The sequence below is a fragment of the Micromonospora sp. NPDC007271 genome (genome assembly GCF_040634005.1).
Classification (GTDB): domain Bacteria; phylum Actinomycetota; class Actinomycetes; order Mycobacteriales; family Micromonosporaceae; genus Micromonospora.
The window spans coordinates 55,548-97,212 of the sequence record NZ_JBEYER010000009.1 but is presented as its reverse complement, the minus strand read 5'-3'; the positions used below and the strand labels follow the sequence as shown (position 1 = coordinate 97,212).

At 73.2% G+C, this 41,665-nt stretch carries 44 protein-coding genes, 2 pseudogenes and 1 riboswitch (1 of these 47 running past the window's edge); of the genes and pseudogenes, 21 read left to right on the top strand and 25 right to left on the bottom strand.

The window, feature by feature from the left end:
* Positions 1 to 342: 342 nt before the first annotated feature.
* Together ABZ570_RS05765 and ABZ570_RS05760 are read right to left on the bottom strand one after the other, a co-directional pair.
* Positions 343 to 1,065 (bottom strand): DinB family protein, encoded by a 723-nt coding sequence (locus tag ABZ570_RS05765; protein ID WP_358057340.1) that lies wholly within the window; start codon positions 1,063 to 1,065, stop codon positions 343 to 345.
* 235 nt (positions 1,066 to 1,300) lie between these two features.
* Positions 1,301 to 1,879 (bottom strand): hypothetical protein, encoded by a 579-nt coding sequence (locus tag ABZ570_RS05760; RefSeq protein WP_358057337.1) that lies wholly within the window; start codon positions 1,877 to 1,879, stop codon positions 1,301 to 1,303.
* 1,080 nt (positions 1,880 to 2,959) lie between these two features.
* Here ABZ570_RS05760 and ABZ570_RS05755 point away from each other — a divergent pair.
* Positions 2,960 to 3,517 (top strand): dihydrofolate reductase family protein, encoded by a 558-nt coding sequence (locus ABZ570_RS05755; RefSeq protein WP_189047685.1) that lies wholly within the window; start codon positions 2,960 to 2,962, stop codon positions 3,515 to 3,517.
* Between the two features lie 474 nt (positions 3,518 to 3,991).
* Here ABZ570_RS05755 and ABZ570_RS05750 read toward each other — a convergent pair whose 3' ends face one another.
* Together ABZ570_RS05750 and ABZ570_RS05745 are read right to left on the bottom strand one after the other, a co-directional pair.
* On the bottom strand, positions 3,992 to 4,525 hold the full coding sequence (locus ABZ570_RS05750; protein ID WP_358057333.1) for a hypothetical protein: 534 nt from the start codon (positions 4,523 to 4,525) through the stop codon (positions 3,992 to 3,994).
* Positions 4,522 to 4,872, bottom strand: coding sequence for a YciI family protein (locus tag ABZ570_RS05745; protein WP_358057330.1), 351 nt, complete (start codon positions 4,870 to 4,872; stop codon positions 4,522 to 4,524). The genes ABZ570_RS05750 and ABZ570_RS05745 overlap by 4 nt, the downstream gene beginning before the upstream one ends.
* A gap of 284 nt (positions 4,873 to 5,156) precedes the next feature.
* On the opposite strand from ABZ570_RS05745, the gene ABZ570_RS05740 reads away from it, so the two are divergent.
* Positions 5,157 to 5,903 carry a lysozyme gene (locus tag ABZ570_RS05740; protein WP_358057327.1) on the top strand — a complete coding sequence of 249 codons (747 nt, stop codon included), beginning with the start codon at positions 5,157 to 5,159 and terminating at the stop codon, positions 5,901 to 5,903.
* Between the two features lie 119 nt (positions 5,904 to 6,022).
* Positions 6,023 to 6,697, top strand: coding sequence for a peptidoglycan recognition family protein (locus tag ABZ570_RS05735; protein ID WP_358057324.1), 675 nt, complete (start codon positions 6,023 to 6,025; stop codon positions 6,695 to 6,697).
* Positions 6,698 to 6,713: 16 nt separating this feature from the next.
* On the opposite strand, the pseudogene ABZ570_RS05730 reads toward ABZ570_RS05735, so the two are convergent.
* Positions 6,714 to 6,827 (bottom strand): annotated as a pseudogene (locus tag ABZ570_RS05730) (ADP-ribosylation/crystallin J1); the annotation flags it as partial.
* 121 nt (positions 6,828 to 6,948) lie between these two features.
* Here ABZ570_RS05730 and ABZ570_RS05725 point away from each other — a divergent pair.
* From ABZ570_RS05725 to ABZ570_RS05710, 4 genes are all read left to right on the top strand, one after another.
* Complete coding sequence (locus tag ABZ570_RS05725) at positions 6,949 to 7,509, top strand: NADAR family protein (protein WP_358057321.1); 561 nt, start codon at positions 6,949 to 6,951, stop codon at positions 7,507 to 7,509.
* Positions 7,506 to 8,156 (top strand): hypothetical protein, encoded by a 651-nt coding sequence (locus tag ABZ570_RS05720; protein WP_358057318.1) that lies wholly within the window; start codon positions 7,506 to 7,508, stop codon positions 8,154 to 8,156. Before ABZ570_RS05725 ends, ABZ570_RS05720 begins: the two co-directional genes overlap by 4 nt.
* A gap of 34 nt (positions 8,157 to 8,190) precedes the next feature.
* Positions 8,191 to 8,706: an NUDIX domain-containing protein gene (locus ABZ570_RS05715; RefSeq protein ID WP_358057315.1), complete on the top strand. Its 516-nt coding sequence runs from the start codon at positions 8,191 to 8,193 to the stop codon at positions 8,704 to 8,706.
* Positions 8,707 to 8,795: 89 nt separating this feature from the next.
* The gene (locus ABZ570_RS05710) at positions 8,796 to 10,118 is read left to right on the top strand and encodes a sulfite oxidase (protein WP_358057312.1); all 1,323 of its coding nucleotides are present in this window, start codon (positions 8,796 to 8,798) and stop codon (positions 10,116 to 10,118) included.
* 91 nt (positions 10,119 to 10,209) lie between these two features.
* Here the strand turns inward: ABZ570_RS05710 and ABZ570_RS05705 are convergent, their stop codons facing one another.
* Entirely contained in the window at positions 10,210 to 10,749 is a 540-nt protein-coding gene (locus ABZ570_RS05705; protein ID WP_358057309.1) for an RNA 2'-phosphotransferase, read from the bottom strand.
* Between the two features lie 57 nt (positions 10,750 to 10,806).
* Complete coding sequence (locus tag ABZ570_RS05700) at positions 10,807 to 11,856, bottom strand: aldo/keto reductase (protein WP_358057306.1); 1,050 nt, start codon at positions 11,854 to 11,856, stop codon at positions 10,807 to 10,809.
* A gap of 298 nt (positions 11,857 to 12,154) precedes the next feature.
* Between ABZ570_RS05700 and pgi the strand changes: the two genes are divergently transcribed.
* Positions 12,155 to 13,789, top strand: a complete 1,635-nt coding sequence (gene pgi, locus ABZ570_RS05695) for a glucose-6-phosphate isomerase (RefSeq protein WP_358057303.1) — start codon at positions 12,155 to 12,157, stop codon at positions 13,787 to 13,789.
* Positions 13,790 to 13,819: 30 nt separating this feature from the next.
* On the opposite strand, the gene ABZ570_RS05690 is transcribed toward pgi, so the two are convergent.
* Together ABZ570_RS05690 and ABZ570_RS05685 are read right to left on the bottom strand one after the other, a co-directional pair.
* On the bottom strand, positions 13,820 to 14,230 hold the full coding sequence (locus ABZ570_RS05690) for a type II toxin-antitoxin system Phd/YefM family antitoxin (protein WP_358057300.1): 411 nt from the start codon (positions 14,228 to 14,230) through the stop codon (positions 13,820 to 13,822).
* A 46-nt stretch (positions 14,231 to 14,276) separates the two neighbouring features.
* Complete coding sequence (locus ABZ570_RS05685; RefSeq protein WP_358057297.1) at positions 14,277 to 14,819, bottom strand: GNAT family protein; 543 nt, start codon at positions 14,817 to 14,819, stop codon at positions 14,277 to 14,279.
* 68 nt (positions 14,820 to 14,887) lie between these two features.
* Here ABZ570_RS05685 and ABZ570_RS05680 point away from each other — a divergent pair, with 68 nt between their 5' ends.
* The 6 genes from ABZ570_RS05680 (at position 14,888) to ABZ570_RS05655 (ending at position 21,695) form a co-directional block, all read left to right on the top strand.
* Positions 14,888 to 16,222 carry an SWIM zinc finger family protein gene (locus ABZ570_RS05680; protein WP_358057294.1) on the top strand — a complete coding sequence of 445 codons (1,335 nt, stop codon included), beginning with the start codon at positions 14,888 to 14,890 and terminating at the stop codon, positions 16,220 to 16,222.
* Complete coding sequence (locus ABZ570_RS05675; protein WP_358057291.1) at positions 16,219 to 18,774, top strand: DUF6493 family protein; 2,556 nt, start codon at positions 16,219 to 16,221, stop codon at positions 18,772 to 18,774. The genes ABZ570_RS05680 and ABZ570_RS05675 overlap by 4 nt, the downstream gene beginning before the upstream one ends.
* Positions 18,775 to 18,876: 102 nt before the next feature.
* Positions 18,877 to 18,988, top strand: a riboswitch (SAM riboswitch).
* Between the two features lie 31 nt (positions 18,989 to 19,019).
* Complete coding sequence (locus ABZ570_RS05670; protein ID WP_358057288.1) at positions 19,020 to 19,151, top strand: hypothetical protein; 132 nt, start codon at positions 19,020 to 19,022, stop codon at positions 19,149 to 19,151.
* A 100-nt stretch (positions 19,152 to 19,251) separates the two neighbouring features.
* On the top strand, positions 19,252 to 20,109 hold the full coding sequence (locus tag ABZ570_RS05665; RefSeq protein ID WP_358057285.1) for an ABC transporter substrate-binding protein: 858 nt from the start codon (positions 19,252 to 19,254) through the stop codon (positions 20,107 to 20,109).
* 42 nt (positions 20,110 to 20,151) lie between these two features.
* Positions 20,152 to 20,940, top strand: a complete 789-nt coding sequence (locus ABZ570_RS05660) for an amino acid ABC transporter permease (RefSeq protein ID WP_358057282.1) — start codon at positions 20,152 to 20,154, stop codon at positions 20,938 to 20,940.
* Positions 20,937 to 21,695 (top strand): amino acid ABC transporter ATP-binding protein, encoded by a 759-nt coding sequence (locus ABZ570_RS05655; protein ID WP_358057279.1) that lies wholly within the window; start codon positions 20,937 to 20,939, stop codon positions 21,693 to 21,695. The genes ABZ570_RS05660 and ABZ570_RS05655 overlap by 4 nt, the downstream gene beginning before the upstream one ends.
* A gap of 538 nt (positions 21,696 to 22,233) precedes the next feature.
* On the opposite strand, the gene ABZ570_RS05650 is transcribed toward ABZ570_RS05655, so the two are convergent.
* The 5 genes from ABZ570_RS05650 to ABZ570_RS05630 all read right to left on the bottom strand — a co-directional run bounded on the left by ABZ570_RS05650 (position 22,234) and on the right by ABZ570_RS05630 (position 26,202).
* Positions 22,234 to 22,926, bottom strand: coding sequence for a dihydrofolate reductase family protein (locus ABZ570_RS05650; RefSeq protein WP_358057276.1), 693 nt, complete (start codon positions 22,924 to 22,926; stop codon positions 22,234 to 22,236).
* Complete coding sequence (gene ribA / locus ABZ570_RS05645; RefSeq protein ID WP_358057273.1) at positions 22,923 to 23,576, bottom strand: GTP cyclohydrolase II; 654 nt, start codon at positions 23,574 to 23,576, stop codon at positions 22,923 to 22,925. Before ribA ends, ABZ570_RS05650 begins: the two co-directional genes overlap by 4 nt.
* A gap of 204 nt (positions 23,577 to 23,780) precedes the next feature.
* The gene (locus ABZ570_RS05640; RefSeq protein ID WP_358057270.1) at positions 23,781 to 24,818 is read right to left on the bottom strand and encodes a glycosyltransferase family 4 protein; all 1,038 of its coding nucleotides are present in this window, start codon (positions 24,816 to 24,818) and stop codon (positions 23,781 to 23,783) included.
* Between the two features lie 4 nt (positions 24,819 to 24,822).
* Complete coding sequence (locus ABZ570_RS05635; protein ID WP_358057267.1) at positions 24,823 to 25,221, bottom strand: 6-carboxytetrahydropterin synthase; 399 nt, start codon at positions 25,219 to 25,221, stop codon at positions 24,823 to 24,825.
* 3 nt (positions 25,222 to 25,224) lie between these two features.
* Positions 25,225 to 26,202: a dehydrogenase gene (locus ABZ570_RS05630; protein WP_358057264.1), complete on the bottom strand. Its 978-nt coding sequence runs from the start codon at positions 26,200 to 26,202 to the stop codon at positions 25,225 to 25,227.
* A gap of 90 nt (positions 26,203 to 26,292) precedes the next feature.
* On the opposite strand from ABZ570_RS05630, the pseudogene ABZ570_RS05625 reads away from it, so the two are divergent.
* Positions 26,293 to 26,532 (top strand): annotated as a pseudogene (locus ABZ570_RS05625) (CDP-alcohol phosphatidyltransferase family protein); the annotation flags it as partial.
* A gap of 86 nt (positions 26,533 to 26,618) precedes the next feature.
* On the opposite strand, the gene ABZ570_RS05620 reads toward ABZ570_RS05625, so the two are convergent.
* The 6 genes from ABZ570_RS05620 to ABZ570_RS05595 form a co-directional block, all read right to left on the bottom strand.
* Positions 26,619 to 26,888 (bottom strand): hypothetical protein, encoded by a 270-nt coding sequence (locus ABZ570_RS05620; RefSeq protein ID WP_358057261.1) that lies wholly within the window; start codon positions 26,886 to 26,888, stop codon positions 26,619 to 26,621.
* Between the two features lie 158 nt (positions 26,889 to 27,046).
* On the bottom strand, positions 27,047 to 28,123 hold the full coding sequence (locus ABZ570_RS05615; RefSeq protein WP_358057356.1) for an ABC transporter ATP-binding protein: 1,077 nt from the start codon (positions 28,121 to 28,123) through the stop codon (positions 27,047 to 27,049).
* A complete protein-coding gene (locus ABZ570_RS05610; RefSeq protein WP_358057258.1) occupies positions 28,105 to 28,899 on the bottom strand; it encodes an ABC transporter permease in 795 nt (264 codons plus the stop codon). Before ABZ570_RS05610 ends, ABZ570_RS05615 begins: the two co-directional genes overlap by 19 nt.
* Positions 28,896 to 29,630 (bottom strand): molybdate ABC transporter substrate-binding protein, encoded by a 735-nt coding sequence (gene modA, locus ABZ570_RS05605; RefSeq protein ID WP_358057353.1) that lies wholly within the window; start codon positions 29,628 to 29,630, stop codon positions 28,896 to 28,898. The genes ABZ570_RS05610 and modA overlap by 4 nt, the downstream gene beginning before the upstream one ends.
* A 41-nt stretch (positions 29,631 to 29,671) precedes the next feature.
* Positions 29,672 to 30,073, bottom strand: coding sequence for a helix-turn-helix domain-containing protein (locus ABZ570_RS05600; RefSeq protein ID WP_358057255.1), 402 nt, complete (start codon positions 30,071 to 30,073; stop codon positions 29,672 to 29,674).
* 120 nt (positions 30,074 to 30,193) lie between these two features.
* Positions 30,194 to 32,128 (bottom strand): heavy metal translocating P-type ATPase, encoded by a 1,935-nt coding sequence (locus ABZ570_RS05595; protein WP_358057350.1) that lies wholly within the window; start codon positions 32,126 to 32,128, stop codon positions 30,194 to 30,196.
* A gap of 145 nt (positions 32,129 to 32,273) precedes the next feature.
* On the opposite strand from ABZ570_RS05595, the gene ABZ570_RS05590 reads away from it, so the two are divergent.
* The 4 genes from ABZ570_RS05590 to ABZ570_RS05575 all read left to right on the top strand — a co-directional run bounded on the left by ABZ570_RS05590 (position 32,274) and on the right by ABZ570_RS05575 (position 35,017).
* The gene (locus ABZ570_RS05590) at positions 32,274 to 32,627 is read left to right on the top strand and encodes a metalloregulator ArsR/SmtB family transcription factor (protein WP_358057347.1); all 354 of its coding nucleotides are present in this window, start codon (positions 32,274 to 32,276) and stop codon (positions 32,625 to 32,627) included.
* Between the two features lie 120 nt (positions 32,628 to 32,747).
* The gene (gene ygiD / locus ABZ570_RS05585; protein ID WP_358057252.1) at positions 32,748 to 33,617 is read left to right on the top strand and encodes a 4,5-DOPA dioxygenase extradiol; all 870 of its coding nucleotides are present in this window, start codon (positions 32,748 to 32,750) and stop codon (positions 33,615 to 33,617) included.
* A gap of 90 nt (positions 33,618 to 33,707) precedes the next feature.
* Positions 33,708 to 34,268, top strand: coding sequence for a sigma-70 family RNA polymerase sigma factor (locus tag ABZ570_RS05580; RefSeq protein ID WP_358057249.1), 561 nt, complete (start codon positions 33,708 to 33,710; stop codon positions 34,266 to 34,268).
* Between the two features lie 98 nt (positions 34,269 to 34,366).
* A complete protein-coding gene (locus tag ABZ570_RS05575; protein WP_358057246.1) occupies positions 34,367 to 35,017 on the top strand; it encodes a hypothetical protein in 651 nt (216 codons plus the stop codon).
* A gap of 38 nt (positions 35,018 to 35,055) precedes the next feature.
* Here the strand turns inward: ABZ570_RS05575 and ABZ570_RS05570 are convergent, their stop codons facing one another.
* Positions 35,056 to 35,541, bottom strand: a complete 486-nt coding sequence (locus tag ABZ570_RS05570; RefSeq protein WP_358057243.1) for a macro domain-containing protein — start codon at positions 35,539 to 35,541, stop codon at positions 35,056 to 35,058.
* Positions 35,542 to 35,718: 177 nt separating this feature from the next.
* Between ABZ570_RS05570 and ABZ570_RS05565 the strand changes: the two genes are divergently transcribed.
* Both ABZ570_RS05565 and ABZ570_RS05560 read left to right on the top strand, forming a co-directional pair.
* Positions 35,719 to 35,886: a hypothetical protein gene (locus ABZ570_RS05565; protein ID WP_358057240.1), complete on the top strand. Its 168-nt coding sequence runs from the start codon at positions 35,719 to 35,721 to the stop codon at positions 35,884 to 35,886.
* Between the two features lie 107 nt (positions 35,887 to 35,993).
* A complete protein-coding gene (locus tag ABZ570_RS05560; RefSeq protein ID WP_358057237.1) occupies positions 35,994 to 37,376 on the top strand; it encodes an acyl-CoA synthetase in 1,383 nt (460 codons plus the stop codon).
* Positions 37,377 to 37,486: 110 nt separating this feature from the next.
* On the opposite strand, the gene ABZ570_RS05555 is transcribed toward ABZ570_RS05560, so the two are convergent.
* The 4 genes in view from ABZ570_RS05555 to ABZ570_RS05540 are tightly spaced (at most 59 nt apart) and all read right to left on the bottom strand, a layout consistent with a single transcriptional unit that may run on beyond the window.
* Positions 37,487 to 38,149: a TcmI family type II polyketide cyclase gene (locus ABZ570_RS05555; protein ID WP_358057234.1), complete on the bottom strand. Its 663-nt coding sequence runs from the start codon at positions 38,147 to 38,149 to the stop codon at positions 37,487 to 37,489.
* A gap of 59 nt (positions 38,150 to 38,208) precedes the next feature.
* Positions 38,209 to 39,447, bottom strand: a complete 1,239-nt coding sequence (locus ABZ570_RS05550) for a cytochrome P450 (RefSeq protein WP_358057231.1) — start codon at positions 39,445 to 39,447, stop codon at positions 38,209 to 38,211.
* Positions 39,444 to 39,737: an antibiotic biosynthesis monooxygenase family protein gene (locus ABZ570_RS05545; protein WP_358057228.1), complete on the bottom strand. Its 294-nt coding sequence runs from the start codon at positions 39,735 to 39,737 to the stop codon at positions 39,444 to 39,446. Before ABZ570_RS05545 ends, ABZ570_RS05550 begins: the two co-directional genes overlap by 4 nt.
* Before the next feature lie 23 nt (positions 39,738 to 39,760).
* Positions 39,761 to 41,665 carry the 3' portion of an FAD-dependent oxidoreductase gene (locus ABZ570_RS05540; RefSeq protein WP_358057225.1) on the bottom strand. 378 nt of this gene lie beyond the right edge of the window, so the window shows 1,905 of its 2,283 coding nt (coding positions 379-2,283); its start codon lies off the right edge, out of view; its stop codon occupies positions 39,761 to 39,763.

The window sequence follows — 41,665 nt, the reverse complement described above, 5'->3', positions numbered from 1 at the left end:
CGGATCGTGTCCGATCGGAACCCGGATGGAATGCTCGACGGTAGCCCGGCCGAAGGCCGACCTGCCCGGTTGTTCAGCATCGGCTGACGCATGCAGGACGTACGCTCATGCCGCGATACGCGCTACGCAGCGTCACGCCGAGCTGGCCCGGTGGCCTTCCGGACCTGTCGAGATCCGTGCGCCAATCCGCCCATGACATCGGGCGAGCGCCTTTGACCGTCGCCGAGCCGCGGGGCTGATGAGCCGCGGACTCGACGCCTCCGAACCGTTAGACCCATCGCAACACGCGGGCCACGCGCCGTTCGGGCCGGGATCTTGGCGGGAGATCCCTCATCACCGCGCCTACGGAGCCCCCCGACGCGACAGCTTGTCCAGGTCGCGCACGCAGAAACCGTGGTGTTGCCATTCCTCGTTGAGCACAGTGCCGAGGCATTGCCGCACGCGCCGGCCCTTGGCATACGGGGGCCATCTGTCGTCGTCCGGCACCGGCGCGGGCTTTGCGAGCTGCTCGGGTGTGACCTCGGCCAGCCACGCCTCAATCTCCGACGCCTGCCGATCGCGCACGGTTAGCACTTCGTCGAGACCCGGCCGGGCGGACCTGTCCAGCCCCAGCCCCTCCTGATCCGGCACGAACGGAGATGCCAGTCCCATCGCCGTGAACGGCTCGGTCAGCCCGAGTACGCAGCGCCGAAACCACGAGTCGTGCACGAAGACGAGATGACGCAGAGTCTCGACCATCGACCACTCGCCGTCGACGCCGAGATCCTCGCTGCCCTCAGCCATCGACCCGGCTCGCTCGGTAGTCGTCGCCCACGCCTTCCGCAGCTGTCGCCAGGCCTCGCGCAGGTCGGCCGGTTCATCGGAACGGATCAGCAGCCGCACCGGGTGCCGGCGGTCGAGCTCCGCCTCGACGTACGACATCACCTCCACGCCGTTGACCACCAGGTTGGTGACCAAACCACCGATCTCAACGTCCTGCATGACCACACCGACCAGCCGCGCCCTACTCAGGTCGCACTCGCGGAACTCCGCGCCCGTGAGGTCTTCGTCGTTGAAGCGTCGCATGCGGACAGACTAGGCCGCACCGCACGCACACAGACGAATAGGATCGCCCGGCGGCGCAACCCGACGCAGCATGTGCCACAACCACGCGCGGGAACCGCGATCTTGGGGTATAAGAACTAATTTGACAGCCCCGATCTTGACCGCGCCGGGCTCAAACGCTCGCTCATGCCGCAGACAATGCGCGCTACGCAGTGCCGCCACAATCCGATCGAGCCCGCCCTCGGTCGTGCCGATGTCAGCGCGCATTCGACACCTCGATGATGGTGGCCGTTCCTACCGTGGGCCGGCCCTCGTGCATGGTGATCGTCATGCCCGGCTGCAGGTGCCTCCAGAGGGCTGGGGACAGCGGGCCAAGGCGGACCGACCCGGTGGCGCCTGATGGCAACGCCGGCGCCGACTCCACCCAGATGCGTGCCACGAGCAGATCGGGGTCGCCCGCGGCCGTGCGCCTGCCGACATCCCACAGCGGTCGGAGGATGCCCTTGCCCGGGATCGGCGTTCGCCGGCCCCCTTCGGCGGGCGACAGGAGTCGCACCTCGGCGCGGACGATCCCGTGGATGCTCTCCCACCGACCCCAGCGGCACCACGCGGCGGCATCAGAGAGCCACATCAGCTCGGCGCTGTCGATCAGCAGATCCCACCAAGCGGTCGGCGGTCGCCAACCCGTGTCGAGGTCCACAAGGAGGTCGAGCGCGACCTCCCACTCGTCGTGCTCGAGGTACTCGCGGACGTCCACCACCATCACGCCAGCCTCGTTGGCGACATCAGCCGGGACCATGGCCGCAGCCCGGTCGAGCAGATCGGCAACATCCACCTGCGGATTATTCAACGTCGCCGCAGCATCAGCGCAACGGTTCTCACCGGTGCTCGGATCTGCCGCAGAGTGCTCGTTACGTTCAGCGACCGTCCTCCGGGCTGCCTACTCAATCGTTTGGCGGGGCCGGCAGCTTGCAGCCAGGCTCCGAAGTCTCCCGCTGGTCATGCTCAAACTCGTACGCGCATTCACCGCACATGCCGTCGACGTCATTGCCGAACCCGTGCTCCATCCACAAGTGGCCGCAGGCGGGGCAACCACCCAGTGAACGGAGTTTCCGAGCCGCCTCAGCCCGTTTCCGCCAACGCTGCAACAGGTTCGCCACGCCTCGATGATGCCTCGCTTGCCGCTCGCTCCGCGAAGGACTATCCGCCCATGGTGCTGCCGGGCACGCTCGGCGGTGCCAGCGGCACGGGACAGCCGGCGTTCCGCTGGCGGCCGGGCCGCCTGATACGGCGCACTGGCATGCCGCCCTGCGTGCGCGCTGGCTCGTCACAGTCGGTGATCGGCGCTCCGCACCGATCTGCCGCTGAGTGTGCGCGGAACTGCCGAAGAGCGGATGCTGCGATTACTGGTGGCGGACCTGAGACGACCTTTGGATGGAGCAGGAAGAGTTCTGGTGCCTCGTCGAGAGCATGGGCACCCGCAGGCTGGGGCGTGGTTCTGAGCGCGAGTTGCGGTCCTGAATGGGCGCGAGTTTGGGTCTCGGCGTCTTCCGGCGGGTTTCGCTGGGCGTGAGTTTGGGACCCGCCCTGGTCGTGGGTGCTTGGCCTTATCGCCACGGGGTCGTGAGGAATGCTTCAGGTTCGTGTCAAGCAACCCGCGCGCCATCGACCTCGACTGCTTCGAGCACTCGCCAAGCGGGGACTGGCAGACGGACCGTCCGGTGGTGCTCGCCGACGGGCAAGACCCACCTGGCGCGTCGCATCGTCGCCGAGGTCGAGCTGGCGACGTCCGCGAGCCAGCGCAGGCTCGTCCAGACCGACGACTTCAACGAGACGAGGCGCGTGTATCTCGAGCTCGCTGACACTACGCCCGCACAGGCCGCGACGCCGTGTCAAGGCGCTAGACTCGCCGGCTATGGGTCTCCTCACCTTCAGCCTCAACCTCACCCTGGACGGTTGCGTCGACCACCAGGAGGGGATCGCCGACGATGAGACGCACGCCCGTTTCACCCGTCTTTTGGACGAGTGCGGGGCAATGCTGTGGGGTCGCGTCACCTACGAGATGATGGAGAGCTACTGGCCAGCCGTCGCGCGCGGCGACCAGGAGGCGCCGCCGGCCATGCGCGAGTGGGCGGTCAAGCTGGAGGCCAAACCCAAGTACGTGGTGTCGTCGACGCGTAACGACTTCCCGTGGACCAACAGCCACCACATCGCCGACGATCTGCGCGAGAGCGTGCAGAAGCTCAAGGACGCGACCCCGGCCGGGGTCCTCCTCGGAAGCGGCAAGCTCGCGACCGAGCTCGACCGGCTAGACCTGATCGACGAGTACCAGCTGCTCGTCCATCCCAGGATCGCCGGCCACGGTCCGACGCTGTACCAGGGCGGACTGCCCGGCACACGCCGGCTCGAGCTGCTCTCGGCGGAGCCGCTCCGCAACGGCGCGGTGGCCATGCACTACCGCCGCGCGCGCTGAATCACAGAGGTCCATCGCCGCCAGCTCACCGGCAGCACGGTGTCCTCTCGCGCTCGCCGCGCAGCGCCGAACGACTCCTCGCAAGGCGAGGACGTCTTCGAAGAGCCGGCCGAGGGCTCCGTGGATGTCACCAGCGGCGCAGGGGATCATGGCCCGTCCTGCGCTCACTCGCCGGCGCCTTCAGGGCGGGACCCAAATGCCGCATATTGATCATGAAGAAACTCTTCGCCCTGGGCCCAGAAGAGACGGCTATCTGGGCCCCGTTTCCACGACCAAAGCCAGGGGCGGATCGGGGGAGGCGGGTCGGCCCCCACTATGGATGCGCCTGGTCGGCTACGCCCTCAGGCCGTTCTTCCGCGGCCGGCCGGGGCCCGACGCCGACGAATCCTGAGCTGCTACGACGGCGGACGACTCGTCCAGATTTGGCCATCGCCGTCACCACGCCACCGGCCATCGCTTATTGAAGGCATCCGCTCATGCCGCGATCCGCGCGTGCAGGCCGTCACTCGGTTCATCGCAATCCCAGAACACAATCACGCAGGGTGACTGACCGATGGTGGTGCTCACCGTGCAGTGAAGGCCGCTGGCCCCGCCCGGACGCTCGGCCGTTCCCGCTGGCCAATTCCATGTGTGACCTAGACAGCCGAAGGCCCGGGCGATCTCGGCGGTGCTCAGGCCGCCGAGCAGCCGCAGGGTCAGCGCGACCCGGGCGGCGACGTTCAGCGCCGGGTGGCAGCGGGTGAAGATCAGGCAGAGCCGGTCGTCGCGCACGGGGCCTTCCTCGATGGGCGCGTCGGGGGCGTAGAGGAGGGCGGCCCGGGTGTGCCGGTCGGCCCGGGACGCCTCGCGGCGCAGCCGGTCGACCGCCCACCGCTCGACGGCGGTGGCGAAGGCGTCCTGGACCGCGTCCTCGGCGAGGTCGATATCGCCGAGGACGCGGACCAGCACGGCGACCGCGCGGCCGTACTGCGCGCGGAAGATCCGTTCGACTTCGATCGGGTCGGTCATGCCTCGCCATGGAACGGGCGGACCTCGATCGGCAGGGTGGTCGCCAGGGCGTAGCGGCGGCCCCACTCCAGGGCGGCGTCCAGGTCGGGCGCGGTGATGACGGTGATGCCGCCCAGGTACTCCTTGCCCTCGACGTAGGGCCCGTCGGTGACCAGCACCTCGTCCCCCTTGGGGCGCAGCACGGTCGCGGTCTCCGGCGCGTGCAGGCCGTTGCCGAAGACCCAGGATCCGGACTCCCTCAGCTCGCGGCCGATGGCGTCGACCTTGCGCATCACCTCGGCGAGAAACTCCGGTTCGGGCGTTCCCGCGCCGGCCGGCTGGTAGATGCTGACCAGGTACTGCTTCACGGCGTCCTCCTCGCGTCTCGGGGTTGGCCCGCTGCCGTCCCCTTCACCTCCATACGAACGGGCCGGGCAGATATCGACACGCCGACCACAAGGCGTTCTGCCGGATTCGCTCCGCGTTCGGACGGCCGGCCGGGCCTCCACGGCGACGGGCACGGCGACGGACTCGATGGCAAGTTGAACGATGATCTTCCATGTATCTATTGAAATTTGTCTCCAACTTATGACCTAATATTGGCAGTTCCTTTCGCCCCCGCCGCACTGCGGCGAACCCCCAGGGAGGAAAGATGAAGCGTCACCTGCGATCGGCGTTGCGTACCGCCGGCGCCGCACTGCTCACCGCGGTCGCCGTGGCCGCCTCGACCCTGGTCGGCACAGCGCCCGCCAGCGCCGCGCCGGCCGGGCTGCCCGGCATGGACGTCTCCAGCTGGCAGGGCAACGTGAACTGGTCCGCCGCCTGGAACAACGGTGCCCGGTTCGCGTACGTGAAGGCCACCGAGGGCACCGGCTACACCAACCCGTACTTCGCCCAGCAGTACAACGGCTCGTACAACGTCGGCATGATCCGGGGCTCGTACCACTTCGCCCGGCCGGACGTCTCCAGCGGCGCCACCCAGGCCAACTACTTCGTCGACCACGGCGGCGGCTGGTCCAAGGACGGCAAGACCCTGCCGGGCGCGCTGGACATCGAGTACAACCCGTACGGCGCGACCTGCTACGGGCTGAGCCAGGCCTCCATGCGCAGCTGGATCGCCTCGTTCGTCAACCAGTACTACGCCCGCACGGGCCGCTGGGCGACCATCTACACCACCACCGACTGGTGGACCACCTGCACCGGCAACACCTCGCAGTTCGCCGCGAACAACCCGCTCTGGATCGCCCGCTACTCCAGCAGCGTGGGCACCCTGCCGGCCGGCTGGGGAACGTACTCGTTCTGGCAGTGGGCCGACTCCGGCGTCTTCCCGGGTGACCAGAACGTCTGGAACGGCACCCTGGACCGGCTCAAGGTGCTGGCCTGCAACGGACCCTGCTGATCCCGCTCCGGTGGCGGGCGACCCTTTCAGCCACTCCGGCTCGGCGCGTCTGACACCACGCCGCGACCCGGAAGCAGCCGCCCGCCACCGGCGGCGTCCGTATCCCTGAGGAGGCCCCGATGTCCGTCCCCGTCCCCCGTCGGGCCGTGCTGCGCGGTGCGGTCCTGCTCGGCGCCGCAGCCGGCGCCACGGCGTTCACCCAGCTCGGCGACGACCGCGGCGCGCGGGCCGTCGCCACCCGGGTCGACCAGCCGGTCATCGCCAACTGCGCGACCTGGGGTGCCCGCCCGCCCTCGTCCAACGTGAGCGTGGTGCAGAGCCGGCCCAACAAGATCATCATCCATCACACGGCGTTCCCGAACACCACCGACTACAGCCTGGCGCAGGCCTACCGGAACTCCCGCGACATCCAGAACCTGCACATGGACAGCAACGGCTGGCTGGACTCCGGGCAGCACTTCACCAACAGCCGCGGCGGCTACCTGACCGAGGGCCGGCACGGCAGCCTGTACGCGCTGCTGCACGGGCAGACCATGGTGCAGGGCGCGCACTGCGTCGGGCAGAACAGCCAGGCCATCGGCATCGAGAACGACGGCACCTACCTCGACGTACAGCCGCCGAAGGCGCTCTGGGACAGCCTGGTGTGGTTCTGCGCGTTCACCTGCCAGCAGTACGGCATCCCGTCCAGCGAGATCTACGGGCACAAGGACTTCAACAACACCCAGTGCCCCGGTCTCCTCCACGACCGCCTCCCCGAACTACGCACCGCCGTAGCCACCCGTCTCAACACCTAACCCCACCCCACCCCGCCGGGTAGAAGATCGGCTGGTCCGGCAGCCGGGGCGGCCACTCGCGCCACCCCGACGCCTCGACCAGGGCCAACTCCTCCGGCCCGGTCGGCCGCCACAGCGTGATGGTCTCCATGGTCTCCTCCTCCCCCGTCCAGTCGGCGCAGGCTATCGCCGGCGGCGCCCGCCGGGCGAGCGGTTTCGAGCAGGCGAAACGCTGAGGCGCGTTGTCGGTGCGGTCGGGCACACTGTCGATCATGTCGCCCCGATCCGTCGCCGAACTCGTCGCCACCGTCCGGTCCGGACGACCGGTGAAGTACCTGCACTTCTGGGGTCACCGGCCGCAGTGCGACGGCAGCGTCGGCACCGGCTGCCTGAGCCAGTGGTGGCCGGCGCCGTTCATCGTGGACGGCCGGACGTACGCCACCGCCGAGCACTGGATGATGTGGCAGGAGGCAACGTTGTTCGGCGACGCGGAGATCGCCGAGCGCGTTCTCGCCAGCGCGCACCCGCACCGGGCCAAGGCGCTCGGCCGGCAGGTGCGCGGCTTCGAGGAGGCGACCTGGGTGGCGCGGCGCTACGAGATCGTGGTGGCCGGCAGCGTGGCCAAGTTCGGCCAGCACGAGGAGCTTCGGCGGTTCCTGCTCGGCACCGGGGAGCGGGTGCTCGTCGAGGCGAGCCCGGTGGACCGGATCTGGGGCATCGGCCTGGCCGCCGACGACCCGCGCGCCGCGGATCCGACCCGGTGGCGGGGCGCGAACCTGCTCGGCTTCGCCCTGATGGACGCCCGTGCCGCGCTGCGCGAGGCCCGGCCGTGACCGCCGCGCGCCCACGTTCGGGGGACGAGATCCGGGCGTACCTGCGCACCCAGGTCAACCACGCGGTCCGCCGCACTGGAGCGTACGGCGGCGAGCGGGCGCTCGACGTGCTCTTCCCCGCGCTCGCCCACGCCGAGGGCGTCGAGGACGAGTGGGCGGCCGAGCGGCAGTTGTGGCGGGCCCAGGGCTGGTGGGCCAGCACCGGGATACGCGGGGCCATCGACCTCCTGCTGCCGGACAGCCGGATCCGGGCCGACGACGCGGTCGCATCGGTCTACGCCGGCTACGCGTACCGGGCCGGCTGGCTGGCCCCGGACCGGCTGCTCACCCCCGCCGAGTACGCCGACCTGCGGGCGGCCCTGCCGCAGTGGGTCGCCGAGGACCGCCGGGTATCCGACGTGCACCGCCGCTTCGGGCCGCCGTCACTCCTGCTCGGCGGCGGGAACCCCCGCTATCCGCAGACCTACCTCTACGCGACGGACCGGTTCCGGCCGCTGCTCTGCCTGCACCTGTGGAACGACTTCAACGAGCCGCTGGGCGACGAGCCGGTGCTACTCGTGGCCCGGCAAGGCGGGCAGCCGTTCGGGGAGTCGTTCTGGTTCACGCCGGAGGGGCGACGCCGCTGCCCGGTCGCGGCCGAAGCCTGACGGCTCGCGGGCGGGGCGGGTAACGTGCTGCGGCGTGACCGTCACACCGTACTCGCACTGCTCGTACTGCGGCGCGGCCTACCCGGCGGGGGCCGGCTGGCCGCGCTTCTGCGCGACCTGCGGCCAGACCGTGTGGCGGAACCCGCTGCCGGTCGCCGTGGCGGTGCTGCCGGTGAGGATCCCGAGCGGCCGCGGTGTGATGGTGGTCCGCCGGGACATCGAACCGGCCCGCGGGCAGCTCGCGCTGCCCGGCGGCTTCATCGAGTACGGCGAGGAGTGGAACGAGGCGTTGGTCCGGGAGCTGCGCGAGGAGACCGGCCTGCTGGCCGAGGCCCGGGAGGCACGGCTGTTCGCGGTGCACGGGGCGCCGGCCGGCGGCACCATGATGGTCTTCGGCGTGCTGCCCGAGCGGGCCATCGGGGACCTGCCGCCCTCGGTGCCGACCGAGGAGGCCACCGAGTGGCTGGTCGTCACCGAGCCGGTCGAGCTGGCCTTCTCCACCCACACCCGGGTACTCGCCGACTTCCTCGCCGAGCAGTGGCAGTCCTGACCCACGTCGGCGCCGCCGACCTCGGCCGACTTCGCGAAATGTCCTATTGATTGAATGGGAATGCAGCGTCGCCGAGCCGGAGGTCAATCGTGTCCCGTTCCCCGTCCCGCGAGGAAGCCGACCACGACGACCGCCGGGCCCGGCAGTGGCTCGCCGGGCAGGCCACGGGTGCCGGCGTCGCCCGCGACGAGCTGCTCGAGCTGGGGTCGGCCATGGCCGCCCTCACCGCCGCCGCCGCGGAACGGGAGCCGGTCGCGGTGGCCCCGGCACCGGTGGGCGTCGACCCGGGAACGCCGGACCCGAACCGGTCGGCGAGCTCGGTAAGCGCGTCGCCGATCGCGAAGCCGCTGCCGCCGGACCTGCTGCGCCCGCTGGACACCAACGCCGAGATGCGCTGGGAGGCGATGGCCGGCCAGGGGTACGTCGTGCCGAACGACCGCTTCTTCGTCCGCAACCACACGGTGACCCCCCGGCTGGACGCCGACGCCTGGCGGCTGCGCCTGTTCGGCACCGGCCTGCACGGCGCCCCGAGCCGGGACGCACCGGTCGAGTTCAGCCTCGACGACCTGCGGCGGCTGCCCGCCGAGGAGAGCACCGCGCTGGTCGAGTGCGCCGGTAACGCCCGCCAGTTCTTCGCCAGCCAGCAGGACCATCCCGCCCCGGGCGTGGCCTGGGGCCTCGGCGGGGTCGGCGTCGCACGCTGGCGGGGCGTCCGGCTGGGCACCGTGCTCCGCCTCGCCGGGCTGCGGGAATGCGCGGTCGACGTGATGCCGGAGGGGCTGGACCCGGAGTACGTGACCGGCGGGGTCAACCTGGGCCGGGTACGCCGGCCGCTGCCGATCGCCAAGGCCCTCGACGACGTGCTGCTGGCGTACGAGATGAACGGCGAGCCGCTCCCCGCCGACCACGGCTTCCCGGTCCGCCTCGTGGTGCCCGGCTGGATCGGCATCTCCTCGATCAAGTGGGTGGGCCCGGTCGAGGTCTCCGCCACCCCGCTGTTCTCCCCGTGGAACACGCAGTTCTACCGGATGTTCGGCCCGGGTCACCCGGCCGACGGCGGGGTCCTGGCGTCCCAGTCGGTGAAGAGCGCGTTCGAGCTCGCCTGGGACGCCCGTGTGCCGGCCGGCGGGGAGGTGCTGCTGCGCGGCCGGTCCTGGTCCGGAGCCGGGCCGATCGACCGGGTCGAGGTGTGCACCGGCGACGGCTGGCGCCCGGCGGAACTGGTCGCGGCCGACCGGGGCGGCCCCTGGCAGCGCTGGACGGTCGTCTGGCGGCCCCCGGCGCCCGGCCCGTGGACGCTGCGCGCCCGCGCCACCGACGTCACCGGGGCGGGCCAGCCCGACCATGCCGACCACAACGACCTCGGCTACCTGTTCGACGGCGTCGTCCGCCACCCGGTCACCGCGGCCTGACGGGCGGCCGACCGCGGCTTGATCATGAGGTTGTCACCCTCGACCGTGGCGTGTCGCGACAGGCAACCTCATGATCGACCCGGGCGGTGGCTCAGGTGGTGAGGTAGGCGGCGGGGACGACGTCGGTGAGCCAGACGCCGTTGGCGCTGCGGTAGAAGACGTAGCCGTGGTCGGCCATCGCCGCGGCGTCGACGGTCAACACCACCACCTCGCCGCCCCGGCGCGCTCCGACCCGGCGGGCGGTCTCCACGTCCGGCGACAGGTGTACGTGGTGCCGGCGGCCCCGGCGCAGCCCCTCGACGCGGATCGCGGGCAGAACCGTCTCGCTCGTGCCGTGGTAGAGCCGGTCCGGCGGTGGGGTCGGCGTCAGGCCGAGGTCGACCGGGACGGAATGGCCCTGGTTGGCCCGGATCCGGTCGACGCCGTCGGGTCCGCGTTCGAGGGCGAAACGCTGCTTGTCGTTGCCGGCGACCACGGCGTCGAGGTCACCGCGGCTGATCCGCAGCGCGGCGAGCAGGTCCGCGACCGGCACCCACCCGGCCCGGTCGAGCGTGAGGCCGAACCGGTCCGGGCGGTGCCGCAGGGCCAGGGACATCCGCTTGCTCACCCGGACCAGGTCTCGATGATCCACACCGTCAGTGTGGCGCACGCCGGCCCACCGGTCGACGGATATCAGCGGGTGGCACCGTCAGGCGGCGGCGCGCTCCGCGATGGGGCGGCGCCGGCGGGCCGGGTCGGTGAGGGCGGGCGGCGACCAGGCCCCGTCCGGCTGGTAGAGGTTGACGCCGGGCGGGACGATCTCGTCGATCCGGTCGAGCACGGCGTCGTCGAGGGTGAGCGAGGCGCCCTTGAGCAGCCCCTCCAGCTGCGCCATGGTGCGCGGGCCGATGATCGCCGAGGTGACCGCCGGGTGCGCGACGGTGAACGCGACGGCCAGCTCCGGCAGGGTGCAGCCGATCTCCTCGGCGAGCGCGGCCAGTTCCTCGACGGCGGCGTACTTGGCGGCGTTGCCGGGCAGCGCCGGGTCGAACCGGGCCGGGGTGAGTGCCGGTCGGCCGGCGGTGAGGTCCACGGACCGCCCCTGCCGGTACCGGCCGGACAGGAACCCGGAGGCCAGCGGGCTCCACACCAGGACGCCCATCCCGTAGCGCTGGCAGACCGGGAGCACCGAGGTCTCGACCCCGCGAGCCAGGATCGAGTACGGCGGCTGCTCGGTGCGGAACCGGCCGAGCGCCCGCCGCTCGGCGACGTGGTGCGCCTCGACGATCTCCTCGGCCGGGAAGGTGGAGCAGCCGAAGGCGCGGATCTTGCCGGCCCGGACCAGGTCGGTGAGGACCCCGAGGGTCTCCTCGACGTCGGTGCTGTGGTCGGGTCGGTGCACCTGGTAGAGGTCGATCCAGTCGGTGCCCAGGCGGCGCAGGCTCTCCTCCACCTCCCGGACGATCCAGCGCCGCGAGTTGCCGCCCCGGTTGGGCCCCTCCCCCATCGGGAAGTGCACCTTGGTCGCGAGGACCACGTCGTCCCGCCGGCCCCGCAGCGCCTTGCCGACGATGATCTCCGACTCGCCCGCGGAGTACATGTCGGCGGTGTCCACGAAGTTGACGCCCTGATCGAGGGCGGCGTGCACGATGCGGGCGCAGTCGTCGTGGTCGGGGTTGCCGACCGCACCGAACATCATCGTGCCGAGACAGTGGACGCTCACCTGGATGCCGGTGCCGCCGAGTACGCGGTAGCGCACGAGTTGCTCCCTTCACGGTGGCCCACCGCGCCGGTCGGGCGGCGGGCGGTGCGGCAACCGTAGGAGTTCGAGTGCACTCGAGGTCAAACCGGTGGGCGCTCGGCCGGCGACCTCCCCGGCGTCGAACAGGTGTGCCAACCATGGGTCGGGGCGGCCGGCCGGGCTCCCGGCGTCCAGGGGGTGGGCGATGTCGGGTCGCGTCGCGCCGGCCGCCTCCGGGTGGCAGGCTGGTGGGGTCGCCGGCAGCGGGGCGACGACGGCCCGCTGGCAGACCTCGTCGTAAGGAGAGATCGACCCGATGGCTGTGGACGTCACCACCACGGAGGAATGGCAGGCCCTGCGCAAGCACGCCGAGGCGTTGCGCGGCACCCACCTGCGGGAGTTGTTCGCCAGCGACGGGCAGCGGGGTGACCGGCTCACCGGCGACGTCGCCGACCTGCACGTGGACTACAGCAAGAACCTGGTGACCGACGAGACGCTGCGCCTGCTCGCCGCGCTCGCCGAGCGGGTCCGGCTGGCCGACCGGATCGCCGCCATGTTCGCCGGCGCGCACATCAACTCCACCGAGGACCGGGCCGTGCTGCACACCGCGCTGCGTCTGCCCCGCGACGCGTCGCTGGTGGTCGACGGGCAGGACGTGGTCGCCGACGTGCACGCCGTGCTGGACCGGATGTCGGCGTTCGCCGACCGGGTGCGGTCGGGCACCTGGCGCGGCCACACCGGCGAGCGGATCCGCACCGTGGTCAACATCGGCATCGGCGGCTCCGACCTCGGGCCGGTGATGGCGTACGAGGCGTTGAAGGCGTACCGCGACGCGGGGATCAGCTGCCGGTTCGTGTCCAACATCGACCCGGCCGACATCCACGACAAGACCACCGACCTGGATCCGGCCAGCACGCTGTTCATCGTGGTCTCCAAGACGTTCTCCACACAGGAGACTCTGGCCAACGCCAACCAGGCCCGGCGCTGGCTGCTCGCCGGGCTGGACGCGGACGACTCCGCGATCGCCCGGCACTTCGTCGCGGTCAGCACCAACGAGCAACGGGTCCGCGACTTCGGCATCGACCCGGAGAACATGTTCGGCTTCTGGGACTGGGTGGGTGGACGGTACTCGCTGCCGTCGGCGGTCGGGCTGTCGGTGATGCTGGCGGTCGGGCCGCAGCGGTTCCGGGAGATGCTGGCCGGCTATCACGCCGTCGACGAGCACTTCCGCACCACGCCGGTCGAGCGGAACGTGCCGGCGCTGCTGGGCCTGCTGAACGTCTGGTACGCCGACTTCCTCGGCGCGCAGACCCACGCGGTGCTGCCGTACGCGCAGTACCTGCACCGGTTCCCGGCGTACCTGCAGCAGCTCACCATGGAGAGCAACGGCAAGTCGGTGACCGTCGACGGCACCGAGGTGACGTACCCGACCGGGGAGATCTTCTGGGGCGAGCCCGGCACCAACGGCCAGCACGCCTTCTACCAGCTGATCCACCAGGGGACGCAGCTCATCCCGGCGGACTTCATCGCGTTCAGCCAGCCCAACCACGACCTCGGGGACATGCACGACCTGTTCATGTCCAACTTCTTCGCGCAGACCGCGGCGCTCGCCTTCGGGCGTACCCGGGAGCAGGTCGAGGCGGAGGGCACCCCGGCCGACGTGGTGCGGCACCGGGTGATGCCGGGCAACCGCCCGTCCACCTCGATCATCGCGCCGAAGCTGACCCCGGCGACGCTGGGCCAGTTGATCGCCCTCTACGAGCACATCGTCTTCACCGAGGCCGCGGTCTGGGACATCAACGCGTTCGACCAGTGGGGCGTGGAACTGGGCAAGGTGATGGCCAACCAGCTCGCGCCGAAGCTGACCGGCAGCGCACCGGACCTCGGCGACGTGGACTCCTCCACCGCCGCGCTGATCCGCCGCTACCGCGCCCAACGCGGCCGGGACTGAGCCGGACGCGGGTCCCGGGCCGGCGGGCCGTCACTCGCGCAGCAGGTCGGCGTGGGCGGCGCGGAGGCGGGCGAGGGCCGGGTCGCCGGCCGGGGCGCGGCGCTCCAGCTCGGCCCAGACCTCGGCGAGGGCCTCGACCAGCGCGCGCCGCTCGGCCGCGTGCCGCCGACTGCTCTGCCGGCGCAGCTCCTCGAGGCGGCGGGACCAGCCGGCGCTGATCGCGGCGAGCCGCTCGGCGTCGGCCCGGGCCTGCGCCGCCGTGCGAGCGGCCGCAGCGGGCACGACGGCGGCGACCGGGCGTGGGTCGCCGTCGCGGGTGACCAGGGTGACGGTGTCGGTCAGCTCGGCGAGGGCGATGACCTGGGTGAGCCGGGTGCGGACCTCACGCAGCGGCAGGGCGCGCGGCTGAGGGGACCGGTCGGCCAGTGCGGGGGCAGCCATGGACACATGTTCATGCCCGGGTACGACAAAAACCCGGCCTACCGCCTCACGCCTGCCACTCCGGGGCCAGCACCGACCAGACCTCCATGTCGGCCCGGCCGGTCGGCCCCGGGGCGGCCGCGCGGAGGACGCCGTCCCGGCGCATGCCCAACCGCCGTGCGACGGCGATGCTGCGGTCGTTGCCGGCCTTGGTCACCCACTCCACCCGGTGGATGCCACGGTCCCGGATCGCCCAGTCGATGATCACGCGGGCGGCACGGGTGACCAGGCCCTGGCCCTCGGCGCCCGGCTCCAGCCAGCAGCCCGCCTCGCAGACGCCGCTGGTGGTGTTGAACGACACGAACATCACCCCACCGACCAGCGTGCCGCGCTGCCAGATGCCCCAGATGCCGCCGCCGTCGCGCGCCCACCGGTCGGCGTAGTTCTGCAGCACCCGGCGGGCGGAGTCGGGGTCGGTGGCCACGAAGGACGCGCCCACCCACGGGGCGATGTGCTCCCGGCAGCGGTCGAGATTGGCGAGGAACTCGTCGGCGTGCCAGGGCTGGAGCGGTCGCAGCTCGGCGTCGTCGGTCAGGGGCAGGGCGAACACCCGAGCAACCTAGCAGCCCGGGTGCGGGCCGCCGGAGGATGTCGGTCGGTCGCCCTACGGTGTGCGCCGTGAACGCCGTCCAGACGTACCGATACCTCCAGCCGTCCGCGCTGCGCCCCGCCGGTCTCGACCTCCAGACCTGCGGCGGGCCGGCCGCCAACCCGCGCTTCTTCAACGGTTTCCTCACCACGCCCACCGCGGCGGCGGCCGGCCTGCTCGCCGTCGCCGAGGTGGCCCGCACCCGCTACCACCAGCCGGTGAGCCCGGCGAGCCTGGACCCGGTGGTGACGGGCAGCCGGGACCGCCTGCGCTTCGAGTCCTTCTCCGGCTGTTGCGGCGTGTACGCGCGGATGGACGTCGTCCCGGCCGGATTCGACGGTGACATCGTCGGGCACGGCACGACCAACGTCGACGTGAACCCGCCGCTGCGGGAGGCGTTGGCCCGGGTCGGCGGGATCGAACCGCTGCACCTGGCCGTCGGCCCCGACGACCTGACGGTCTCCACGATGGACGGTGCGATGGTGGAGAAGAAGGTCCCGCTGCCGGGTCGCTGGTTGCGCGGCTTCGCCGAGGTGCACGTGCTCACCGCCGCGTTCGAGCCGCGCGCCGAGATCCCCGCCACCGAGGCCGCCGCGTTCCTGCGCCGGCTCCCCGGGGCCAACGACCGGTCCGTGCTCTGGGCGGTGCCCGCCGGGCGTACCCTCCGGCTGACCTCGCGACCGGCGCCGGGCGCCGTCTGCCTGGCCGGCGCGGGCCGACTCGCGGCCCTGCGCGGCCTGCTCCGGCACGCCCGCACCCTGCGGGTGTACGGGCCACCGGTGCGGGCCGGTTCCCCCGCGGTGGCGAGCACCTGGGAGCTCGACACCGGCGCGCTGCGGCTGTCGCTGACCCTCTCCCCCGAGCCCTACCGCGGGTTCTCCGGCGAGGGCGCCGCCCTGCTCGCCCTGGCCGGCGACGAGGTGATCGACGACGCCGAACTGGTCGGCGCCCTGCTCTCCTGGGACCCGACCATCGACGTCGCCGCGCTCGCCGACGCGGCCGGCCTGCCCGACGACCGGGTACGCGCCGCCCTGGCCCAGCTCGGCACCGCCGGGCGGGTCGGCTACGACGTGGCCGACGGCGGGTACTTCCACCGGGTCATGCCGTACGACGCGGGCCGGGCCGAACGGGACAATCCGCGCCTGGTCGGGGCGCGGGCGCTGGTCGAGCGCGGCGCGGTCGAGTGGGCCGACGGGCACGCCACGGTACGCAGCGGCGCGGAGGTCTACCGGGTGCGGCGGCTGCCGGACGGGGCGTACACCTGCTCCTGCCGGTGGTGGGCGCGGCACCAGGGGCAACGCGGGCCGTGCAAGCACGCGCTGGCCGTGTCGATGGTGAACGCGCCGGCGGAGGTGCCGGCATGACCGGCTTCTTCGAGTCCCTGGTCCGCGGCCACGTGCCCGCCGTCGGGGCGGCGCTGGCCGGCTTGGACGAGCCGGCCCGCCGGGCGCTCGGCGACGAACTGGTCGCGCACGTCCGGCGGCGGCGGGACAACTGGTGGTGGGGCAAGGAAGCGACCGCGCTGGCGGTGGCCGCCGTGGGCACGCTGAGCACCGCGACGAAGGCGGCGGAGCTGCTGGGCCGGCGGTCGGTGTGGCTGCGGGAGGCGGATCCGGAGCCGGTGGTCGAGACGGCCCGGCAGCGGGGGGTGGCCTGGCTGGCCGACCTGGCGTACCGGCTGGCCGAGCGGCTGCCCCGGAACGAGCCCGGGGAGGGCTGGCACTTCGTCGCGGGCCTGCTGGTGGCGGAGAAGGTGGCGCCGCCGACCGGGGACGCGTTCGTCACGGGCTGGGCGCAGGCGATGTGGTGGCACCCGGGCAACCAGCAGCAGCACCTTCCCCTGCTCGACCGGCTGCGCGCCGACCCGTTCCTGGACGCGCTGCTGCCCCGGCTGTTCGAGGTGGACGGTGCCGGCCTCGAGTTGGCGTCCTGGGGTTTCGGCGACGACCGGCAGACGGTGCCCAGGGCCCTGGTCGCGTTGGCGGCCGAGGGGCGGCTGGACCGCTCGGCGCTGCTCGACGGCGCCCTCGGCCGGCTGCTGCGCGGGGACCGCCCGGCGGCCCTGCGGCCGTTCGTCGACCTGCACGACCTGCTGGCGCCGACCCCGGGCGAGGTGACGGCGCGGGCGGCCACGCACCTGCGGCTGCTCGCCGACGGGCCCGGGCCGGTCGCCGCCATGTCCCAGCGGGCGCTGCGGAGCCTGGCCGGCGACGTGGAGTTGGAGTCCCTGCTGGACGTGTCCCGGGCGGTACTGATCCGCCCGGAGAAGACCCTGGTCCGGGGGCAGTTGTCCTGGCTGGACCGGCTCGCCCGGCAGCGCCCGGACCGGGCGGCGCAGATCGCGGCCGTCGTGGCGGTGGCCGTCGAGCACCCGGCGGCGGACCTGCGGGACCGGGCCGTCGCGGTCGCCGAGCGGCACGGTCACCGACCGGTCGTCGCCGTCGCCGCGCCGGTGGCCGGCGACGAGCTGCCGCCCCCGGCGCCGGTAGCCGCCGCCCCGCCGGCGATCGCCGAGGTGGACGAGCTGGTCGAGGAGGTGTCGGCGCTGCTCGGCCGGCGCTGGCAGGCGCTGGCGGTCGAGCGGGTCCTCGACGGACTGGTCCGGCTGGCGACCACCGACCCGGACCGGCTGCAGGCGGCCCTGCTGCCGGTGCTGCAGCGCCACCAGGTGGGCGCGTACGACCACATGTGGGCCGTCTTCAACCTCTCGGTGCAGCTGCACGGGGTCCTGTTGGCCGCGGCCGCTCCGGCCGAGGCGGCCACCCGCCGTGACCGGTGGGCCGGCCTGCTCGACGAGTGCGACCGCCAGGCGCTGCGTCCGTTCCGGGGCGGCCCGGCCGTCGAGCGGGCCCGCCGATCCGCCCTGACGCAGGTGTACTGCGCCCGGCTCGCCGAGATCGGGCAGCGGCTGGACGCGCGGCGCGACCGCGGCCTGCTCGCCGCGCCCACCTCGGTCACCGGCGCCCTCGACCCGGCCGCCCTGTACGACCGGTTGGCCGCCCTGGGCGACCGGCCGTTCTGGCGGTGGGATCTCACCCAGGCCCTGCTGCGGCTGCCGGCCGGAGTGGACGAGCCGCTGGCGTCCCGCGCGGCGGCACTCGGCACGCCGGCCGGCGACGAGCTGGCCAGCTGGCTGCGCGGCGACGTCCTCCCGGCGCCGGCCCAGCAGGTGGTGACCGTCGGCCGGCGGAACCGATCGGGCTCCTACGACTGGGGATACAACCGGTTGCCGGTACGGCGGACGCTGGTCGCCACGACGCCACCGGAGGGCGTGGCGGACCGGCTCGGTCTGCTCACCGTCACGCCACAGCCGTCGGGGCGGCATTACGACGGCTGGGGCGACCTCTGGCCGGCGGTACTGCCCGGACACCGGGGCCTGCTGGCCGCGCACCTGCTCCCCGAGATCGCCGCGGCGGCGCAGGAGGACGCCCGCGAGGGCGCCACGATCCTCCCCACGCTGGCCGAGTGCACCGGCGCGGGCGGTCCGGCGCTCGATCTGGCCCTGGCGTACGGGCTGTGCGCCCGGCACGAGGTGGACCGGGCCGCCGCACTCGACGCCCTGCTCATGCTGGCCGCGTCCGGCGACCTGGACGCGGTGGCCGTCGGCGGGCACCTGGGGGCGCTGGCGGCGGACGGTCAGGTGACGCTGACGCGGGCGTCCACGCCGCTGCGCGACGCCGTCGCGGCCGGCGCCCGGCTGAGCGCCTGGCGGCTGCTCGCCGCGGCGCTGCCGCCGCTGCTGGCCGCGCCCACCCCGCCTCGGGGCACCCCGGACCTGCTCACCCTGGCGGCGGAGACGGCCACCGCGACCGGGGTACGGATCGAGGTGCCGGGCCTGGCCGAGGCGGTGGCGCGGGGCGGCGGCAGCCGGCTGGTGACCGAGGCCCGGCGGCTCGCCCGGGCCCTCGCCACCTGATTCCCCACCACCCGCCGCGGAACGGCGTCGGGAGGCGGGGCACGTGAGGGTGGTCATAACGGCTGGACGTCCCCGCCGGTGCTGCTGCTAACCTCGTCGGCAGGTCATGAGCGCCAGCGCCAAGCCCCGGCTCGCTGGCCGGCAACCCTCCTCCGCGGTGGGGTGCCCCGGGTGAGGACCAGGCATCGGCAGCACGTCGGTGCAAGCGTGGCCTGGTACCCAGGCCTCACCGGCCAGAGGGAACCATGTCTGCTCAACTTCGCACCCAGCCCGTCGACGCCGTCGCCTACCCGGCCGACTTCACGCTGGTCAAGCGCCGGCACGTCGATCTGATGCGGGTGTGCTCCGACGGCTGTCGCCGCGCCGGCGCGCGCTGAGGCACCACCCCTCCTTCCCGTACCACCCTTCCGGCTCGCCCGCCCCGGGCGCGCCCACGGCGGCGTACGCCCACGTCGCCATCCGACCATGGAGACACCTGTGCGATTCCTTCCCAGCCTGACCCGCGTCGCCGCGCTCGGCGCCGCCGCCGTGCTCGCCGCCACCGGCCTCACCGCCTGCGGCGACGGCGGCTCCACCGGCGAGGCCGCCAACCCGTACGGCCTGCTCCAGCCCGGCGTGCTCCGGGCCGGCACGCTCACCGACGCCCCGCCGAACGTGTACCTGAAGGACGGCAAGTTCACCGGCTTCGACAACGACCTGCTCACCGCGGTCGCCGCGAAGGTGGGCCTGAAGGTCGAGTTCGTGGGCACCGACTTCTCGGCCCTGCTCGCGCAGGTCAACAACCGCAAGTTCGACGTGGGCAGCTCCTCCATCACGATCACCGAGGCCCGCAAGAAGACCGTCGACTTCGGCAACGGCTACGACTTCGGCTACTTCGGGCTCGATGTGCCGGCCAACTCGTCGATCACCAGCTTCGACCAGCTCACCGGCAAGCGGGTCGTGGTCGTGCAGGGCACGGTGCAGGACGACTACGCCACCGGCAAGGGGCTGGACCCGGTGCGGGTGCCGGACTACAACGGCGCGCTGAACCAGCTCAAGGCCGGCACCGCCGACGCCTGGATCGCCCCGGCCGAGATCGGCGACAAGTCCGCCGCGGACAGCAACGGCAAGGTCAAGGTGGCCGACAAGCTGCTCAGCCCGGCCCCGACCGCGTACGCCTTCGCGAAGGGCAACGACAAGCTGCGCGAGGCGCTGAACAAGGGCCTCGACGAGGTGATCGCGGACGGCACCTGGACCCGCCTCCAGGCGCAGTACTACCCGGGCCGGCCCATCCCGGCCGACTTCAAGCCGGGCAGCGGCACGGTCGCGGCGCCGTCGCCGTCGGCGGCTTCCTGACGTACGGGCGATCGAGCCAGAGCAGGGCGGTAGGAGAAGACGATGGATCCGTTGCGCACCCTGTGGGAGACCTTCTTCGACTGGGACGCCATGCGCGAGGCGCTGCCCGAGATGCTGACCGTCGGGCTGCCCAACACGCTGATCCTGGCGGTCTCCGCCGCCCTGCTCGGTTCGGTGCTGGGCATGCTGCTGGCCGTCGCGGGCATCTCGCGTACCCGATGGTTGCGGTGGCCGGCCCGGGTCTACACCGATGTGTTCCGCGGCCTGCCGGCGGCGGCGACCATCCTGCTGATCGGCGTGGGCCTGGCGCCGCTCGGCATGCAGGTGTGGGGGCCGAACCCGTACCCGCTCGGGGTGCTGGCGCTGTCGCTGATCGCCGCCGCCTACATCGGGGAGATCTTCCGCTCCGGCATCCAGAGCGTGGAGGCCGCCCAGCTGGAGGGGGCGCGGGCGCTCGGCTTCTCCTGGGGCGAGGCGATGCGGCTGGTGATCGTTCCGCAGGGGGTACGCCGGGTGCTGCCCGCCTGGGTGAACCAGCTGATCGCCCTGATCAAGGACTCCAGCCTGGTCTACTTCCTCGGCCTGGTGGCCAGCCAGCGGGAGCTGTTCCGGATCGGCCAGGACTACGCGGCCACCACCGGCAACGAGTCGGCGCTGCTCCTGGCCGGCCTGTTCTACCTGACGCTGACCGTGCCGCTGACCCACGCGGTCAACTGGATCGACCGGCGGCTGCGGCAGGGCCGGCAGGTCGCCGCCGCCCCCGACGACACCGAGCTGGATCTCGCCGGGGAGACCGCCCTGCCCACCACCGGACGGAGGGACCCGCGTTGAGCACCACCACCACTGCCACCGCCACCGGCACCTCGGTGAGCCTCGCCGTCCGGGACGTGCACCTGGCCTTCGGCGCGAACCAGGTGCTGCGCGGCGCGGACCTGGACGTGGTCCGGGGCGGCACCGCCTGCGTGATCGGCCCCTCCGGGTCCGGCAAGTCGACCCTGCTGCGCACCATCAACCGGCTGATCGAGCCGGACCGCGGTGACGTGCTGCTGGACGGTCGCAGCGTGCTGCGCGACGACCCCGACGCGCTGCGGCAGCGGATCGGCATGGTCTTCCAGCAGTTCAACCTCTTCCCGCACATGACCGTGCTGCGCAACATCACCCTCGCCCTGCGGAAGCTGAAGAAGCTCACCGAGGATGAGGCGGTGCAGGTGGCCCGCGAACAGTTGGCCCTGGTCGGGCTGGCCGCCAAGGCCGACGCCCGGCCGGCGCACCTGTCCGGCGGGCAGCAACAGCGGGTCGCGATCGCCCGCGCGCTGGCCCTGCGGCCGCAGGTGATGCTCTTCGACGAGGCCACCTCGGCGCTCGACCCGGAGCTGGTCAAGGGTGTGCTCGGCGTGATGGCCGATCTCTCCGGCGCCGGCATGACGATGGTGGTGGTGACCCACGAGATGGGGTTCGCCCGCGAGGTGGCCGACACGGTGGCCTTCATGGACCGGGGCGTCGTCCTGGAGGCCGGGGAGCCGGCCGCCGTCTTCGAGGCGCCGGAGCACCCGCGGCTGCGCCGGTTCCTGTCCCAGGTGCTCTGAGCCGCGCCGTCGCCCCGGCCCGCTCCCCCGTCCTCCGGTAGCGGGGCCGGGCGGCACGCGCCGAACCCGCCCAGAGCCAGAAGATCATCAGGGCCAGCCCGACGGCCCCGACCACGCTCACCGCCCAGCCTGGCAGCTGATCTTCGGCCGACGGGGGCGGCGCGCAGCCGGTGGGCGTGTAGTCGACCGCCATCCGCGAATGCACCGCCGGCAGACGACCGTCGGGAAAGGCGTCCCGCTCGATCCCGCAGATGACCGGCAGGTCGTCGGCCCGGTCCACCCGCAGCAGTACGGAGACCGCCCGGCCGGTCTCGTCCCGCCGCACGTCGAGCACCTCCGCCGGAACGAGCACACCGGCCGGTGGAGGCGGTGGCGTTGGTTCGGAGAAGATCCCGATCACCACCATCATCGCGCACGGCAGCAGGAAGGCGATGGGGATCCCTGGGTAGATCTTCCACGGGATCCCGGACCCGGACGATGGCATGCGGCCGACCGTAGCCTGGCCATCAAGATCGCCGGAGGGGCTCGACCGACCGCGTCAGGCGGTGTCGCAGCGGTCGGAGAGGGCGTAGCGGGTGAGCACGACGTCGCCGATCTGGCGTACCTCGACGACCTGGGCCCGGCGGCCCGGATGCCACGGGAAGCGCCCGTCCCCGACGAACCGGGGCGCCCGGCGGTCGCCGACGAAGAACGGCGCGACCACCAGGTGCAGTTCGTCGGCGAGACCCGCGGTGAGGAACTGGCAGTGCACCCGGCCCCCGCCCTCCACCATCAGCCGGCGTACGCCCCGGCCGGCGAGGTCGGTGAGCAGGGCCTCCGGGGTCACTTGCGTGCCCGCGTCGATTACCGTCGCCACCCCGCCCACCTGCTCCCGGGTCTTCTCCGCCACGCCGCTCGGGCAGTAGACCAGCTTCGCCCCGTCGCCGAGGGTGAAGAACCGGGCGGCCGGGTCGAGGTCCCCGCTGCCGGTGACGGTGACCTTCACCGGCGACGGGGGCAACCCGCGCGCCACCCGCTCGGCCCGTCGCCGGTCGGAGCGCACCAGCAACCGCGGGTCGTCCCGCCGGACCGTGGCCGCGCCGACCAGGATCGCGTCGCAGGCGGACCGGACCGCGTCGATCCGGTCGAGGTCGGCGTCGTTGGAGAGCAGCAGCCGCTCGGCGGTGGCGTCGTCGATGTAGCCGTCGATCGACATCGCGCAGCTGAGCAGCACGTACGGCCGGGCGGTCACGGCACGAACGGCAGGTCGAGGGCGTGGTCGGCGCGGGCCACCTTCGCCGCCAGGTAGTCGGCGTTCGTCGGGGACAGGTGCACGCCGGTCGGCACCCGGTCGACCACGGTCACGCCCAGCCGGTCGAGCTGGTCGGCCTTGTCCGGGTTGTTGCTGAGCAGGGCCACCCGGGTCACGCCCAGCGCGGCGAGCATCTGGGCCGCCACCGTGTAGTCACGCTCGTCGGCGCCCCGGCCCAGCGCCACGTTCGCCTCGTACGTGTCCAGGCCGCCGTCCTGCAGGGCGTACGCGTCGAGCTTGGCGTACAGGCCGATGCCCCGGCCCTCCTGGCGCAGGTAGAGCAGGTATCCGCCGGCCTCGGCGATCCGCTCGACCGCCTCCCGCAGCTGCGGCCCGCAGTCGCAGCGCTGGCTGCCGAACACGTCCCCCGTGAGGCACTCGCTGTGCGGGCGGACCAGCGGCGGGGGCGAGCCCGGTGCCTGCCCCCGCCCGGCGGCGGCCCGCTCTCCGAGCGCGAACGCGAGGTGTTCCCGGCCGTCGACCAGGCCGTGGAAGGAGTGCACCCGGGCGGTGGTGACGTACCCGTCGGGGAACCGCAGCGGGACCGTGACCTGGGTCCGGACCGTCGCCATGGGCAGAGTTTCGTCCATTCGTCAACCTCCGTCCGGGGCTGCCGGACGCGCCGGCACCGCACACCTCGCCCCCTCACCGTAGGCGGGATCACCGACAGTTGCGGGCCAGCCGGGCGGGGCCAGCCGGCGGCGGGCTTCGTCGACCAGCTCGGCCGACCGGGCCGCCGGTCGGCGGGCTCGCGCAACCGCAGCCAGTCGGCGAAGCCGGGTGGGAGTCGGGCGTCATCCCGCCATCGCCTCCGTCAGGGCCGCCGCCAGCCGCTGCCCGGTGACCGTCCAGCCGGTGAGGGTGTCCCGCCGCTGGCGGGCCGCGCGGCGCAGCCGGTCCCGCAGGGCGGAATCGGTGAGCCAGCGGCGCAGCGCGCCGGCCAGCGCCGCCGGGTCGTCGGGGGGCACCAGCAGGCCCGGCCGGCGGCCGTCCGGGGCGCGCCCGAGCGCCTCGGGCAGCCCGCCGGTGTCGCTGCCCAGCACCGGTACGCCCCGCGCGAGGGCCTCGGTGACCGCCATCCCGTACGTCTCCCGCCGGGACGGCAGCACCAGCAGATCGGCCGCGGCGTACGCGGCGTCCAGGGCGGCCCCGGTGCACGGCCCGGGCAGCCGGACCCGGTCGGCCAGGCCGGCGGCGGCGAGTTGCCCGCGGAGCCGGTCGACGAAGCCCGGGTCCCGGCTGAGCGCGCCGACACAGTCGCAGCTCCACGGCCGGTCGGCGAGGGTGGCCAGCGCGGCGGCGAGCACGTCGTGGCCCTTGAGCGGGGTGACCGCCGCGACACAGAGCAGCCGGGCACCGTCCGGCGAGCCGGCGGCGAGCGCCGCCCGGTCCGCGCCGGGCGTGGCGACCCGCACCCGGTCGGCCGGAAGCGGGTAGCGGTCGAGCAGCCGGCGACGGGTCCACTCGCTGGTGGCGACCACGCCGGCCGCCACGGCGAGGGACCGGGCCTCGGCGTCGTCCTCGATGGGCAGGTGCACCAGCACCACCAGGCGCAGCCGCCGGGCGTGCGGGGCCAGCACCTCCGGCACCGGCGCGGCGGCCAGGCCGTCGAGCAGGACCAGCGCGCCGTCGGGCAGCGCGGCCAGCACCCGGGCGAGGGCGGCCCGCTCCCCCGTCCCCGGGCGCGGCCAGTCGCCCGGCACGGGGTGCTCCCGGACGGTCCAGCCGAGCGCGGCCAGCTCGTGGCAGACACGGCGGTCGTAACCGTTGCCCCCGCTCGGGGTGGCCGGGTCGTCGATGTCGCCGGGCAGCACCACGTGGACGACCGTCATCCGGTCACAGCGACCGTTCGTAGCTGGCCCAGGCCACGTGCGACTCGTGCAGCGTGACGGTGATCCCGGTGAGGCCGCGGGCGCCCGCGCCGAGGCGGCCGGCGTGTACGGCCTCGGCGAGCCGGTCGGCGACCGTGCGGGCCAGCACCTCGGTGGTGGTGTTCATCCCGGCGAAGGCCGGCTCGTCGTCGAGGTTGCGGTAGGTCAGCCCCCCGAGGATCGCCTTCAGCTGCTCGGTGGCCAGGCCGATGTCGACCACGATCCCGTCGGCGTCCAGCTCCGGCCGGCGGAAGGTGGCGTCGACGACGAACGTGGCGCCGTGCAGCCGTTGGGCGGGACCGAACACCTCGCCGCGGAAGCTGTGGGCGATCATCATGTGGTCCCGGACGGTCACGCTGAACACAGTTCACTCCTCGTCGTAGGTGATGAGGTGGCAGAGCGCGGGCAGCCGGCCCGAGGCGAGCCGGTCGAGCACGTCGGGCAGCTCGGCGAAGCGGGACGGCCCGGTGAGCAGCGCGTCGAACACCGGGTCGGCGAGCAGCGCCAGGGCCAGCGCCAGCCGTTCGGCGTAGCCGCGGTCGGCCCGCCGGGGTGACACCGTGCCGACCTGGCTGCTGCGGATGCCGAGCCGCTTCGAGTGGAAGGCGCCGCCCAGGGTGAGGGTGACCGGGCGGTCTCCGTACCAGCTCAGCTCCAGCACGGTGCGCTCGGGGCGGAGCAGGTCGAGGGCGCGTTGCAGCCCGTCGGCGGTGGCGCTGGCGTGCACCACCAGGTCCTGATCACCGGCCGCGTCGGCGGGCTTGGCGAAGTCGACCCCGAGCGCGGCGGCCACCGCGGCCCGTGCCGGGTCCGCGTCGACCAGTTGCACGCGTACGCCGGGGAAGCGGGCGAGCAGGGCGGCGACGCAGCAGCCGACCATTCCGCCGCCCACCACGGTCACCCGGTCGCCGACCAGCGGCGCGGCGTCCCAGAGCGCGTTCACCGCCGTCTCCACGGTGCCGGCCAGCACCGCCCGGGCGGCGGGCACCTGATCGGGTACGAGCACCACGGCATCGGCCGGCACCACGTACGCGGTCTGGTGGGGGTGCAGGCAGAAGACGGTACGGCCACGCAGCCGGTCCGGCCCCTGCTCGACGACGCCGACGCTGAGGTAGCCGTACTTGACCGGGGCCGGGAAGTCGCCTTCCTGGAACGGGGCGCGCATGGCGGCGTACTGGTCGGCGGGGACCCGGCCGGTGAAGACCAGCGTCTCGGTGCCCCGGCTGACACCGGAGTAGCGGGTCCGGACCAGCACCTCGCCGGGGCCGGGCGAAGGCAGCTCAACCCGACGAATCTCGCCCTCCCCGGGGGCGCGGAGCCAGAAGGCCTGAGCGTCGCCGGTCACCGATCTTCCTCTTTCCGCCGTGGACCGAACCGGACGGCCGGGTGTCCCGTGTTGACTGACAGGGTTGTCGATCATAGCCACGGAGGGCGCGTGTCCACGGTTCGAAATGGTCCGCTGGTCGGGTTGATCGTCCAGTTCATCCTGCTGGCGGGGCTTGCCGTCACGGTGGGGATCGGCGTGTCGGGCTGGCTCGCCGGCGTGGCGTACGGGGTGGCCCTCGCCGGGCTGCTCCGGCGCGGCCTGCAAGCCGCCGGCGCGGACCGGCTCGGCCCGGCCGACCGGGTGACCCTGGTCCGGGCGCTGCTGGTCGGCGGGGTGCTGGCCCTGGTCGTGCCGGGCTCGGGTGGGCCGGCTGTGGCGGCACCGCCGAGGCCGGCCGCTGGCCGCCCACCCCGGCTACCCGATGGCCGCGCCGGTCAGGCCGCCTCGCGCCCCCAGTGCCAGGGCGCCGGGGTCGACTCGGGCGGTGTCACCCCGCCCCGGGCCAGGCGCATCGCCCGCTCGGCGTTGACCAGCGGCGGGCAGGGCGCGCTCTGGTCTGCGCAGAGCAGGCTGGGGCAGCGGCCGGCCTCGTCGGGCTGGTGCGCCTCGGCGACGTCGTACGCCAGCCGCCACAGCAGCGGGTCGGTCACGTCGTCCGGCAGGACGACTTCGTGGCTGGACCGGTGGTCGGTCGTGTCGGGCACCCCGTACCCCTCTCGTCGTGGCTCCCTTGACCAGGTCAAAGCTGCCTCGCCGAGCGCGGCCCGTCCACGAGGCGTCCGTCACCCTGCTTCCGAGCCGCGCGGCGGCCCGTCCGCCCGGACGAACGGCGGAGCATTCTCGCGCGGACGAACGGCGGCGGTCAGGCCGGGTACGCGCGGGTCTCCGCCGCCTTCACCGCGGCCCAGACGGTCTGGCCGGGGTGCAGCCGCAGCTGGGCGGCCGCGGCGGGGGTGACGTCGGCGGCGACCGCGACCGGCCCGTCCAGTTGGACGCGCAGGTTGTCGCCGTGCCGCTGCACCCCGGTCACGGTGGCCGGCCACACGTTGCGTGGGCTGCCGTCGGGGCGGGTGGGGTGCAACGCGACGGCGGCGGGCGGGAAGGCGACGAACACCTCGCCGTGCACCCGGTCGGCGGCGGTGAGGGTGAGCCCGCCGACGGTGACGGTGTGCCCGTCGGCGCGGCCCCGGTGCAGGTTGAGCCCGACCAGCCGGGCGACGTAGTCGGTGCGTGGGCGGGCGGTGACGGTGGCCGCGTCCCCCTCCTGGACCACTCGGCCGTGCTCCACGATGACCAGCCGGTCGGCCAGCACCAGCGCATCGAGGGGGTCGTGGGTGACCAGCAGGGTGGCGCCGGGATGGTCGCCGAGGTGCCGCTGGAGCTCGGCGCGGGTGTCCAGCCGGGTCCGCGCGTCCAGCGCCGCGAGGGGCTCGTCGAGCAGCAGCAGGGTCGGCTCGACGGCGAGCGCCCGGGCCAGGGCGACCCGTTGGGCCTGACCGCCGGAGAGCTGCCGCGGCCGGTGCCGGGCCTGCCCGCCGAGGCCCACCCGGTCCAGCCAGCCCTGCGCCCGAGCCCGGGCGGTACGCCGGTCGGCACCCCGGCGGCGCGGCCCGAACGCGACGTTGTCGAGCGCGCTGAGGTGCGGAAAGAGCAGATAGTCCTGGAACACCACGCCCACCGGCCGCCGCTCGGGCGGCACCCACACCCGCCGGTCCGGCCGGTCGAGGTCGACGCGAGCGAGGGTGAGGTGCCCGGCGCTGAGCGGATGCAGCCCGGCCAGGGTACGCAGGGCGGTGCTCTTGCCGGCGCCGTTCGGGCCGAGCAGGGCGACCACCTCGCCGGCGGCGATCCGTAGCCGGACGTCGAGGTGGAACGCGCCCCGGTCGGCGACCAGGTGCGCGTCGAGCAGGGGCGGGACGGTCACGTCGTACCGACCCAGCGGTCGCGCAGCCCGGCGAGGATGGCGACGGATACGGCCAGCAGGATGAGGCTGAGCACGATCGCGGCCTGCGGCTCGGTCTCCAGCGCCAGGTAGACGGCGATCGGCATGGTCTGGGTGCGGCCGGGATAGTTGCCGGCGAAGGTGATGGTGGCGCCGAACTCGCCGAGCGCGCGGGCCCAGCAGAGCACCGCGCCGGCGGCCACGCCGGGCGCGACCAGCGGCAGGGTGACCCGGGTGAAGGTGGTCCAGCGGCCGGCGCCGAGGGTGGCCGCCGCCTCCTCGTACCGGGGGTCGGCCCCACGCAGCGCGCCCTCGACGGCGAGGACCAGGAACGGCATGGCGACGAACGCCTCGGCGAGCACCACCGCGGCGGTGGTGAACGGCAGGGTCACCCCGAAGGTGGCGTCCAGCCACGAGCCGAGCAGCCCGCGCCGGCCGAAGACCAGCAGCAGCGCCACCCCGCCGACCACCGGGGGCAGCACCAGCGGCACGGTGACCAGGGCCCGGACCAGCCGCCGGCCGGGGAACTCGACCCGGGCGAGCAGCCACGCCAGGGGTACGCCGAGGGCGACACAGAGCAGGGTGGCCAGGGTGGCCGTCTCCAGCGACAGCCGCAGCGCGGTGAGCACACCCGGCTGCGCCAGCCGCCGGGGCAGGCTGGCCCACGGGGCGCGGGCGAGCAGCCCGGCCAGCGGCAGGACGAGGAAGGCCAGCCCGAGGCCGGCCGGGAGCAGCAGGGCCAGCGGCACCCGTTGCCGGGGGCGCGCGGTCACCGGCTCGGCGGGGCCTGGAAGCCGGCGGCGGTGAGCACGGCCCGGCCCGCGTCGGAGCGGACGTACGCGACGAAGGCCCGGGCCCCGGCCGGGTTTCCGGCGTGCGTCAGCACGACGATCGGGTAGTCGTTGACCGCCCGCGCCGACTCGGGGAACTCGACGGCGTCCAGCTCGGTGCCGGCGGCGCGGGCGTCGGTGCGGTAGACCAGGGCGGCGTCGACCTCGCCGAGCTTCACCTTGGCGAGCGCGCCCTTGACGTCCTGCTCGAGGGTGGCCGGGGTGAGCCGGACGCCGGCCGCGTCGAGGGCCCGCTCCGCAGCCGCGCCGCACGGCACCTGCGCGGCGCAGAGCGCCACCTTGGTGCCGGGCCGGGCCAGGTCGGCCAGCCCGCCGACCCGGTGCGGGTTGCCCTTGGGCACGGCGATGACGAGCTGGTTGCGGACCAGGGTGACCGGGTCGCCGGCGGCGTCGCCCGCGTCGGTGACGGTCTTCATGGTGGCGGGCGAGGCGGCGGCGAACACGTCGGCCGGGGCGCCCTGGGTGATCTGCGTGGCGAGCGCGGAGCTGCCGGCGAAGTTGAACGTCACGGTGGTGCCGGGGTGGGCGGCCTCGAAGTCCCGGCCGAGCTTCGTGAAGGACTCGGTCAGCGAGGCGGCGGCGAAGACCGTCACCGAGCCGCCGTCTCCAGATGCGGCCCGGTCGCCACTGCAGCCCGTCAGGCCGAGGGCCAGCGCGGCCGCCCCGGCGAGGGCGGCGCGGATCCACCGTACGGTCACGGGGCGGTCCTTCCCTTGGGCGCGGGGGCGCGCTCCACCACGACGGTGGTCGACTTGATCACGGCGACGGCCACCGAGCCGACCTCGAGGTCGAGGTCGTCGACGGCCTCGCGGCTCATCAGCGACACGATCCGGAACGGCCCGGCCTGGATGTCGACCTGGGCCATCACGGTGTCCTTCACCACGGCGGTGACGATGCCGCGCAGCCGGTTGCGGGCGGACGACAGCTCGGGGTGGCCCGGCGCGCGGACGAACGCCGCCAGGTCGACCCCGTCGACGACCCGGTGGCCGTGCTCGTCGCGGGTCGCTGGCAGCCGGCCCGCGTCGATCCAGCGGCGGACCGTGTCCGCGCTGACGCCGAGGAGTTCGGCGGCTTCACCGATCCGGAACACCGTCACGCGGCCACCCTAGCCTCTCGCATCTGCCGTAGGGAAGACCGCACAGCGCCCGCAGATTCTGGGAAAGAGAGAGGCCGATGCTGGCTTCTGCGGTCAGCGGACGACGGCGGGCGCGACGCGTCACCGGCCCGTACCGGCCAATCGCCAGGCCCGCGAGCGCAGCAGGCGCAGCCCGTTGAGACCCACGATGACCGTGGAGCCCTCGTGGCCGGCGACGCCGAGCGGCAACGGCAGGTGCCCGACCAGGTCCCAGGTGACCAGCACCGCGATGAAGGTCGCCGCGATCGCCAGGTTCGCCACCACCAGCCGGCGGGCCCGGCGGGCCAGCGAGATCAGCGCGGGCAGCGCGGCCAGGTCGTCGCGGACCAGAACGGCGTCGGCGGTGCGCAGGGCCAGGTCGGAGCCCTGCCGGCCCATCGCCACGCCGGTGTCCGCCGCGGCCAGCGCCGGCGCGTCGTTGACCCCGTCGCCGACCACCAGCACCCGGCGGCCGGCGCGCTGCTGCGCGCGGACCCGGTCCACCTTGTCGGAGGGGAGCAGTCCGGCGTGCACCTCCTCGATGCCGGTGTCGGCGGCCAGCCGGGCGGCGGCGCCGGGATTGTCGCCGGTGAGCAGCGCGGGCCGCGCGCCGGTCAGGCTGGTGAGGGCGGTGACGGCCTCCGCCGCCCCGGGCCGTGCCCGGTCGGCGAGGCCCAGGACCCCGCCCACCGCGCCGTCGACCACGACCACCACGGCGGTACGACCCGACTCCTGCACCGCGTCGATGATGCCCCCCACGGCAGGGTCCACGTCGGCGCACTCCGTCAGCAGCGCGGGGCTCCCGACCAGCACCCGGCGGCCCTCGACGGTCGCGACCACGCCGCGCCCCGGGGTGGCGGTGAAGTCGTCGACGGCGGGCAGCGCGAGCCCGCGGTCCCGGGCGGCGGCCAGCAGCGCCCCGGCGAGTGGGTGCTCGCTCGGGTGCTCGGCGGCGGCGGCCAGCCGGAGCAGTTCGTCCTCGTCCGGCCCACCGGGCACCGGGTGGACCTCCGCGACCCGGGGCGCGCCCTCAGTCAGGGTGCCGGTCTTGTCGAAGACCACCAGGTCGGTGTCGGCCAGCCGCTCGACCACCACCGCCGACTTGACCAGGACGCCGTGTCGCCCGGCGAGCGCGATGGCGGAGAGCAGCGGCGGCATGGTGGCGAGCACCACCGCGCACGGAGAGGCGACGATCATGAAGGTCATCGCCCTCAGCAACGTCGGCTGCAGCGCCGCGCCGACGGCCAGCGGTACGGCGAACAGGGCGAGGGTGGCGACCACCACGCCGACCGAGTAGCGCTGCTCCACCTTCTCAATGAAGAGCTGGGTCCGCGCCTTGGTCGCTGACGCCTCCTCGACCAGCGCGACGATCCGGGCGACCACCGACTCCGCCGCCGGGCGGTGCACCCGGGCCAGCAGGGTCCCCGCGCCGTTCACGGTGCCGGCGAAGACCTCGTCGCCGGGGTGCTTCGGGGCCGGCAGTGGCTCACCGGTGATGCCGGCCTGGTCGACGTCGCTGGCGCCGTCGACGACCACTGCGTCCGCCCCGATCCGCTCGCCGGGGCGGACCCGGATCACGTCGCCGACGTCGAGGTCCGCCGCGGGCATGACCTCCTCGGTCCCGTCGTCGTGGACCCGGGTGGCACGTTCCGGGGCGAGGTCGAGCAGCGCGCGGACGGAGTCGGCCGTGCGGGCGGTGGCGAACGCCTCGAGGGCCCCCGAGGTCGCGAAGATGACGATCAGCAGGGCACCGTCGAGCACCTGGCCGATGCCGGCCGCGCCCAGCGCGGCGACGATCATCAGCAGGTCCACGTCGAGGGTCCGCTCGCGCAGCGCGCGGAGGCCTGCCAGGGCCGGCTCCCAGCCGCCCGCCGCGTAGCAGGCGAGATAGAGCGTCCACCAGACGGGAGCGGGCGCGTCCGCGAGCTGGGCGAGGCCGCCCAGGGCGAAGAGCAGGGTCGCGGCCGCCGCCCAGCGCACCTCGGTCAGCGCCCAGAGCCGACCGGGGAGGCCCGGCCGGCGTACGGGGGAAGCGATGGTCGGGTCGGCGGGCGTGCGGGTGGTCAGGGTCACGAACAAGGACATTACCTGCATCAGTTCGCAGCTATTCAGTCAGCTGACCAGCTGAGCGATGGGACGAGGCTAGGCTGGGGCCGTGCACACCTCGCTGCCGGACTTCCAGATGCCCGAGGACGAGCAGGTCCACCTGGCCGCCGAGAGCTTCCGGATGCTCGCCGACCCGACCCGCATCAAGATCCTCTGGGCGCTGCTGCAGGGCGAGTCGTCCGTGGCCTGCCTGGCCGAGCTGGTCGGCGCCGCCCCCACCGCAGTCAGCCAGCACCTGGCCAAGCTCCGCCTCGCCGGGCTGGTACGCGGCCGGCGCGAGGGCACCTTCGTCTACTACTCGGCGGCCGACGTGCACGTACGGGCGCTCCTCGCCGAGGCGCTCTTCCACGCCGACCACACCGACCGCGACCTGCCCGACCACGCCAGCGGCGACCTGGCCGCACACGCCGCGGCCGGCGGCGGGAGCTGACCACCTGATCCCGCCCACCGCACGGGAAGCCGCAGCGGACCACCCACTCACGGTCGCCATCGGGCCACCCGTTCCGGCCGGGCACGGTTACCCTCGGTTCACGACGAGCCGGGGAGCGCCATGAGCAGCCAGACGACCGAGCAGCTGATGCCGGCGGCGTTCATCGGGCACGGCAACCCGATGAACGCCTTGGAGGTCAACCGCTACACCGCCGCCTGGCGGCAGTTCGGCCGGGCGGTGCCCCGGCCACGGGCGATCCTGGTGGTCTCCGCGCACTGGTACATCGGCGCCACCGCCGTCACCGCCATGCCCCGGCCGCCCACCATCCACGACTTCTACGGCTTCCCGCAGGAACTGTTCGACGTGCGCTATCCCGCGCCCGGGCTGCCCGAGCTGGCCGAGGAGATCAGCGACGTGGTGCACCCCACCTGGGTCGGCGCCGACGTGGACTCGTGGGGCATCGACCACGGCACCTGGTCGGTGCTCACCCACGCCTTCCCCGAGGCGGACATTCCCGTGGTGCAGCTGAGCATCAACGCGTTCAAGCCCCTGGACTACCACCTCGACCTCGGCGCCCGGCTCGCGCCGCTACGCGAACGCGGCGTGCTGGTGGTGGCCAGCGGCAACGTGGTGCACAACCTGGGCGGGGTGAACCCTCGCCTGGCCGACGAGGGCTTCGACTGGGCGCGGCGCTTCGACGACGCGGCCCGGGAGATCGTTCAGGACAGCCCGACCGAGGCGGCCCGGCTGGACGGGCACCGCGACTACGACCTGGCCGTACCGACCCCGGACCACTTCATCCCGCTGCTCTACCTGGCCGGGCTGGCCGGATCCGACGGGACCCGGCCCGACGTGCTGGTCGACGGGTACGCGTACGGATCGCTGTCGATGACCGCGTACACCCTCGGCCTCCGCTGCCACCGGGAGGAGCCGGGCGCCGGCGTGCCCTCGCTGCCGAGGAACGTGCCGCCGGACTCAGCCAACATCTGACCGCAGACCTGGTCGGCCGCCATGCGGGGCGGGTGGCCGAACATCTGCGGCGTGAGCAGCTCAACACGCAGCTCGGCGAGACCGAGCCCGGTGAGTGAGCCTCGACGTGCGGCGATCAGCCAGAACTTCCCTGGCGAAAAGTGCAACGAAACGCCACCCCCGAAAGACCTCAGTGTTGTGACCGACGCACAGACATCCACGCCGCCGGCCCCACCTGAGTTGGTCTACCGCGAGCATCGGGTGGGCCTGCTGCGCTTGGCCTACCTGCTTACCGGCTCGCGCGAGCACGCCGAGGACCTTGTGCAACAGGCTTTTGCAACGGCCTTCAACCGCTGGTCGTCGATCGAAGAGCCGGTGCCCTATCTCAAGCGCGCCATCGTCAACATGGCGCAGGACGCGCATCGGCGCAACGCTCGGGCCCGCCTGTTCAACCTGCGCGCACGGGTCGAGCCAGTCACCGAACAGCCTGAGATCGACGAAACCTGGGCTTACGTGCAGCGACTGCCCTACCGGCAGCGCGCAGTCGTCGTCCTGCACTACTACAGCGATCTGCCACTGCAGCAGATCGCTGACATCCTCTCCCGGCCCGCCGCCACCGTTCGCTCAGATCTGCGGCGTGCCCTCGACCGCCTCAGAAGGGCTCTGACGTGATGAGCATTTTCACCCGGCGCCGCGCCGGCAGCCGAATCGTCGCCCCGTCCGACCTCGACCGACAGCTGCGCCACAGCCTGCACGCCATAGCGGCCGCCATGCCGGAACGCCCGGCCCTGCCGGACCGGGCAGCCGGCGACCGAGCGCACGGACGCACTCGGCGCCGGACCGCTCTGGCTCTGGCCGCCCTGGCGATTCCCTTGACCGCCGCGGGCTACCTCCTCGGCCCCGAGTACGTCGACCAGATTCCCCCGAAGAACTCATTGCTCATCGGCGACGCGCACGGCGAACGCTACTGGATGATTCCGGGTCGGGTCAGCGACGACTGCGGTCAACCAATTTCCGCCGTCGAGCTCGTCGTCGAGGATCGGAACACGGTGGGTGAGGAGTGGAACACCATGGGCATCAGCTACGGGGACCCCAACGTCCGGCAAGCGAACGCCACGCTGTGCGGCGTCGACGAATCCGCCTGGCTGGCCGATCCGAGCCGCTTCGCTTGGGGCCACGTGAAGACCGCCGGCGATCGGATCTACCTGGTAGCCATGCACCCGACGGTTAAATCGATCAAGGTAGTCACGACGGTCAGCACCGAGACGATCGCCACCGTGCCCACTCCTGCGCGGCCGGACGGGCCCCGGTACGCCGCCTTCGACGTGCCCGAGAGCGCCACGAGCATCATCGCGTCCCTGCTTGACGCGGCTGGGCAACCCGTCCCTGGTGGCGAGCGCGACCTGACCAAGCGCTCGTAGCGCAAGTGGCGGCTGGACTGCCCGGAGCTCGCGACGGTTCAGTCGTGGTCGTAGACCGTGACAGGAATGTCCCGGGCGCAGAGCGTACGTCTGATCAGCGGTTCGATCCGGTCCCAGGTCCCGCCGGCCAGCCCGCAGCCGATCCGGGGCATGTGCACCGACGCGCCCAGCTTGCCGACCTGGTCGGCCAGTGCGGACAGGCAGCGCTCGACCGCCTCGTACCGGATCGGCGGGCCAGCGCTGCCGCGCCGCATGCCGCGCTGGCCGACCATGTTCGCGACCCACACGTCCGGGGCGACCCGGACCAGGCGGGTGGCACCGAGCCCGAAGTCGTTGCCGGCGCGGTGCCGGTGCCAGTCGCGGTAGTCCCGCTCCGGCTCCGGCCAACGCCGGGAAATCGCCAGCACGAAACCCTTTCCCCAGCCACCCAGGTCGTTGCAGAGGTGCGCGATCACCTTGCGGCCCTTGGCCGGTGGGTTGGTCGCGTCGCCTTTGATGATCGTCAGCGGCGTCACGACCGGCATCCTGCCGGCCGGGTACGACGATCGCCTCGGAATTACCGCGCCGCCGGAGCCGCGACCAGCCCGCGCCGTTGCGGCGGCGACAAACGGTGAACGCCTGCGACCGCCGGTCGCGGCGGCCTAGGGTGAGTACGACCGATGACGGTCACGCAGGCGAGGCGTAGCTGGCGAGGAGCGGACGTGACGGAGCCGGAAGAGGGCGAGGAAAAGAGCCACAAGACCGACGACGTGCTCTTCTCCCCCGACGGGGACCCGCACCACACCCCGTCCCAGAACCCACGGCCCGACGAGCACCAGCCCGTCCGGTTCCAGCACGACGGCGAGACGGAGACCGTCGTCGACGAGTGAGGCACCGCCCGGTTCGGGGGGGTCCAGGTGGTCGAGCAGGGGTTGCCCCGCCGCGTGCGGTGCGGTTGGCTGTCGGAAAGCATCCACCGCACCGGTAAGGCGTCGACATGGTCCTGCTGGCGGCGCTGTCGCAGACCCCGGACGAGCGCCCGGACGCGATCCGGGTCGCCGGGCGGTCGATCTCCGGCACCCACCTGTGGGAAAGCGCGTCCGCGGTGGCCGACCGCATCCGCGGCATGGACCGGATCGCGGTGGAGGCGACACCGTCGCTGGAGACGGTCGTGGGAGTCGTCGGGGCGCTGCTGGCGGGCGTGACCGTGGTGCCGGTGCCGCCCGACGCGGGGCCGATGGAGCGTGGGCACATCCTGCGGGACTCCGCCTCGGAGGCGGTGCTGGCTCCGGCCGACGCCGCTGCGGAGGACGGTGACCTGCCGGTGGTGCCGGTGTCGCCGCGCGACCGGTCGGCCAGCCGCCATCCCGAGCCGCCGAGCGACCGGCCCGCGCTGATCCTCTACACCAGCGGGACGACCGGGCTCCCGAAGGGAGTGTTGCTGTCCCGCCGGGCCATCGCCGCCTGCCTCGACGGTCTCGCGGCCGCCTGGTGCTGGACACCGGACGACCTGCTGGTACACGGGCTGCCGCTGTTCCACGTCCACGGCCTGGTCCTGGGCGTGCTCGGCCCGCTGCGGCTGGGCGGCCGGCTCGACCACGTCGGCCGTCCCCGATCCGAGGGGTACGCCGCCGCCGGTGGCACTCTGCTGTTCGGGGTGCCGACCGTCTGGTCCCGGATCTGTGCCGACCCGTCCGCCGCCCGGGCGTTGCGGGGCGCCCGGTTGCTGGTGTCCGGCAGCGCGGCGCTGCCGGTGGCGGTGTTCGACGGCCTCCACGCGCTCACCGGGCAGCGGGTGGTGGAACGCTACGGGATGACCGAGACGCTGATCACGGTGAGCGCCCGGACGGACCGGGCGCGCGTGGCCGGCACGGTGGGCTGGCCCCTGCCCGGGGTGGAGACCCGGCTTGTCGACGAGCACGGCGCGCCGGTGCCCGCCGACGGGGACGGGATGGGCGAGCTGCTGGTACGCGGGCCCACCCTCTTCGACGGCTACCTCAACCGCCCGGACGCCGACGCCGCCGTGCGGCCGGACGACGGTGACATCGCGACGGTCGCGGCGGACGGTCGACACCGGATCGTCGGGCGGGCCTCCGTCGACCTGATCAAGTGCGGTGGCTACCGGATCGGGGCCGGCGAGGTGGAGGAGGCGCTCCTGGCCCACCCGGCGGTACGCGAGGCGGCGGTCGTCGGCGCCCCGGACAGGGTGCTCGGACAGCAGGTCACGGCGTACGTGGTGGCGGACGGGGCCACCGAGCCGGAGTTGATCGACTTCGTGGCCCGGCAGCTCGCCGTTCACAAGCGACCGCGACGGGTCCACTTCCTCGACGCCCTGCCGCGCAACGCGCTCGGCAAGGTGCAGAAGTCGCGGCTGGGCTGAGCCGCCGCCCCGCGTCCCGTGGCGACGGCCGCCGCGAGGGGCCGCGGGAGAGGGTTCACCCCGCGGGCGGCCGGGGTGAACCCTCTTCCCAGGCCGGGACCGGGCGGACCTCAGTCCTCGGCGCGCCAGCGGTAGAACACCTTGGCCACCCCGTCCTGCGGGCCCCGCCAGGTGTCCGGCCGGTACGGGCTGATGTACGGGCTCAGATCCTCCATGATCTTGGCGAACGCCGGCTTGTCGTGGTTGTGCCGGGTGGCCTCGGCGATCGCCGCGTCCTGTTCCAGCAGGTGCACGTACACGTCGTCGATCGAGTACAGCCAGCGCCCGGTCACGCCCAGCTCGACCGGCAGCGGTCCGGCGTCGGACTCGGCGAAGATGCGCGCCACGTCGGGCTCGGCGCCCGGCTTGATCCGTCCGACGATCAGGGTCAGCGTCCTGTCCGTGGCCGGCTCGCCGTCCGGCTCCCAGTGGTAGAACTCCTTGGCCACCGAGTCGGACGGGTTCTTCCAGTACCTCGGGTACGGCGTCACGTACGGGGCGATCGCCTCGGCGATCTTCTGGAACGCGGGCAGCCCGCGCGTCTGGCCCGACACCTTCGGGTCCTGCTTGCGCTCGATGACGTGGATGTAGAGGTCCTCGTGCGAGAGCAGGATCCGCCCGATGACACCGAGATCCTGCGGCCGGGTGGTCCGGTCGTAGTAACCGAAGACGTCGCCGACGGTGCGCTCACTGCCGGGGACCATGTGGCAGACGATCACATTCCGGAAGACCATGACTGCTCCTTGGGTGGGGTCGGTTCACGGGACTGCGGTGGCGCCGCGTACGCCACCTGCTACGGGGCCGCCGAGGCGGCGAAGGTGACCGGTAGCTCCAGCAGGCCCCGGAACGGCGACGCCGCCGGCAGCCGGCGCACCTCGGCGAGCGGGACCCCGAGCCGCAGGCCGGGCAGCCGGCGCAGCAGCGCACCGAGGCCGATCTGCGCCTCCATCCGGGCCAGCGAGACCCCGAGGCAGTAGTGGACGCCGTAGCCGAAGCCGAGGTGCGGACCGCGTACCCGCCGCAGGTCCAGCTGGTCGGGGTCGGCGAAGTGCGCCGGGTCGTGGTTGGCCGAGTTGATCACGACCCCGACGACCGACCCGCGCGGGATGCACACCCCCTGGTACTCGACGTCCTCGGCGGCGATCCGCGGGCTGGCCACCGGCAACGGGCCGTCGAACCGGAGCAGCTCCTCGATCGCCGACGGCAGCAGCTGCGGCGTGGCGCGCAGCAGTTCCAGCTGGTCGGGATGGGTCAGCAGGGCCAGCGTGGCGTTGCCGAGGAAGTCCGCGGTCGTCTGGTGGCCGGCGAACAGCAGCAGGAACGTGGTGGTGACCAGTTCCGCCTCGGACAACGCACCGTCCCGGTCGCAGGAGTCGATCAGCGCGCCGATGATGTCGTCGGCCGGATGCGCGCGTTTGGCCTGCATCAGGTCGACGAGATAGTCGTGCAGCTTCAGCTGGGCCTCCTGCACGGCCGCCCGCTCCTCCTCGGGAGGGCGGCGGGAGGACCCGGAGGTCCGGATCACCTGGGTCCAGTCGAGCACCCGCGCGTGGTCGGCCTCGGGGATGCCGAGCAGCTCGCAGATCACCATCATCGGCAGCGGGATGGCGAACTCGTGCATCAGCTCGGCCCGGCCCTGCGGGACGATCTTGTCGAGCAGGCCGTCCACCATCTGCGCCACCCGCGGCCGCAGCGCCTCGATCCGGCGCGGCGCGAACGCCTGCGAGATGATCCGCCGCAGCCGGGTGTGCTCCGGCGGGTCGGAGTTGAGCATGTTCTTGTTCAGGCCCTCGGAGTTCGGCCCGAAGAGCCGCAGGTAGTGCTGGCCGGGGCCGTAGAGGTCCTTGGACAGCCGGGGGTCGGTGAGCGCTGCCCGGGCGTCGTCGAACGTGGTGATCAGGTACTGGTCGAACCGCGGCGAGCTGACCGGGCACACCGGCTGGTCCGCCCGCAGCCGGGCGAAGGTGGGATACGGGTCGGCGGCGAACTCGTCGGTGTAGATGTCGGATCCGCGTACGACGTGGTCGGTCATCGTGACTCCTCCGCCTCGCTGTGCACGCTGTGCAGGACCTGGTAGGTGTTCCGTTGCGCGGATTCACGCAGCTCGCGGATCATGCGCAGCAGCCGGTCACGGTGCTCGCTGCGGCCGAAGGCGTCCAGCCGGGCACGGTCCGCCCAGTCGCTGATGATCAGGTAGCTGCGCGGGTCGTCGGCGTCGCGGACCAAATCCTGGTGCAGGCAGCCGTCCATCGTACGGATCTCCTCGGCCGCCGCGAGCCACTCCTTCTCGAACCGTTCCTCACAGCCCTGCCTGGTACGCATCGCGAGTACGGTGCGGACCCGGGTCATCGCGCACCTCCGAACACCAGGTGCAGGTGCTTACGGAGCGCATCGGCGTCGATCGGCTGGCTGCGGAACCCGACGTGCCCGTCCGGCCGGACGAGGTACAGCGCGGCGCCACGGACCCCGTACGCGGTGCGGAACTCGCCGCCGGTGTCGCGGACCACGGGCGGGGCCAGCAGCCGGGGCGCCCGGGCGTCCGGACTGAGCAGCAGGTAGCCGTCGATCTCCTCGGACGCCTGCCGGTGGACGTCGGCGTACAGCTTCTCCAGCGCGGCCAGCGTCCCCTCGTCGGCCGAAGCGTCCGCGTACACCAGCAGGGTGTGTCGGGTGCCGCGGGTCAGGTCACGCAGCCGCAGCGGGTGCCCGACGCCCTGCCGGCGCAGGCCGCCGACGTCGGGGGCCCGGTCACCGGGCCGGGGCCCGTCCCGCAGGGCGTCCGGATCGGTCACGCACTCCCCCACCAGCGGGCTGTCCGCGTAGCTGAGCAGCATGGACATCTCCTGCAGGAACTGGCGTTTCAGGTCCTCGCGGTCCAGCTCGTCGGTGAAGGCCATCCGGACGGCGCGCCCGACGATCTCCTCCCCCTCCGGCCGCCGCTCGGTCTCGTAGCTGTCGAGCAGCCCGGGTGCCGCGATGCCGCGCACCGCCAGCGCCAGCTTCCAGGCCAGGTTCCAGGCGTCCTGGATGCCGGTGTTCATGCCCTGGCCGCCGGCGGGCGGGTGCAGGTGCGCCGCGTCGCCGGCCACGAACACCCGGCCGTCCCGGTACCGGTCGACGATGCCGTGGCTGATCCGGAACACCGACGACCAGCGCAGGTTCGACGCCCGCGTGCCGGGCGGGGCCAACTGGTCGAGCGCGGCCTGGACGTCGGCGAGGGTCGGCGCGTCCAGTTCCTCGCTGAACCCGGGCGGGGCGTCCTTCCCGCCGGTCTGCGCGAAGAACCGGGGCGGCGCGAGCGTGGCGATCCGGTACCGGGACTCGCCGCGCAGCGGAACGCACACCAGCATGCCGTCCATCCGGCCCTCCGTCTCGTGCAGGAACCGGAGCAGGTGACCGTCCGGCATGTCCCAGTCCACGTCGACGTCGCCGAGCATGAACAGTTGCGGGAACCGGCCCAGCCCGCCCGTGAAGGTCAGCCCGAGCAGCTCGCGGACGCGGCTGTGCGCGCCGTCGCAGCCGACGAGGTACTTCGCCCGTACGGTCTCCGTGCCGCCGTCGGCGGTGGCGACCGTGGCGAGCACGCCGTCGTCGTCCTGCGTGAACCCGATCAGCTCGGCGCCGCGCTGCGGGCGTACGCCGAGGGTGGCCAGGCGTTGGGTGAGGAGGCGCTCGGTCTCGTACTGGGGCAGGCCGAGATGCGCGTACGGCAGCTCCGGCAGCTCCCAGCTCATCCGGTGGGTCTCCACACCGTTGACGAACACCATGTTCCCGGTCAGCCAGATCCCGGCGTCCATGGCCTCCCGCACGATGCCCTGGTCCTCCCAGAGCTCCATCGTGCGGCAGTGCACCCCGATCGCCTTGTCGGCCTGCCCCGCGGGGGTGGCCAGCTTGTCGATCACCCGGCACTCGACGCCGCGCCGGGCCAGCTCGAGGGCGGCGGTGAGCCCGGTGGGCCCCGCGCCGACCACGAGTACGTCCGTTGTCCTGTGCACAGCAGTTGCCTCCCTGCCCGTAGTCGGTTCAGGCCCGCTTCCGGACTCGACCTCGACGTGGAAGAGGCGGCGTCGGAAGTCGAGCAGGAACGGTGCGATCGGTCCGGCCTCCTGCTGGGCGTGGGCCGGGTCGCTGATCCAGCGGTGGAACTCCGCCTCGCTGGTCCACTCGGCGAAGATGTGGAAGACGTCCGAGCCGGGCTCGTGCAGCAGTTCCTCGCGCAGGTACCCGGGCACCCCGCCCATCCGAGCGGT

Excerpts from the sequence above, each read along its gene's own strand:
- ABZ570_RS05765 (WP_358057340.1), bottom strand. The coding sequence starts at position 1,065 with ATGCGACGCTTCAACGACGAAGACCTCACGGGCGCGGAGTTCCGCGAG.
- ABZ570_RS05755 (WP_189047685.1), top strand. The coding sequence starts at position 2,960 with ATGGGTCTCCTCACCTTCAGCCTCAACCTCACCCTGGACGGTTGCGTC.
- ABZ570_RS05750 (WP_358057333.1), bottom strand. The coding sequence starts at position 4,525 with ATGACCGACCCGATCGAAGTCGAACGGATCTTCCGCGCGCAGTACGGC.
- ABZ570_RS05740 (WP_358057327.1), top strand. The coding sequence starts at position 5,157 with ATGAAGCGTCACCTGCGATCGGCGTTGCGTACCGCCGGCGCCGCACTG.
- ABZ570_RS05735 (WP_358057324.1), top strand. The coding sequence starts at position 6,023 with ATGTCCGTCCCCGTCCCCCGTCGGGCCGTGCTGCGCGGTGCGGTCCTG.
- ABZ570_RS05725 (WP_358057321.1), top strand. The coding sequence starts at position 6,949 with ATGTCGCCCCGATCCGTCGCCGAACTCGTCGCCACCGTCCGGTCCGGA.
- pgi (WP_358057303.1), top strand. The coding sequence starts at position 12,155 with ATGGCTGTGGACGTCACCACCACGGAGGAATGGCAGGCCCTGCGCAAG.
- ABZ570_RS05690 (WP_358057300.1), bottom strand. The coding sequence starts at position 14,230 with ATGGCTGCCCCCGCACTGGCCGACCGGTCCCCTCAGCCGCGCGCCCTG.
- ABZ570_RS05675 (WP_358057291.1), top strand. The coding sequence starts at position 16,219 with ATGACCGGCTTCTTCGAGTCCCTGGTCCGCGGCCACGTGCCCGCCGTC.
- ABZ570_RS05670 (WP_358057288.1), top strand. The coding sequence starts at position 19,020 with ATGTCTGCTCAACTTCGCACCCAGCCCGTCGACGCCGTCGCCTACCCG.
- ABZ570_RS05660 (WP_358057282.1), top strand. The coding sequence starts at position 20,152 with ATGGATCCGTTGCGCACCCTGTGGGAGACCTTCTTCGACTGGGACGCC.
- ribA (WP_358057273.1), bottom strand. The coding sequence starts at position 23,576 with ATGGACGAAACTCTGCCCATGGCGACGGTCCGGACCCAGGTCACGGTC.
- ABZ570_RS05640 (WP_358057270.1), bottom strand. The coding sequence starts at position 24,818 with ATGACGGTCGTCCACGTGGTGCTGCCCGGCGACATCGACGACCCGGCC.
- ABZ570_RS05590 (WP_358057347.1), top strand. The coding sequence starts at position 32,274 with ATGCCCGAGGACGAGCAGGTCCACCTGGCCGCCGAGAGCTTCCGGATG.
- ygiD (WP_358057252.1), top strand. The coding sequence starts at position 32,748 with ATGAGCAGCCAGACGACCGAGCAGCTGATGCCGGCGGCGTTCATCGGG.
- ABZ570_RS05575 (WP_358057246.1), top strand. The coding sequence starts at position 34,367 with ATGCCGGAACGCCCGGCCCTGCCGGACCGGGCAGCCGGCGACCGAGCG.
- ABZ570_RS05570 (WP_358057243.1), bottom strand. The coding sequence starts at position 35,541 with ATGCCGGTCGTGACGCCGCTGACGATCATCAAAGGCGACGCGACCAAC.
- ABZ570_RS05560 (WP_358057237.1), top strand. The coding sequence starts at position 35,994 with ATGGTCCTGCTGGCGGCGCTGTCGCAGACCCCGGACGAGCGCCCGGAC.
- ABZ570_RS05555 (WP_358057234.1), bottom strand. The coding sequence starts at position 38,149 with ATGGTCTTCCGGAATGTGATCGTCTGCCACATGGTCCCCGGCAGTGAG.
- ABZ570_RS05550 (WP_358057231.1), bottom strand. The coding sequence starts at position 39,447 with ATGACCGACCACGTCGTACGCGGATCCGACATCTACACCGACGAGTTC.
- ABZ570_RS05545 (WP_358057228.1), bottom strand. The coding sequence starts at position 39,737 with ATGCGTACCAGGCAGGGCTGTGAGGAACGGTTCGAGAAGGAGTGGCTC.